The organism is Streptomyces sporangiiformans (assembly GCF_005768555.2).
Taxonomy (GTDB): Bacteria; Actinomycetota; Actinomycetes; order Streptomycetales; family Streptomycetaceae; genus Streptomyces; species Streptomyces sporangiiformans.
In genome coordinates this window covers 1-41,618 of sequence record NZ_VCHX02000089.1, presented here as the reverse complement: position 1 = coordinate 41,618, position 41,618 = coordinate 1, and the positions used below count along the sequence as shown (strand labels likewise).

Here is a 41,618-nt window from a genome sequence, read left to right as displayed (position 1 = left end):
GCCCGGCACCGGTGCCCTCCGGTGCCGGGCCCCTCCTTGCGTCGGCCTGGTCCGGACCCTCAACCGGAGAAGCCGACGCGCGCGAGCCGCAGCGGGCCGCGCAGTCTGATGTGCAGGTCATGGACCTCGGCGGCATGGCACGGGGCGTCGACGGTGGTGTAGTCGTACGGGCCCGCGGTCGCCGGGATCTCGAGCCGTGCGAGGACCGGGCCGTCGGGCAGGGCCAGTTCGACCGAGCCCTCGCCCGCCGCCACAACGGTGACGGTGGTCGTTGCGGGGCCGAAGTCGCAACGGCGGAAGACCAGTTCGGCCTCGCCGCCGTCGACCGGTGCCACCGCGTCGCCCGATACCTTTGTGCGGTCGACGATCTCGGCGCGACTCTGCTCGTCGAAGTCGGCCGCGTTCAGGCCGTGTCCGAGGACCGGGCGGGGGGCCGCGGGGGCGCCGTCGAGTTCGATCGTCCCGCGCAGGCGGATGTCCTCGCTGGATGCGCCCACGAGGACGTCGTACGCTCCCGGCTCCAGCCGCCACCGGCCGTGCGCCACATCCCAGAACTCGAAGGTGGAGAGCGGGAGTTCGAAGGTGAGCTCGGTGGAGGCGCCGGGGGCGAGGCGCACGCGGCGGTGTGCGGCCAGTTCGCGGCGGGGGCGGGGGACCGATGGGTTCACCGCGCGTGTGTAGAGCTGTGCGACCTCGTCGGCGGCCACCTCGCTCGTGTTGATGACGGTGAAGGTGACCTTCACCTTGCCCTCGCCGGGCACGGCCTCGAGACCGCTGTAGGCGAAGGACGCGTACGACAGGCCGTGGCCGAACGGGAAGAGCGGGGTGCCCTCGAAGTAGAGGTACGTCTGGCGGCCGCCGATCACGTCGTAGTCGAGAAGATCGGGGAGGTCCGCGTCGGAGGCGTACCAGGTCTGCGGGAGACGGCCGGCGGGGGAGACGTCGCCGGCCAGGACGCGGGCCAGGGCGGTGCCCGCGGCCTGACCGCCGTGGGCGGTCCACAGGACGGCGGGGAGGTTCGCGTGGTCCACCGCGTACGGGTACGCGGAGACGAGGACCAGCGCCGTGTTCGGGTTCGCGGCGCGAGCGGCGCGCAGCAGGCGTTCCTGGTGGGCGGGCAGGCGGAGCGTGGTGCGGTCCTCGGTTTCGCGACCGTTGATGTGCGGGTCGTTGCCCGCGAACACGAGGACCACGTCGGCGGTGGCGGCGGCCCGGGTCACCGCGTCCTCGCCGGGCTCGGTGACGATCAGCTCGAAGATCTCCGGAGCCTCGGCACCTTCGGCACCTTCAGCGTCTTCGGCACCTTCAGCGTCTTCGGCACCTTCAGCGTCTTCGGCACCTTCAGCTTCTTCGGCGTTTTCCGCGGCAACCTTTACGCCCTCGGCGGCGACAGAGACGTAGCGACCCGTCCCTACGTGCTTCAGGAGGTGGCCGCCCGCATGGGAATCATGCGGTTCCAGGCGGAAGGTCTCCTGGACGACCCAGCCTCCGGGCTGGTCCGCCGACGCGCGTACGTAGCCGTCGTCGGCGACCGAGAGGTAGCGGCCGTCGGGGGCGCGGAGGGTGAGGACCCCCTCGCCCCAGTCGATCAGCGCGAGGTCCGTGCCGGTGGCGTCGGTGGTGAGCGGGGGCAGGTCCGTGCGGCCCGCGAGGAGTGCCGGGTCCAGCGCGCCCTCCGCGCCCCGGGCCCCGCCGGTCGTGTCGTCGGCCGGCGGGACGCTGAGATACGTACCGGCCGATGTCTTCAGGCGTACGCGGTCCACTCCCTCGGCGAAGTCGACGCGCTCGGCGCCGAATCGCTCGTACAGGCCCTCCAGAGGGGTGGAGCGGTGGATGAGGGTGCCGCTGTACCAGTCGAGCTTGCACTCGTCGGCGAGCAGGCCGACCACGGCGACGCGCGGCCCGCCGCCCGGGCTGCCGGTCAGGGGCAGCAGGCCGTCGTTCTTGAGCAGGACGATCGCCTGTTCCGCGGCCTCCTGGGCGAGGGCGCGGTGGCCGGGGGTGTCGAAGTCCCTCAGGGCGGCGTACGGATCCAGGCGGGCGTCGAACTCGCCGAGGCGGAAACGGACCGTGAGCTGGCGGCGGACCGCCGCGTCGATGTCCGCCTCGCTCAGCAGGCCCGCCTCCAGGGCGCCCTGGAGGCGGGCCACGATCTTCGAGCTGTCCGTGCCGTGATCGGTGAAGCTGTCGACACCGGCGATCAGCGCGGCCGCCGTCGCCTCCTCGTGCGTGTCGAAGTAGTGCTCGGAGTCCACCAGATTGGAGGGCGCGCCCGCGTCCGAGCAGACCAGGAGTTCCTGGTCGGTCCAGGTGCGCAAGTGCTCGCGCAGATACGGCGACACATGGTTGGGGCGGCCGTTGACCAGGTTGTACGCGGGCATCACACCGGCCACCGCGCCCGCCTCGACGGTCTCCCGGAAGGCGCGCAGGTCGTACTCGTGCAGGACGCGGGGGCGGACGGACGAGGATGTGGTGTCCCGGTTCGTCTCGTTGTTGTGCGCGAGCCAGTGCTTGAGGACGGGGGCCGTGCGCCAGTACGCGGGGTGGTCGCCGCGCAGGCCGCGGGTGTACGCCGTCGCGATCGCCGAGGTCAGCCCGGGATCCTCGGAGTAGCCCTCCTCGTTGCGGCCCCAGAGGGGATGGCGCAGGAGATTGACCGTCGGCGCCCAGACGTTGAGGCCGACGCGGTCGTCACGGGCCCGCATCGCCCGCACCTCGGCGGAGACCGCCTCGCCCACGCGGCGTACGAGATCGTCGTTCCAGGTCGCGCCGAGGCCGACGGCCTGCGGGAACACCGTCGCCGGGCCCATCCAGGCCACCCCGTGCAGCGCCTCCTGTCCGGTGCGGAAGGCGGCGACGCCGAGCCGCTCCACCGCCGGCGCGAACTGGTGCAGCAGCGCGATGCGCTCGGCCACGGTGAGGCGCGACAGCAGATCGTCGATGCGCTTCGCGAACGGCAGCTGCGAGTCACGGAACGGCGGCGTTTGAGCGGTCACGCTGGGACCCCTTGCGAAGAGCGGCGGAGGACTTTCGAAGCGCTTCGATGCTCATTCGACCGAGGGGCGGGTGTCAAGACATCCTGAGGCAGCGGCTCCGTACCCGTACGACGTCTCAGGGGCGCGAAGAGAGAGATCCAGGCCCGTATGCCTCCCAGGAATCTCCGAATCGGCTCTTGTGCACCCCCAGGCGTTCACTTAACCTCGCAGCAACATCGAAGCGCTTCGACTGTCGAACGTGCCCACCACGTGCGCGCATTCCTCCGAGGTCCGCTTCAGCTCAGCCGGATTCACTCAAGACACCGCAGCCGACGACCCCACCGCCGGGTGTCATGGTGTGCGCCATGAAGGGTTGACGCAATGACGCCGAATACCTCCGCCCCCAGCCGGAGAAGCTTCCTCGCCTCCACGGCGGTCGCCGCCGCGGTGACCGGCGGCATGCCGCTGCTCGCCGCCTGCGGCGGTTCCGGCAGCGGTTCGAAGGAGGGCACGACCTCGGGCAAGGACGCGCAGAAGGTCCTCCCCGCGTTCGTGGCGCAGAACGTGGTGACCCCCGACATCGCGTCGAAGAACGGCTCCGCCGCCGGCTTCACCAGCAAGATGTCGCTCGCCGAGCTGAAGACCTCGGTGCCCCAGAAGCTCGGCAAGGGCAGCACCATCAAGATCATGTCGCCGTTCTGGGGTTCGCCGCCGAAGAGCAGCAACCCCTACTACTCGGCGATGAACAAGGTCATCGGCGCCGAGCTCGTCTGGCAGAACCAGGACGGCAACACCTACGACGAGAAGCTGGGCGCGGTCCTCGCCTCCAGCGACATGCCGGATGTCGTGGTCATCCCGAGCTGGAACATGGGCGGCAAGATCCCCAGCGCCATCATCAGCAAGTTCGCCGACCTCGGTCCGTACCTCTCCGGCGACAAGGTCAAGGAGTACCCGAACCTCGCCGCCATCCCGAGTGACGCCTGGCAGTACGCCATCTTCGGCGGGAAGCTGCGTGGTCTGCCGCAACCCGCCCCCACGGTCACCGGCATCGTGCCCTTCTACCGCAAGGACGTCTTCGACAAGGAGGGGTACGAACTCCCCACCTCCGCCGAGGAGTTCCTGGCCCTCGCCAAGGACATCACCAACGCCAAGGCGAAGGTGTGGGCCTGCGACGACATGAAGTGGACCGCCTTCAACATCTTCGGTGTGCTGTCCGGCGGCGAGAAGCCGCTCGGCTGGAACCTCGTCGACGGCAAGCTGATCTACCGCGTGGAGACCGACGAGTACCTCGAAGCGCTGGAGTGGACACGGAAGTTGTACGCGGCGGGCGTCGTCCACCCCGACGCCAAGGCAGTGAACCAGGGCAACGCGGGTCAGCGTTTCACCGATGGCCAGGTCCTGATGTACAACCAGAACATCTCGGACTGGTGGGGAAAGATGGCCGAACAGGCCACCCAGAACAAGGACTTCCGCATCAGCGGCATGGACATCTTCGGCCATGACGGCGGCGACCCCGAGCTGTGGGCCGGATCGCCCGCGGGCATCTTCGCATTCATCAACAAGAAGGCGTCGAAGGCCGTGATCCACGACGTGCTGGCCGCCGCGAACGTCACCGCCGCCCCGTACGGCACCAAGGAGTACATGCTCACCAACTACGGGGTGGAGGGCACGCACTACACCGTCAAGGACGGCACACCGGTCAAGACCGACAAGGGCAACACGGAAGTCCTGAACGCCTACGTCATGCTCGCCAGCCCCGCCCCGACCATCGCGCATCCCGACTTCCCGGACATCGCGAAGGAACAGGTTCAGTGGCAGCAGCGGATGGGCGCCTTCACCAAGAAGTCCTCCTTCTTCGGCCTCCAGATCACCGAACCGGCCCGCTACACCAACCTCTCCAATGACTTCGAGCAGTTGGAGGACGACGTCGTCCGCGGCCGCAAGAAGATCAGTGACATGCAGCAAGCGGTGTCGGACTGGAAGAGCCAGGGCGGCGGCAAGCTGCGCGACTGGTACAAGAAGCTGCTGGACGACAACGGATCCGCGCAGGGGTGACGAGGTGGCTCACGGCACCACACCGGGCGCCGCCGCCCGCACCGCCTCGCCGGCGCCTACGGACACCGCCGACCCGTCCGCCGGCCGGGCGAAGGGCCGCACAACGGCCACCAAGCCCGCCGCGGTCTCCAAGCCTTCGAAGGGCGGCACCTTCAGGACCCGCTTCAAGCGGGACCGCACGCTGATCCTGATGACCCTGCCGGCCATCGTGCTGGTCCTGGTCTTCAACTACATACCGATCCTGGGCAATGTCGTCGCCTTCCAGGAGTACGACCCGTACATCAGCGACAACGGCTTCATCGCCATGCTGGAGAGCCCCTGGGTGGGCTTCGAACAGTTCCAGCGGATCTTCGACGACCCGGCGTTCTGGGACGCCGTCCAGAACACCTTCGTCCTGTTCGCGCTCCAGTTGGTGCTCTTCTTCCCGATCCCGATCCTGCTCGCGCTGCTCATCAACAGCGTGATCAGGCCGCGCGTGCGGGCGGTGTCCCAGGCAGTGCTCTACCTGCCGCACTTCTTCTCCTGGGTGCTGGTCATCACCGTCTTCCAGCAGATCTTCGGCGGCGCCGGAATCATCGCGCAGACCCTGCGGCAGCACGGGTACGAGGGCTTCGACCTCATGACCGACCCGGGAATCTTCAAGTTCCTGGTTACCGCGGAGGGCGTGTGGAAGGACGCGGGCTGGGGCATCATCGTCTTCCTCGCCGCGCTGGCGTCCGTGAGCCCCGATCTGTACGAGGCCGCGGCCATGGACGGGGCCGGGCGGTGGCGCCGTATGTGGCACGTCACGGTGCCCGCGTTGCGCCCGGTGATCGCACTGCTGCTGGTGCTGCGCGTAGGTGACGCGCTCACGGTCGGCTTCGAGCAGATCCTGCTGCAGCGGGACGCGGTGGGGCCGGGCGCGGCGGAAGTCCTCGACACATATGTGTGGTGGAACGGCGTCCGCAACCAGGACTTCAGCTACGCGGCCGCCGCGGGCCTGATCAAGGGTGTGGTGGGTCTGGGACTCGTCCTCGCGGCGAACAAGGTCGCCCATCTCATGGGCGAGCAGGGGGTGTACAAGAAGTGAGCGCCGTGACCGAAGAGCGGCCGAAGGCTCCTGGCCGCTGGGCCGCCCCGCCGAGGCCCGTGTGGGAGGAACAGCCCACCAAAGCAGGGCTCGCGAGCAAGGGCATCGTCCTGGCAGGTGCCTGCCTCGGCGTCCTGTTCCCGCTGTGGATCGTCGTCGTCACCAGCCTGTCCTCGAAGCAGACGATCTCCGAGGCCGGCGGACTGGTCGTGGTTCCCAAGGACATCACGTTCATCGCCTATCAGGAGCTGCTGAGCGGCGGCCAGGTCACCCGCGCCAGCATCGTCAGCCTGTGCGTCACCCTCGTCGGCACGCTCTTCTCGATGACGGTGTCCGTCCTCGCGGCGTACGGGCTCTCCCGCATCGGGTCGGTCGGGCACCGCTGGATGCTGATGGCCCTGCTCGCGACGATGTTCTTCGGCGCCGGCCTCATCCCGACCTACCTGCTCGTGCAGTCCCTGGGGCTGACGGACACCTACCTCGCGCTGATCCTGCCGAGCGCGATCAGTGTCTTCAACATCCTGGTGCTGCGCGCGTTCTTCATGGGCATCTCGCAGGAGCTCATCGACAGCGCGCGGATCGACGGGGCCGGAGACTGGTGGATCCTCTGGAAGATCGTGATACCGCTTTCGCGTGCCGTCATCGCGGTGATCACGCTCTTCTACGCCGTCGGCTACTGGAGCGCGTGGTTCAACGCGTCGATCTATCTGAGCGACCAGGACATGATGCCGCTGCAGAACGTCATGATCCAGCTCGTCCAGAAGCAGGAACCCCCGGTCGGTCTGGGTCAGGCCATCAAGACCGGCCAACTGTCCGGGCTGGCCGTCCAGATGGCGGTCATGGTCATGGCCCTCCTCCCGGTAGCCGTCCTCTCGCCTTTCGTCCAGCGGCACTTCAAGAAGGGCATGCTCACCGGCGCGGTAAAAGGCTGACTCCGGTCAGCCCGCTTTCCCAGGCCCACGACTCCACCGCGCCGATCCGCGGGGCGAGCCGGGGGAGCCTCGGACGGCCGTGAACCGCGGGTCGTTCGTGGCTGGTCGCGCCCACGCGGCGGAGCCGCATATGTCACAGCCCCGCGCCCCTCCGGGGCGCTCCTCGCCCCTCCAACCCCCTCCCCGAACGAGGTATGTCATGCGCACGCCCAGCCTGAGCAGACGAGCCGTTCTCGCCGGGACCGCCGCCGCGGCCGCGCTCTCCGCAGTCCCCCTTGCCGGCTCCCCGGCACAGGCGGCCACCGGCGCGGACGCGCCCGCGTACCGCTGGCGCAACGTCGTCATCGGCGGCACCGGCTTCATCACCGGTTTGCTCTTCCACCCGTCCGTACGCGGGCTCGCCTACGCCCGTACGGACATCGGCGGCGCCTACCGCTGGGACGACCGGGCCGCGCGCTGGACGCCGCTCACCGACCACATCGGCTGGGACGACTGGAACCTCCTCGGCGTGGAGGCGATGGCGGTCGACCCCGCGCACCCGAACAGGCTGTTCCTCGCGCTCGGTACGTACGCCCAGTCGTGGGCCGGCAACGGCGCGGTCCTGCGCTCCGAGGACCGTGGAGCCACCTGGACCCGCACCGACCTGAACGTGAAGCTCGGCGCCAACGAGGACGGCCGGGGCACGGGGGAGCGCCTCCTCGTCGACCCGCGCGACAGCGACACCCTGTGGCTGGGCACTCGGCACGACGGGCTGCTCAAGTCGGCCGATCGCGGCGCCACCTGGGCAGCCGTGACCGCCTTCCCGGCGAAGGCGAACGCCTCCGGGCAGGGCGTCACGTTCCTTGTCGCGGCAGGCCGTACCGTCTACGCCGGCTGGGGCGACGGCGACGGCACCTCGGGCACCGCGAACCTGTACCGCACGGCCGACGGCACGACCTGGGAGGCCGTACCCGGGCAGCCGTCCGGCACCTCGGCCAAGGTCCCGATCCGGGCCGCGTACGACCAGCGCACCCGCGAGCTGTACGTGACGTACGCCGACGCGCCCGGACCCAACGGCCAGTCCAACGGCAGCGTGCACAAACTGCGCACCGCGACCGGCAAGTGGGCCGAGGTGACCCCCGTGAAGCCGGGCGGCACCACGGACGACGGCTCGGCGGACACCTTCGGTTACGGCGGGGTCGCCGTCGACGCCTGCCGTGCGGGCACGGTCGTCGTGGCCACGAACAACCGCTGGGCGGCCGTCGACACGCTCTTCCGGACCACCGACGGCGGTCGCACCTGGACGTCTCTCAAGGACGCTGCCGTCTTCGACGTGTCCGAGACTCCCTTCCTCAACTGGGGCGGCGACAAGCCGAAGTTCGGCTGGTGGATCCAGGCGGTCGCCGTGGACCCGTACGACTCGAAGCACATCGTGTACGGGACCGGCGCGACCCTCTACGGCACGCGCGACCTCAAGCGCTGGGCGCCACAGATCCGCGGCCTGGAGGAGACGTCCGTGCGCCAGCTGATCTCGCCCCCGGTCGGGGAGGCGCACCTGCTCAGCGGGCTCGGGGACATCGGCGTGATGTACCACGAGCGGCTCACGGCGTCTCCGTCGCGCGGCATGGCGGCGAACCCCGTGTTCGGGTCGGCGACGGGACTCGCACAGGCCGCGGCCAAGCCGTCGTACGTCGTCCGGGCGGGCTGGGGCGACCACGGCAACGGCGCGTACTCGAACGACGGCGGACAGACCTGGGCGCCCTTCAAGGCCCAGCCCGACATCGCCAAGAACGCACCGGGGCCGATCGCCACCAGCGCCGACGGCGCCACGCTGCTGTGGTCCTTCGTGCACTGGGACGGCACGAAGTACGCGGCGCACCGCTCCGCTGACAACGGCGCGACCTGGTCCGAGGTCTCCTCCTTCCCGAAGGGCGCCACGCCGGTCGCCGACCCGGCCGACCCGACGCTCTTCTACGCGTACGACACCGACACAGGAACGCTATACGCCAGCACTGACAGTGGCCGTTCCTTCACGGCCCGTGCCGGTGGACTGCCGTCCGGGGACGTCCAGTTCAAGCTGGTCGCGGCTCCCGGGCGCTCCGGGGACCTGTGGCTGAGCGTGAAGTGGAACGGGCTGTACCGGTCCACCGACGGCGGGGCGGCCTTCTCGAAGGTGGACAGCTGCCGGGCCTCGTACACGCTCGGTTTCGGGAAGGCGGCCGACGGCGCCGACTACCCGGCGATCTACCAGGTCGGCTCGACGGAGACCATCACCGCCGTCTACCGGTCCGACGACGAGGCGAAGACGTGGGTGCGGATCAACGACGACGCCCATCAGTGGGGGTGGACCGGCGAGGTTGTCGTGGGTGATCCGCGGGTGTACGGCCGGGTGTATCTGGCCACGAACGGGCGCGGCATCCAGTACGGGGATCCCGCCTGATGTCCCGGCTCGACGAGGTGACCCGGGGCCGCATCCTCTTCGGCGGTGACTACAACCCCGAGCAGTGGCCCGAGGAGACCTGGCACGAGGACGTACGCCTCATGAGGGACGCCGGAGTCAACTCCGTCACGCTCGGTGTCTTCTCCTGGGCGAAGCTCGAACCCCGGCCCGGGGCACGGGAGTTCGGCTGGCTCGACCGGCTGATGGACCTCATGCACGCCAGCGGCATCGGTGTCGTCCTCGCGACGCCCACCTCCTCGCCCCCGCCCTGGATGGGCCGGCTCCACCCCGAGACGCTGCCCCGCGACGAGGACGGCCGCACCGAATGGTGGGGCGGCCGCCAGCACTTCTCGCACTCCAGCGCCGTCTACCGCCGCTACGCCGCCGCCATCACCGAGGACCTGGCCGCCCGCTACGGCGGCCATCCAGCCCTCACGATGTGGCACATCAACAACGAGTACTGCACCTTCGACTGGGGCGACGAGGCCGCCGGCACCTTCCGCCGCTGGCTCCAGGACAAGTACGGCACGCTCGACGCCCTCAACGCCGCCTGGGGAACGGCGTTCTGGAGCCAGGGCTACGGCGACTGGGACGAGATCCTCCCGCCGCGCCACGCCCACTACATGAAGAACCCCACGCAGGTCCTGGACTTCAGGCGCTACACCTCCGACATGCTCCTGGAGTGTTACGTCGCCGAGCGCGACATCGTCCGCCGGCACACCCCGCACCTCCCGGTGACCACCAACTTCATGCCGATGTGGGTGGGGCAGGACGCCTGGAAGTGGGTCACGGAGGAGGACGTCGTCTCCGTCGACCTCTACCCGGACCCGCGCGACCCCTTCGGAGCCCAGAACGGCGCGCTCGTCCAGGACATGACGCGCTCCCAGGCCGGGGGCGGCCCGTGGATGCTCATGGAGCAGGCGGCCGGTCCCGTCAACTGGCGGGGCGTCAACCACCCCAAGCCACGGGGCCTCAACCGGCTCTGGTCCCTGCAGGCCGTCGCCCGCGGCGCCGACGCCGTCTGCTACTTCCAGTGGCGGCAGTCCCGGCAGGGCGCGGAGAAGTTCCACTCCGGGATGGTGAGCCACGCGGGGGAGGCGGGCCGCACCTTCCAGGAGATCAAGGGGCTGGGCGCCGAACTCGCCGCCATCGGCCCCGAAGTGACCGGCAGCCCATTAGCCGCCGATGTCGTCGTCCTGCACGAGTGGAACGCCTGGTGGGCCGGCGCGCAGGAGAGCCGGCCCTCCCGCGAGGTCGACTACCCGCAGGTCGTACGCGCCTGGCACCGGGCTCTGTGGGAGGCCCACGTCACGACCGACTTCGCGCACCCCGAGCACGACCTGTCCGCGTACCGACTCGTCGTCGTTCCCCAGCTGTACCTGCTCACGGACGCGGCGATCGACAACCTCCTGTCGTACGTGCGCGGCGGCGGCACCCTCGTCTGCGGCTTCCTGACCGGGATCGCCGACGAGGACGACCGCGTGCGGCCGGGCGGCATGGACGCGCGGCTGCGGGAGCTCTTCGGCATTCGCACCCTGCACGAGTGGTGGCCGCTGGAGGCGGGGGAGAGCGCCGAGTGCGACGGTTTCGTGGGGACCTTGTGGTCCGAGGAGCTGGAAGTGGAGGGCGCTGACCAGGTCATCCCGTACAAGGGCGGCGAGCTCGACGGGCTTCCGGCCGTGCTGCGCAAGGGGCGTGCCTGGTATGTGTCCACGCTGCCCGAACCGCCCGCGCTGCGTGACCTGATGGCGGACGTGGCGGCCGGTGCGGGGGTGCGGCCGGTGCTGGACGGCCTCCCCGCCCAGGTCGAGGCCGTCCGCCGCGGTGACCTGCTCTTCTTGCTCAACCATGGGCGCGAGACGGTCACGGTGGAGGTGCCGGGCACCCACCGGGATCTGCTCACCGGCGAACAGGTCGCCGCAGTCGTGGAGTTGGAGCGTTACGGAGCGGCGGTGCTGGCACGGTGAGCACACGGACGCCGCCCACGCCCTCCTCGCATCCCAGGCCCTCTCCGCATCCCGCGCCCTCCCCTCATGCCAGGACTTCCTCCGGAGCGCGACAGCTCTTCCCACGCGCCGGAGAAGACTGCGTCTCCGCTCCGGAGTCGCAGTGAAACCTCACATCTCCCCCCACCCATGGAAGGGACAGCCATGGCAACACGCACACTCCCCAGGGTCGCCAAGGCCCTGATCGCCCCCGCGCTCGCGCTCGGCGCCACCATCGGCCTCGCCGCCGCACCGGCCCAGGCCGCCGTCTGGAACTCCTGCGACCAGTGGGGCAACACCAGCCTGAACGGCTACACGCTGTACAACAACATCTGGGGCTCCGGTGCCGGCAGCCAGTGCGTCTGGGCCAACTCCGGTACCAACTGGGGTGTCTGGGCCAACCACCCCAACACCGGCGGCATCAAGTCCTACCCGAACTCCAAGAAGGTGGTCAACAAGTCGATCACCTCGCTCGGTTCGCTCACCAGCAGCTACAACGTCACCGTCCCGTCCTCGGGCGCGTACAACTCCTCGTACGACATCTGGGACACCGACTACGACTACGAGATCATGCTCTGGGTGAACTACAACGGAGCCGTCGGCCCGCTGGGCACCTCGCAGGGCAACGTCACTCTCGGCGGCCACACCTGGACCGTCTACAAGGGCAACAACGGCGCCAACGAGGTCTTCTCGTTCCTGCGCACCTCGGACTCGAACTCCGGCACCGTTAACATCTTGCCGATCCTCAAGTGGATCAAGGACACCAAGGGCTGGATGGGCAACGAGACCATCGGTGACGTGCAGTTCGGCTTCGAGATCACCTCCTCCTCCGGTGGCCTCGACTTCCGCACCAACAACCTGACGGTCTCCAGCAGTTGATCCACCTGCTCACCCGGGTGACCAGGTGACCGGACCGGCTCCGTCCTCCGGCGGAGCCGGTCCGTCGTCGGTGGTGACCCGGCAACCTTCCCCCGCCCGGCGGCGACCCTGGAACGAAACCTTCCCCATGGACGAGGCCCAGATGAAGAGATCGAGCCGTACCGCGCGGCGACAACGCCGGCGCCGCCCCGGCAAGCTCCTGTCCGGGACGCTCGCCGCGCTTCTCGTGGGTACCGCAGGCGTGCTGACGCTGCATCACGCCGCGAGCGCCGCCCAGGAGATTCCGGCACCCGCGAACAAGGCCACCGCGGCGCTGGCCGCCGCCCGCGTCGCCGAGAAGCTCGACCGGGGACCGGTCGCGGTCCCCGCCACCGGCGGCATCCTCGTCACCTGGCGCATGCTCGGCGACGACCCGGAGAACGTGACGTTCCGCCTCTACCGCGGCGGCACCCTCATCCAGGAGACCCAGAAGACCAACTACCTGGACACCGACGGCAGTTCCAGTTCCACCTACGAGATTCGCGCCATCGTGGGCGGCACCGAGACGGCGGGCGGCACCGCGCGCGTCTGGGCGGGCGGCCGTCTCGACATCCCCCTGCAGAAGCCCCCTGGCGGCACCACGCGCGACGGCGTCGCCTACACCTACTCCGCCAACGACGCGAGCGTGGGCGACCTGGACGGCGACGGGCAGTACGAACTCGTCCTCAAATGGGTGCCGTCCAACGCCACTGACGTCGCCAACTCCGGTACGTGCACGGGGCCGACCGTCTTCGACGCGTACGAGCTCAGCGGCACCCGGCTGTGGCGGGTCAACCTCAGTACGAACGTGCGCAGCGGCTCCCACTACGACTCGTTCCAGGTCTACGACTACAACGGTGACGGCAAGGCCGAGATGGCCGTCCGCACCTCCGACGGCTCCCGCGACTCCGCCGGCGCGGTCATCGGCGACGCGAACGCCTCCCACCTCGCCGACAACTGCGCGGTGATCAGCGGCCCGGAGTACCTGTCCGTCTTCAACGGCCGGACCGGTCGCGTCATGGACTCCGTCCCCTTCGAGCCCGCCCGGGGCTCGGTGTCCGACTGGGGCGACACCTGGGGCAACCGCGAGGGCCGCCTGCTGTCCGCCACCGCGTACCTGGGCGGCTCGACGCCCAGCATGGTGTTCAGCCGCGGCATCTATGAGCGCATCGCGCTCGCCGCGTACACGTGGAACGGCACGGACCTCACCCGCACCTGGAAGTTCGACACCAACTCCTCGACGAACCACGGCAAGGGCTACGACCAGCAGGGCAACCACAACCTCGCCGTGGCCGACGTCGACGCGGACGGCAGGGACGAGATCCTCTACGGCGCCATGGCCGTCGACGACAACGGCAGCGCCCTGTGGACCACCAAGCTCGGACACGGCGACGCCCTGCACGTCGGCGATCTCCTCCCGTCCCGCGCCGGTCTCGAATCCTTCAACGTCCACGAGCACACCGACGCCGCCTACGGCTACGAGATGCACGACGCCCGCACGGGTCAGATCCTCTGGGGCGCGCGCACCGGCACGGACGTCGGCCGCGGTCTCTGCGCGGACCTCACGCGGGACCACGCCGGCGCCGAGTGCTGGTCCAGCGGGGGTGGGCTCTATACGGCCAACGGTACGAAGATCAGCGACTCCGTCCCGTCCTTCGGCGGCGGGGCCTCGTACAACTCGGCGATCTGGTGGGACGGCGACGCCCACCGCGAACTGCTCGACCACCGCTGGTCGGGCAGCGCCGGGGTCGGCTACGGCCAGATCCTGAAGTACAGCGGATCGACCGACCTCACCCGCATCTGGCTCGACCAGGACGCCAAGTCCAGCAACTGGACCAAGGGCAACCCGGCGCTCTCCGCCGACCTGCTGGGCGACTGGCGCGAGGAGATGATCTGGCGCAACGCGGACTCCACGGCGCTGCGTCTCTACTCCACCCCGCACCCCACCGAGTTCCGGCTGCCGACCCTGATGCACGACCCGGTCTACCGGCTCGGCGTCGCCTGGCAGAACACGGGCTACAACCAGCCGCCGCAGGTCAGCTACTACCTCGGCACGAAGTAGTACGAAACAGCAACTGTTTGGGGCGGCTGTGACGCAAGTGTTGACGACGGCCGATCACCACCCCAAGCTTCTGCCCGAAGTTCCGAACCTAGTTCGAAATGTCGAACTACGGGGTCCTTCGGATCGACTGACGAAGGGACGACGACAGTGATCCGCACCCGTGCGGGATTCCGCGTGCGCAGCAGCAGATGGACGGCAATGGTCATCGCCGTACTCACCCTGCTGCTGGGCGCCACCACCCAGCCCTCCTCGGCCGCCGACGGGCGGCCCTACACCAACCCGGTCAAGTCGCAGAAGGGCGCCGACCCCTGGGTGGAGTTCTACAACGGCAACTACTACATGATCACCACGTCCTGGACGGACGTGCTGACCATGCGCAAGTCGCCCACCCTCGCCGGGCTCGCGACCGCTCCCAGCGTGCAGGTGTGGAAGGACACCAACACCTCGCGGGGCTGCAACTTCTGGGCCCCGGAAATTCACTTCTTCAACGGCAAGTGGTACCTGTACTACGTCGGTGGCGCCTGCGTCAGCGACTACATCGGCACCCAGCGCTCCCACGTGCTGGAGAGCGAGGGCTCGGACCCCATGGGCCCGTACCACTACAAGAACAAGCTGAAGCCCACCGACTCGGACCCCTGGCTGATCGACGCCAGCGTGCTGGAGGTGGGCAGCAGCCTGTACATGGTGGGCAGCGCCAACACCACCAACGGCACCCAGAACCTCGTCATCGCTCCGATGAGCAACCCGTACACAGTCAGTGGAACACTGCGCACCATCTCCCAGCCCACCCTGAGCTGGGAGCGGCAGGGCGGCACGGTGAACGAGGGTCCGGAGGCGCTGCAACGGGGCGGCAAGACGTTCCTCGTCTACTCCGCCAGTGGCTGCTGGACCCCTGACTACAAGCTCGGCCAGCTGGAGTTGACCGGGAGCGATCCGCTGCAGGCGTCGTCCTGGACGAAGAAGTCCACCCCCGTCTTCCAGCGCAACGACGCGGCGGGTGTCTACGGGCCCGGCCACAACGGCTTCTTCACCTCGCCGGACGGCACCGAGAACTGGATCGTCTACCACGCCCGCAACGACACCTCGACGAACGGCTGCGACAACAACCGCACCACCCGGGCGCAGAAGTTCACCTGGAACGCGGACGGTACGCCCAACTTCGGCACCCCGGTCGCGCTCGGCACCACCCTGCCCGGCCCGGACGGTGAGACGGCGGCCACGCCCACGGCGTACACGCTGGTGAACCGCAACAGCGGCAAGTGCCTGGACGTCGAGGGCGGCAGCGCCGCCGACGGCACGAACATCCTCCAGTGGAGCTGCAACGGCCGCGCCAACCAGAAGTGGCGGATCGAGGACCAGGGCAACGACACCAGCCGACTGGTCAACGTCGCGACCGGCAAGGCCATGGACACCACGAACTGCGCGACGGCCGACGGCACGGACATCCGGCAGTGGTCCTGGCTGAACAACAACTGCCAGAAGTTCCGCCTGGTGCACACCGCCACCGGTGACTATGTGCGGATCGTGAACGAGAACAGCGGCAAGGTCGCCGACGTCGCCAACTGCGGTACCGCCGACGGCGCGGACGTACGCCTGTGGAGCTGGCTGAACAACAACTGCCAGCAGTGGCAGCTGAAGCCCACCACCTGAGCGACCACGGCGAGCGGGAAACGACGGTCCCGGTGCCCCGGCGGGCACCGGGACCGTGGCGTCACACGCGCCTCGTGCGACGGATCACCGAGCCGCCGAAGGGCTCACGGCGTCCGTCGCGCCGGTGTCCTCCCCGTACCGCTCCCGGAGCTCTGAGAGCACGCCGAACACCGCCGCGGTGAGCGGCACCGAGAGGAGCATGCCGAGGATCCCGGCGATCGAGGCGCCTGCCGTGAGCGCCAGCAGGATCGCCGCCGGGTGCATCTGCACCGTCCGGCTGTGGATCATTGGCTGGAGCACGTTCCCTTCGAGGACCTGCACCGCGAGGACCACCCCGAGGGCCCACAGAGCCGTCACCAGGCCACGGTCCGCGAAGGCGACCAGGATCGCGACCGCGCCCGAGAGGAAGGCGCCCAGATACGGGATGTACGCGCCGACGAACACCAGCGCACCCAGCCCCACGGCGCCCGGCACCTGGAGGATCAGCAGGCCGACCGTGATGCAGACGGCGTCGATGAAGGCGATGACCGTCGTCCCGCGCATGAAGCCCTCGATCGCCTGGAAGGCACGCCGGGCCATCACTTCGAGGGTCTCCCCGGAGCCGCGGGGCGCGAGCGAGTGCAGTGAGGCGATCGCCCTGTCGGAGTCGCGCAGGAAGAAGAACATGAGCAGCATGGCCAGAATCGCCATGGCGATGACCTCGCTGACGACACTGAGTCCGCTGATCACCCCGGTGGCGGCGGTGCCGCCGAACTTGGACAGCAGGTCCTTGGCGTTCTTGGCGAGATCGTCCAGCGACGTACCCGCCACGCCGAATTCGTCGCCGAGCGACTTCGCGGCGTTCCGCAGTGACGAGATGATCTGGTCGCCGGTGTCGATCAGGGCGGACACCACGGTGTACGCGGCGCCGCCCATGACCAGGACCACGGCGGCGCAGGTCAGTCCGGCGGCGAGGGACTTGTTGAACTTCATCGCGACCAGCCGCCGGTAGAACGGGCCGAGCAGCGCGGTGCCGAGCAGCGCGAGCAGGACCGGTGTCACGGCGGTCTGGAAGGTGATGCAGAGCCAGACGCCCACGGACACGACACCGGTGACGAGGAGCGTGAGCGCGCTCCACACGGCGACGTGCCGGGCGGGTTCCGGGAGGAAACCGCGGGGGATGCCCGCTCCCTCCCGACCGGCTGCCCCTGGCCTGGCGAGGGGGGCGCCGGCGGTGCGTATCGTCGTACGCGTTCGGTGTATTGGCCCGCCCCGACGGCCCGGCCGTCCCCCGCGAGGGTCTCTGCGAGGGGCTCCCGTACGGCTGCTCATCCTGTGTCATCTCCGCTCGCGCGCGGCCGCTGCCCGCGACCGGCACAAAGCGTAGACCCGGCCCATCGGTGGGGATCCGGCGCGGTGCGTGCTAGCGCTGGGACGTCGTTTCCCGCACCCACGGCAGCAGCAGCCGCTCCGCCAGGACCAGCGCGTAGAACAACGCCACGCTCATCACGCCCAGCAGCGCGACGGCGGCGAACGCCAGCGCCGTGTCCGAGTTCGCGCCGGACTGCACGATGACGAAGCCGAGCCCCTCGTCCCCCGCGCTGAACTCCCCGATCACCGCGCCCACGGCGGCCAGCGGCATGGCCACCTTCAGCCCGACGAAGATCTGCGGCAGTGCGCCGGGGAACCGGAAGCGCAGGAACGTCTGCGTCCGTGACGTGCGCAGCGAACGGGCGAGTTCGGCGAGTTCCACCGGGGTCGAGGTCAGGCCCTGAGCGACCGACAGGACGACCGGGAAGAAGCAGACCAGCAGCGCCATGACCACCTTGGGCTGCTGGCCGAAGCCCATCCACACCACCAGCAGCGGGGCCAGCGCCACCTTGGGCACCGCGTTGAACGCCACCAGCAGCGGGGCGAACATCAGCTCCACGATCCGGGAGGCCGCGATCGCCACGCCGATCACCAGACCGGCGGCCACGGCCAGCGCGAAGCCCGCCACGATGACGATGAGCGTGGTCAGCGCCTCGCCGAGCAGATAGCCGGGCACGCCGAGGAAGGCGTCCAGCACGTCCGCGGGGGACTGCGCGATGATCTCAGGCACGTCGAAGAGGGCCACTGCCAGGGCCCAGACGCCGATGGCGGCCGACAGCCCGAGCGCGGGCCAGCAGACCGCCACGAGCCGCTTGCGGACACCGCGCCCCGGCGCCCGCCGAACGCTTCGACCGGATGGAGGAGCAGCTCCGGATCCTCACCGGCCTGTGGACCACCCCACCGGGCAGGCGCTTCTCGTACGAGGGCCGTCACCACCGCCTGACCGACTCGCCCGCCCTGCCGAAACCCGTCCAGCGGCCCACCGTCCCGCTGATCGTGGGCGGGCGGGGGCCACGCCGCACCCCGGCTCTGGCCGCCCGTTACGCCGACGAGTTCAACCTGCCCTTCACCTCGCCCGAACAGAGCGCGCGGCTGTACGCCCGGGCGAACGCCGCCCGCGCTCGCGTCGCGGACCGGCCGCCGCTGGTCCTCTCCGTCGGCCTGGGGATCGCCTGCGGCCGCACCGAGGCGGAGATCGCCGACCGGCTCGCCGTGCTGCACGAGGAGTCCCGCCTCCCGCCGGAGGAGCCGCTGTACGGCTCGCCCGCGCGGATCGCGGAGCAGCTCGGCGCGTACGCGGCCCTCGGCACGACCCGCGTGTACGTCCGCCTGCGTGATCTGTCCGACCTCGGCCATCTGGACCTGCTGGCGGCCGAGGTCGTTCCCCAACTGCCGTGACGCCGCCGCTACTCGGCGACCGGCAGGGCGGCCCCGTCCCGCAGGAACAGCGGAATACGGTCCAGTGGGGCGTCGACGGTCACGGCCGCGCCCCCCTCGTACGTCTCACCGGTCCACGCGTCGGTCCAGCGCGCGCCCGCCGGGAGATAGGCGGTCCGCGCCGTCGCACCCGCCGTCAGGACCGGCGCGACCAGAAGATCGGGGCCGAAGAGGTACGCGTCGTCGACCGACCAGGCCGCCTGGTCCTCCGGGAACTCCAGGAACAGCGGTCGCATCACCGGGAGCCCCTCCTCGTGGGCCGCGCGCATCACATCGAGGACGTACGGCTTCAGACGCTCGCGCAGCCGCAGGTACTTCTCCAGGATCGCGCCGGCCTCCTCGCCGTACGACCAGACCTCGTTCGGGCCGCCGGTCATGGCCGGGCCGAGCGGCATGCCCGGCTCGCGGAAGCCGTGCAGGCGCATCAGCGGGGAGAACGCGCCGAACTGGAACCAGCGGACCATGACCTCGCGGTACGCCGGGTCGTCGGGGTCGCCGCCGTGGAAGCCGCCGATGTCGGTGTTCCACCAGGGGATGCCGGACAGCGCGGTGTTGAGGCCCGCAGCGATCTGGCGGCGCAGGGACGCGAAGTCCGTGCCGATGTCGCCGGACCACAGGGCGGCGCCGTAACGCTGACTGCCCGCCCACGCCGAGCGGTTGAGGGTGACGATCTCGGTCTCGCCGGCGGCCAGCAGGCCCTCGTAGAAGGTGCGGGCGTTCTCGCGGGGGTAGAGGTTCCCGACCTCGAGGCCCGGCCCCGCCCAGTAGCGCAGGTTCTCCTGGAAGCCGGGCTTCAGCTCCGGCTCGCCGGCGTCCAGCCAGAAGCCGTTGATCCCGTACGGCTCGAGGTAGTTGTCGCGCACCCGTGACCACACGAACTCGCGCGCCTCGGGATGCGTCGCGTCGTAGAAGGCCACCTGGACCGTCGACGCGACCTCCTTGTCCGGCCAGTCCGCGTGCGCCATGGGGCCGTACTGCGTGCCGATGAAGTAGCCGCGCTGCTCCATGAGCTGGTGGTTCTCGGAGAGCGGGGACACGGACGGCCAGACGGACACGACGAGCTTGACGCCCAGCTCCGCCAGCTCCCGCTGCATCGCGGCAGGGTCGGGCCACTCCGCCGGGTCGAACTTCCACTCACCCAGATGCGTCCAGTGGAAGAAGTCGCAGACGATGACGTCGAGCGGCAGTCGGCGGCGCTTGTACTCCCTTGCCACGGCGAGGAGTTCGTCCTGCGTGCGGTAGCGCAGCTTGCACTGCCAGAAGCCCGCGGCCCACTCGGGCAGCATCGGCGTACGGCCGGTGACGGCGCTGTAGCGGCGCTGGGCGTCGGCCGGGTGGCCCGCGGTGATCCAGTAGTCGATCTGCCGGGCCGAGTCCGCCACCCAGCGCGTGCCGTTGCCCGCCAGCTCCACCCGGCCGATCGCCGGGCTGTTCCACAGCAGGGTGTAGCCGCGGCTGGAGGTGAGCACCGGGATGGTCACCTCGGCGTTGCGCTGCACCAGGTCGAGGACGGCGCCCTTCTGGTCGAGCAGCCCGTGCTGGTGCTGGCCGAGGCCGTACAGCTTCTCACCCTCGTACGCGGCGAAGCGCTGCTCCAGGCGGTGGTAGCCGTTGCCGACGGGGGTGTAGAGGCGCGGGCCCGGCCACCAGAAGTGGGCACGTTCCTCGGTGAGGAGCTCGGAGCCGTCGTCGGTGCGGACGAACCGTATGAGGCCCTCGGCGTTGACCTCCACGGTGAGCGCGCCGACGGTCAGCAATCCATGACCGTCCTCGATCTTCACGGCGGCCTCGGTGACCGGAGCCTCGTCGAGCAGCGCGCCCGGCAGGCCCTCGACGACCGGGCCGCCGAGCCGCGCCCGGACCCGGACCGCGTCCGGGCCCCACGGCTCGATGCGCACGGTCTCCTGGCGCCCGCTCCATTCCAGGGCACCGTCGCGCTCACGGAACGTGCCGACGGTGGGGGAGGACTGGGCCAGGCTGACCGCCCCCTGCTGGGGCTGGGTCTCGGCAGGCTGATTCACGTGATCTGCTCCTGTGCTCCTGAAGGAGTGAAACCGAGAAGGAGTGAAGACGAGGGGCTACGGCCCGGGAGGGCCGGCGTTCGATGGGGCGGGGGACGTCGGCTATGACGTGGCGGGTGCCGGTCCCGAGCTGGCCCGGATCGTCAACTCGGGTGCGATCAGGACGACATCGTCCGAGCCGCGGCCCTCGAGCTTGGCGACCAGCTGTTCCACCGCGTGCCGGCCCATCTCCTGCGCGGGTATGGCGACGGAGGTGAGCCGCAGGGACGCCTGGGTGGCGACCTGGTCCGGGCAGATCGCGACGACCGACACATCCTCGGGGACGGCCCGGCCCTGCTGGCGCAGGAGGGCGAGCAGCGGCTCCACTGCGGACTCGTTCTGCACGACGAAGCCCGTGATGCTCGGGCGCTCGTCGAAGATCCTGGCCAGGGTCACGGCCATCGCGTCGTACCCGCCCTCGCAGGGCCGGTGCAGCATCCGCAGGCCGAGCTCCCGGCTGCGGGAACGCAGGCCGTCGAGGGTGCGCTCGGCGAAGCCCGTATGCCGTTCGTAGACCGCCGGTGCCTCGCCGATGACGGCGATGTCGCGGTGCCCGAACCTGGCGAGATGCTCGACGCACAGGGCGCCCGTCGCCCCGAAGTCGAGGTCGACACAGGTCAGACCGCTGGTGTCGGCGGGCAGGCCGATCAGTACGGAGGGCTGGTCCGTGCCGCGCAGCAACGGCAGCCGCTCGTCGTCGAGTTCGACGTCCATCAAGATCATCGCGTCGGCGAGCCCGCTGCCCGTGACCCGGCGAACGGCGTCGGGCCCTTCCTCGCCGGTGAGCAGCAGCACGTCGTAGCCGTGTGTGCGGGCGGTGGTGGCCACGGCGATGGCGATCTCCATCATTACGGGTACGTACATATCCGTACGGAGCGGGACCATCAGCGCGATGATGTTGGACCGGTTGCTTGCCAGCGCCCGGGCCCCCGCGTTGGGGTGGTACCCGAGCTCCTGGATGCTCCGCTCGACCCGCTGCCGGGTGCCCACGGAGATGGACCGCTTACCGCTGAGGACATAGCTCACCGTGCTCGCCGAGACTCCGGCGTGCTGGGCGACCTCGGCGAGGGTGACCATCCAGCTCTCCAAGGATTGTGTGAAGCGCTTCGACAGTTGCGCGTTACGGGCAAGGGCGAGTGAGGGTGGCTCGACAGTAGCTTGACGGGGGACGGGTGTCCATAGGTTGTCGAAGCGCTTCGACACGTCCGATGCGCCGACCTGGAGCTTCCAGCGCCACCACGACCTGCCCCCGGGGGAGTTGAAAAAGTTCGTTGAATATTTGAGCGGGAAGAGGCGCCCGACCGTACTGGGAGGAGTGAGCAGGAATCCCGTTACCGTCACCGTCGCATACAGCGTGGTGCCGGGCCGCGAGGCCGCCTTTCATGCCTGGGGGTGGGCCGCGCTGCGTGCCAGTGCGCAGCAGCCGGGTTTTCTCGGAGGCGGCGTACTGGTCGACGGAGAGGCGGAGTGGCATGTGGTCTACCGCTTTGACAGCGAGGCTTCCGCGCGGGCCTGGGAGAACTCGGTCGATTGGGTCGAGTGGTCGACCCGGGCCCAGGGCCTGGCGCGGGAGGCCGGACGCAAGAGCGTGCAGGGCTCGAGGGCCTGGTTCGAGTCCCAGGTGGTCACACCGGCCGCGCCGCGCCCGCCACCGAAATGGAAGCTGTGGTTTGTGAATATGAGTGCGGTCTTCCCGCCCGTGCTCTTATTCAATCTGACAGTGCTCCCCTATCTCGACAGCCTCAATCCGCTCTTTCGGACTCTGCTGCTGTGTCTTTCGGTGACGGCCATCGTCACCTGGATTCTCATGCCGCGACTTCAGCGTTTCTTCAAGAAATGGCTGTACCCGCCGCTCCAGGCACTCCGTGGACGGCACAAACGGCGGACGGCGTAGGCCCCGAGAACGATCAAAGGGAGGTGGGCGGGTGAAGACCCTGCTCATCGACAATTACGATTCGTACACGTACAACCTGTTCCAGTTGATCGCCGAGGTCAATGGCGAGGAGCCGGTGGTGATCCTCAATGACACCGCGGCCGGCGGAATTCCCGATCTGCGGGAGTTCGACAACGTGGTGGTGTCGCCCGGTCCCGGACACCCGGCCGAACCGCGCGACTTCGGTATCGGCGCCCGCGTGCTCGCCGAGGCCGAGATCCCCGTGCTCGGTGTCTGTCTCGGTCATCAGGGCATCGCCGCAGGGGAGCGCGGCGATGTCGAGGCCGCCCCGGAGCCCCGCCACGGCTACCTCTCCACGATCCGGCACAACGGCCGTGACCTGTTCCAGGGGCTGCCGCAGCACTTCACCGCGGTGCGCTACCACTCGCTGGCCGTGCGCGAGCCGCTGCCCGAGACCCTGGAGGCCACCGCCTGGTCCGAGGACGGCGTCCTGATGGGGCTGCGGCACCGCACCCGGCCCCTGTGGGGAGTGCAGTTCCATCCCGAGTCCGTACTCACCGACTACGGCCACCGGATGCTGGTGAACTTCCGCAATCTCACGGCGGAGCGGGACCGCAGGCCGCGTACGAAGAACACGTCCGTCCCCCCGGCCGCGGTGAAGATTCCCCGGCCCCGGCGGGCCCCGCGCCCCGCCCACCGGCTGCACACCCGCCGTATCGCCACCGCCGTCGACGCCGAGGCCGCGTTCACCCGTATGTACGCCGACGCCCCGCGGGCGTTCTGGCTGGACAGCTCCCGCGTCGAGCAGGGCCAGTCCCGGTTCTCGTTCTTCGGGGACGGCACCGGACCGCTCGCCGAGTTCGTCCGCTACGACGTCGAGACCGGCCTCTGCGAGATCGATCGGGCCGGACGGCCCCCGCGCAAGGTCCGGTCCAATGTCTTCGACTACCTGAAGCGGCAGCTGGCGACCCGTCACGTCGACGCCACCGGACTGCCCTTCGACTTCACCGGCGGCTATGTCGGCTACTTCGGCTACGAGTTGAAGGCCGACTGCGGCTCGGCCAACCGTCACCGGGCCGAGACCCCGGACGCCTGCTGGCTGTTCGCCGACCGGCTGATCGCGGTCGACCACGAGGAAGGCTTCACCTACGCCGTCTGCCTCGCCGAGGACACCCCGCAGGCCACCCGTGAGGCCACCGAGTGGCTCGACACCACGATGGCCCAGCTCACCTTCGTGTCCACGGACAAGCCGCCCCTGCCCTTACCGTCCGATCCACTCCCCGGCGCCGCCGAGCCGTGGCTGGTGCGCGACCGGGCGACCTACCTCGCGGACATCGAGGCCTGCCGGCGGGAGCTCAGGGCGGGCACCAGCTACGAGATCTGCCTGACCAACGCCGCCCGGTTACCCGCGCCGCACGACCCGTACCACTTCTACCGGGTGCTCCGGCGCGTCAACCCGGCGCCCTACGCGGCCTTCCTGAGGTTCGGCGACCTCGACGTGGCCAGCTCGTCCCCCGAGCGCTTCCTGCGGATCACCCCGGACGGCGTCGCCGAGGCCAAGCCGATCAAGGGCACCGCACCCCGTGGCGACACCCCGGAGGAGGACGCCCGGCTGCGGGACGCGCTGGCCGCCGACGACAAGACGCGCGCCGAGAACCTGATGATCGTCGACCTGCTCCGCAACGACCTGGGCCGGGTCTGCGCGACCGGCACGGTGCGGGTGTCCCGCCTCATGGCCACCGAGACGTACGCCACCGTGCACCAGCTGGTCTCCACCGTCGAGGGACGGCTGCGGGAGGACACGGACGCGGTCGACTGCGTACGCGCCTGCTTCCCCGGCGGCTCGATGACCGGCGCGCCCAAGCTGCGCACCATGGAGATCATCGACTCCCTGGAGACCGAGGCACGCGGGGTGTACTCCGGCGCCCTCGGCTACCTGGGGTGCAGTGGCGGCGCCGACCTGAGCATCGTCATCCGTACCGCCGTGTTCGCCGACGGCCTCATGCACCTGGGCGCCGGCGGCGCGATCGTCCTCGACTCCGATCCGGCGGCGGAGTACGACGAGATGCTGCTGAAGACCGCGGCGCAGATGCGCGCCCACCAGGAGCACACCGCCGTCCCCGCGACCGCGCAGGAGCCGACCCGATGACGATTTCCCAGGCCACGTCGACCCTGCGGTCCACACCAGCCACCATGCCCCGGCAGTGCACGCCGGCTCCCGCCGACGCGGGTGCTCCCGGCAACCTGGCGGCCCACCTCGCCGAGATCGCCACGCGGCGCGACTGGACCGGCCGGACCGCCTTCCACCAGGGGCACCGGTCCTGGACCCACGCAGAGGTGCACGACCTCGCGGCCCGCGCGGCCACCGTGCTCGCCGACCACGGAGTCGGCCCCGGCGACCGGGTGCTGCTCGCGCTGCCCGACTCCGTCACCTGGGTGACGACTTTCCTCGCGACCGCCCGCCTGGGAGCCGTCGCGGTCCTGGTCAACCCCGAACTCACCGCCGCCGAGCACGAGTTCATGGCCGAGGACACCGAGGCCGTGCTCTGTGTGACCGGACCGGGCCTCGACGACCGGTTCGCGGACCGCGCCCGGCTCGGTGCCGACCAGCTCGTCGCGCTCACCGCCACCTCCGCCCCGGCCACCCGGGCCCATCCCGTCGACGCGCACACCCCGCTGTACATCCAGTACACCTCCGGGACCACGGGCCGGCCCAAGGGAGTCGTGCACTGCCACAGCGACCCGAAGACGTACCACGACCTCATCGGCAGGCGGCTGCTGCGGATCACCCCGGACGACGTCACCCTGTCCGTGTCCAAGCTGTTCTTCGCCTACGGCTTCGGCAACGCCTTCGTCTTCCCGCTCTTCTCCGGCTCCTCCGCCGTGCTGGTGGACCGGCGCCCGAACCCCGCCGCCGTGGACGAACTCGTCGCCCGGCACCGGGTGACCCTGCTCTACTCCGTGCCGTCCGCGTACGCCGCCCTGGTGGCCGACCGGGCCGGCGGGCACATCTCCTGCTTCGCCTCGGTACGCGCGGCGGTGTCGGCCGGCGAGGGCATGCCCGCCGGGCTCGGGGAGCAGATCACCGAACTGCTCAGCGCGCCCGTCCTGGAGCAGATCGGCTCCACCGAGGCCGGGCACGCCTTCTGCGCCAACAGCTTCGAGCACAACCACCCGGGCACCGTGGGCCGCCCCGTACCCGGCTTCGAAGTGGAGCTGCGCGACCGCGCGGGAGCCCCCGTGCCGGACGGTGTGGAGGGCGAACTCTGGGTGCGCGGACCGACGCTGACGCCCGGGTACCTGAACCGGCCCGAGGAGACCGAGCGCACCCTGGTCGGTGGCTGGCTGGCGACCCGGGACCGGGCGCGCCGCGAACCCGACGGCACCTACCGGCATCTGGGCCGCGTGGACGACATGGAGATGGTCGGCGGCATCACCGTGTCCCCGCTGGAGGTGGAGGCCGTGCTGCGCGGTCATCACGCGGTGAAGGAGGTCGCCGTCGCGGCCGTCACCGACCGGCGCGGCGCGAACAGGCTTCGGGCCTTCGTCGTCCCCACCACACCCATACCGGCGGGCCTGGAAGCCGACCTCATAGCCCTGGCGCGCGACCGGCTCGCCGCCTTCAAGGTCCCCCGGAGCGTCAGCTTCGTGCCGTCGCTGCCTCGCACCCCCACCGGAAAGCTCCGCCGCCACCTGGTCCGCCAGGGAGCGTGGTGACCATGACCGCCACCGCTTCCCCACGCGCCACGGCCGGATCCGGCTCCACAGCAGAAAGGATCGGGCCGATGCGACAGCAGCAGCCCCTGCTCTCCGACCGCGGCTTCTATCTGGGCCCGATGTTCCGGCAGGCGGCCACTCGCCACGGAGCGGTCTTCGTCACGCTGGACCGGCCGCTGGACGTCACCCCCGACCTCGGGGTCGACCTCACCTACACGATGCTGGCCGACCTCGTCGACGAGCTCTCCGGCCGGCTGTGGGAGGCCGGGGTCAGGCCCTCGGAGGAGGTGGTCATCCACAAGACGGACAACGTCGACATCGTGCTGCTGACCTGTGCCGTCTCCCGGATCGGCGCCGTACCCGCCCTGCTCTCGCCCGCGCTGGCCGGCCCGGTCGTCGGACAGCTCCTCGAACGGCTCCACAAGCCCTGGCTGATCACCGACAGAGCCAAGCTGGAAGGACCGCTCAAGGACGTCGAGCTCCCCCTGCTCGTACGGCGGACGCTCGCGGTGGACGACGCGCCCGGCGCCGTCCCCCTGGAGAAGTTCGCCGGCACCCGGCCTCCCGCGCCCGTACGGCTCCACCAGCGGGAACCCTCCCTGATCACGCACAGCTCGGGCACCACCGGCATCCCCAAATTCGCCGTGCACTGCCCGAACAGCATGTGGAACCGGCTCGTACCGCAGAAGGCGATGGGCTGGCCCACGCGCGGCGAGACCGCGGCGCTGCACATGTCGTTCGTGCACTCGCGCTTCTACCATCTGCTCGGCGTGCTGCTGCACTTCGGCAGCCCGCTGGTGCTGATCACCGATCCGGAACCCGCGTCGGTGGGACCGCTGCTGGCCCGGCACCGCCCCGGCATCGTCGAGACCCACCCCAACACCTTCGTGCTCTGGGAGGAACTGGCGGACGCACCCGGAGCGCCACTGTCCCGGGTCCGCTCCTACGGCTCCACCTTCGACGCGATCCATCCCCGCACCGTGCGCCGGCTGCTGGGTGCGTCGAAACGCCGCTCGCCATGGCTGATCCAGCTCTACGGACAGAGCGAGACCGGCCCCGTCGCCTTCCAGTGGTTCACGCGACGCAGTGCCGCCCGCGCGGACGGCCGCCGGGTCGGGATCGGGATACCGGGCTTCACCCGCATACGCGTCGCCGACGGATCCGGCGGGCGGGCCAGGCCCGGAACGGCCGGCCCGATCGAGGCCCGCACCAGGGGCCGCATCCTCACCTACCTCGGTGCCCGCGAGCAGTACCTGCGCCAACTCGACGGCGAGTGGTGGCAGATGGGCGACATGGGCTACCAAAGCCGCCTCGGCGCCCTCTACCTGATCGACCGTGAGGTCGACCAGATCGACTCGATGCACAGCAACCTGGAGGTCGAGGACACGCTGATGTCCCGCCTGGAGGAGCTTCGCGAGGTCGTCATCGTGCCGGGCGCGGACCGCGAACCGGTGCCGGTGGTGTGCGTCCGCGGAGAACAGCCCCTGGACATGGCGCGCTGGAGGGAGGCCACGGCCGATCTGCCCACGATGGCCGAACCGCGGCAGTGGCGGTTCGAGGAGCTGCCGATGACCGCCACCTGGAAGGTGAAGCGGGTGGAGATCACCCGCATGCTGACCGAGAGCACCCGCACATGAACTCCGTCCTCGTGGTGGGCGCCGGACCCGTGGGCCTGTCGGCCGCCCTCGCCCTGCGCGCCCGGGGACTGCCCGTCGTCCTGCTGGAGGCGGACCCCGAGGGGCGCAGGCGGCCCGGCAGCCGCGCCCTGTTCGTGCACCGGGAGACCCTGCACCTGCTCGACGGGATGCGCCCCGGCCTGGCCGACGAGATCACGTCCTACGGACGGACCTGGCAGACCAAGCGCACTCTGTACCGGGGCCGCGAGGTGTACTCCCGCACCTTCCCTCCCCCCTCGGGGCCACCGCCCTTCACCAGTCTGCGCCAGGTGGACACCGAGCGTTTCCTCCTCGCCGCCTGCGAGGATGCCGGGGTGGAGTTCGTGTGGGGTGCCCGGGTGGAGGGCGTACGCGCCGATCCGAGCGGGGTCGTCCTGACCGGCGAGGACGGCCGCACCTGGACCGGCACCCACGCGGTCGCCGCCGACGGCGCCCGCTCGGCCGTGCGGCGCGAACTGGGCATCGTGCTGCAGGGCAGTCACGCGGACGGCTTCCACGTCGTGGTGGACATCGCCGACATCCCGGGGGCGGAACTGCCGCTGGAGCGGGTCTTCCACTACGAGCACCCCGGTGTCGGCGGGCGCAGCGTGATGCGCGTGCCGTTCACCGGAGGCTTCCAGCTCGACCTCCAGTGCCGCGACGACGACCCCCAGGAGGCGTACGGGACGGAGGAGGCCGTACGCGCATGGCTGCCGGACGTGGTGGGGGAGGGGTACGCCGAACGGATCCTGTGGGTGTCGACCTACCGCTTCCTGCGCAAGGTCGCCGCCACCTTCACCGACCCGCACCACCGGGTGCTCCTCGTCGGCGAGGCGGCGCACCTCTTCCCGCCGTTCGGCGCGCGCGGCATGAACAGCGGCATCGCGGACGCGGCGGCGGCCGCCGAAGCCGTCGCCACCGGTACGGCCGAAGCCGTCGCCCACTTCGCCGAAGTCCGGCGCGCGGCGGCCCTGTTCAACAGCGCGGCCGCCGGTACCGCGCTGGACCATCTGCGGCCCCGGCGGCGGATCGTACGGGTCAAGCAGCGTGCGGCGGCGGCACTGGCGCCCGTCGTGCCGTGGTGCGGGGCCTGGCTGGAGCACGCGCCCTATGGGCCCCGGGGCGGTTCACCGGCGAGCGCCGGCCGCAAGTACTAGGGCAACACCGAGAGGAGTCTCTGTGACACAACCGGCAATCGCGGAGGGCCTGTTGGCCTGGAACCCCGGCAGTGGTCTCAGCCGTGGTCTGGCGGCCGACACCCGACTGCTGGCCGCGGACTCTTGGCTGCTGCGCGACGGGCAGGTGCGGGGCTTCGGCCGGCACCGCGAGCGTTTCGAGCGCGCCTGTGCCGAGTGCGGCGCCCCGCCGCCCGCACAAGTCGCCGAGTTCTGGCGGGACATGACCGCGGCCCTGCCGCGCACGGGAACGTGGTTCCCCCGCGTCGAGCTCGCCCGAGGATCCCTCCAGTTGCGGCTTCTGCTGCGGCACGCGCCGGAACTCGCACCCGACGTACGGGTGTGGGCGGCGGGACAGCCCGACCCCCGGACCGTGCCCCGCCGCAAGGGCCCCGACCTGGACGCCCTCGCCCGGGTCCGGCAGCGGGCCGCCGGGCAGGGCGCCGAGGAGGCCGTACTGATCGCACCCTCGGGCCTCGTCCTGGAGGGAGCCAGTTCCAGTCTGCTGTGGTGGGAGGACGACACCCTCTGCTCGCCCCCACCGCGACTGCCCCTCCTCCCGGGGGTCACCCTCGGACTCATCCAGGAACGGGCCGCGCGCACCGGCACCCCGCTCGACCAGCGCGAGCGGACCCTGGACGAACTGGAGGGCCGCGAGGTGTGGCTGGTGAACGCCCTGCACGGGATCCGTCCGGTGGCCGCCTGGGAGGGCCGGCCCAAGGAGGCGGGGCCGGCCGAGCGGGCCCCGGAATGGCAGAAATGGCTGGACGACATCATGGAGCCGCTGCCGGCCGACTGAAATCCTGAGTTCCGCAGCCGGAGAATTTCCGAATTCGAAGGCTGCCGGAAGGCGAAAGGCGCCGGGACGAATTCATTCGCCCGGCGCCGTTGAATCATTTTCGGATTCAGCTCTTTGAGTGCTCAGCCGTTCTTCTGCTTGGGCACATAACCGCCCGGAACCATTCGCGTCGCGATGGCGATCCGGTTGTACGCGTTGATGACCGTGGCCGCCCAGATCAGCGCCGCGATCTGCGCCTCGTCGAAGACCTCGGCCGCCTCGGCGTACACCTCGTTCGGGACCCGCCCGTCGTGCACCAGGGTCACTGCCTCGGTCAACGCCAGTGCCGCGCGCTCCCGGTCGGTGAAGAACGGGGTCTCCCGCCAGGCGTTCAGCGCGTAGATGCGCTGCTCGGTCTCGTCCTGGGCGCGGGCGTCCTTCGTGTGCATATCGATGCAGAAGGCGCAGCCGTTGATCTGCGACGCCCGAATCCTGAGCAGTTCCAGAAGCTCCGGTTCGAGTTTGGCGTCATGCGCCGCGGAAACGGCGGCACCGTGCAGGGCGCCCATCGCTCCCGATACGTCGGGGGTAATTTTCTTGAGGGCTACGCGAGATATGGAATCGCTGTGGGGCATGGGGCGACTCTATCCCCGTAATGGGGGGCGTGCAGGCCATCCGGCTGAATTACCTCGGTAATTTCCGGCGCGCGTGACGACCGGAACGGGCGTGACGACCGGGAGAGGAGAGGGCACTCGACCGCTCGGCAACCTTCCGGCCACCGGCGGCGACCAGGACGCGTACGCACCGCCCCCGGAAGGAAACCCCATGCAACACCGCCGCCCCCGCCTCTCCCGCAGGGCGAAGATCGCCACCGCCGCCGTCACCGCCCTGGCGGCGGGCGCCTCCGTCACCGTCGCGATGGCCGGCGAATCGGCCAAGAAGTGCGCGGCCTTCGACACGATCACGATGGGCAAGTACTACGTGAACAACTACCTCTGGGGCCAGGACGACGGCACCGGCACCCAGTGCGTCTGGGACAACTCCCGGTCGGGCGACACCATCGCGTGGGGCACGGACTACCGCTGGACCAGCAAGGCCGGCAAGGAGAACGCCGTGAAGTCCTACGCGAGCTCCGTGCTCGGCTGGCACTGGGGGTGGAAGACCGACAAGGCGTCCACCGAGCTCCCCATCCGGGTGGGTGACCGCAAGGCGATCAGGACCAGCTGGCAGTTCTCGGTCAGCTCGAACCCGGGCACCATGAACGTCGCCTACGACCTGTGGCTGCACAGCAAGAACACCGCCGACTGGCAGGACAAGCCCACCGACGAGATCATGGTCTGGCTCAACCGCCAAGGCGGCGCCGGCCCTCTCGGTTCGAAGGTCGGCCGCGTCAGCCTCGGCGGCGCCCTGTGGGACATCTACGAGGGCGACATCGGCTGGAAGGTGCACTCCTTCGTCCGGGTCGCCAACACGACCAAGGCCACCCTCAACCTCGACGACTTCACCCAGGCACTCGTACGGCGCAAGCTGCTGAGCAACGACAAGTACGTCTCCGGCATCGAGGCGGGCACCGAGGTCTTCCGTGGCTCGGGCCGTCTGGACACCAAGGCGTACTCGGTGGACATCGGCTGACGCGCAGCGGTTCGCCGGGTGGTTCGCGTGGATGAACGGTGCGCGAAGACTGGTGAGGTTGCCCGGAATCGGGTACATACGATCGAGTAGCACCGGCCAGTAACCAACTGTTCCGAAGATCCCGACTCGCGGCGAGGTGAAGCCCCTCATGTCCGCACCACTCCGAAAGCCCGCAGTCACCGAGCGCGAGGCCCGCCAGGTGGCGGAGGCCGCGCGTGAACAGGACTGGCGCAAGCCCAGCTTCGCCAAGGAGCTGTTCCTCGGCCGCTTCCGGCTCGACCTGATCCATCCGCACCCGATGCCCGACGACGAGGAAGCGCAGCGCGGCGAGGAGTTCCTCGCCAAGCTGCGCGACTTCTGCGAGACGAAGATCGACTCGGCCCGGATCGAGCGGGACGCACAGATCCCCGACGAGACGATCGACGGGCTCAAGGAGCTCGGCGCCTTCGGCATGAAGATCGACACCAAGTACGGAGGCCTCGGCCTCACCCAGGTGTACTACAACAAGGCGCTCGCCCTGGTCGGCTCCGCGAGCCCGGCGATCGGCGCGCTGCTGTCCGCGCATCAGTCGATCGGCGTACCGCAGCCGCTGAAAATCTTCGGCACGCAGGAGCAGAAGGACGTCTTCCTGCCGCGCTGCGCCCGCACCGACATCTCGGCCTTCCTGCTGACCGAGCCGGACGTGGGCTCCGACCCGGCACGGCTCGCCACGACGGCCGTCCCGGACGGGGACTCGTACGTCCTCGACGGGGTGAAGCTCTGGACGACCAACGGTGTCGTCGCGGACCTGCTGGTCGTGATGGCGCGGGTGCCGAAGTCCGAGGGCCACAAGGGCGGCATCACCGCCTTCGTGGTGGAGTCCTCCTCGGAGGGCGTCACGGTCGAGAACCGCAACGCCTTCATGGGCCTGCGCGGCCTGGAGAACGGCGTCACGCGCTTCCACCAGGTCCGCGTCCCCGCCGCGAACCGCATCGGCCCCGAGGGCGCCGGTCTCAAGATCGCGCTGACGACGCTGAACACCGGCAGACTCTCGCTGCCCGCCATGTGCGTGGGTGCCGGCAAATGGTGTCTGAAGATCGCCCGCGAATGGTCCGCGGCACGTGAGCAGTGGGGCAAGCCGGTGGCCTTCCACGAGGCCGTGGGCGCCAAGATCTCCTTCATCGCGGCGACGACCTTCGCCCTGGAGGCCGTGGTCGACCTCTCCTCGCAGATGGCCGACGAGGATCGCAACGACATCCGTATCGAGGCGGCCCTCGCCAAGCTGTACGGCTCCGAGATGGGCTGGCTGATGGCCGACGAGCTGGTCCAGATCCGAGGCGGCCGCGGCTTCGAGACCGCCGCGTCGCTCGCCGCCCGCGGCGAACGGGCGGTCCCGGCCGAGCAGATCCTGCGCGATCTGCGCATCAACCGCATCTTCGAGGGCTCGACCGAGATCATGCACCTGCTGATCGCGCGCGAGGCGGTCGACGCCCACCTGTCCGTGGCCGGTGACCTCATCGACCCCGAGAAGTCCCTGTCCGACAAGGCCAGGGCGGGCGCGAACGCCGGTGCCTTCTACGCCCGCTGGCTCCCCAAGCTGGTCGCGGGCCCCGGCCAGCTCCCACGCTCGTACGGGGAATTCCACCCGGCTGGACACGTGGACCTGTCCGGCCACCTCCGCTATGTGGAGCGCTCGGCCCGCAAGCTCGCCCGCTCCACCTTCTACGCCATGTCGCGCTGGCAGGGCCGTATGGAGACCAAGCAGGGCTTCCTCGGCCGGATCGTCGACATCGGCGCGGAACTGTTCGCGATGAGCGCGGCCTGCGTACGCGCCGAGCTCCTGCGCACCACCGAGGACCACGGCCGCGAGGCCTACCAGCTCGCAGACGCCTTCTGCCGTCAGGCCCGCATCCGTGTCGACGAACTCTTCGACAGGCTGTGGACCAACACCGACGAACTCGACCACAAGGTGGTCAAGGGCGTCCTGTCCGGCACCTACACCTGGCTGGAGGAGGGCGTCATCGACCCGTCCGGCGAGGGCCCCTGGATCGCGGACGCGACGCCCGGACCGTCCCAGCGGGAAAACGTTCACCGACCCATTCGCTGATCTCATTCACCGAGCTTTTCCCCAGGAAGCCACTGTTGTCCCCGTGGCCATTCTGCTGCTTGCCGCACGGAAGACGTGCGACAACAATGAGCAAAATGGCGAACGGGGACGACAGATGCGCCACGGTGCGGGGGAAGAACACAGTCAGGGAATTTCTGTCCAGCTGACACGGGCACGCCAGGAAGCCTGGCGGCAGCTGAACGAAACAGATCTGGTACGGGCGTTACGGACGGTGCGCAATGAGGTTCTGCCGCTGGCGGACAAGCTGCGCCAGAGTGCGCCGAAGACCTTCGAGGCGCACCGGGACGCGCTCGCCGTTCTGCTGAACGACTGCGCGCTCGCCCTGACCGACGAGGAGCCGAGGCCGCCCGTGGCCTCCTTCGAACCCGTACGGATCAGGAGATTCGACCTCCGGGACGTCGACGCCCTCCTCGACGCGGGGCGGCCGGGCGAACGGCCCGTCATCCAGCAGCTTTTCCGTAGTGCGCTCGATGTGGTCAAGGACCCCGTACTGCGGGAAGTGATCAAAGCGAACCAGCAGGGAGTCCACATTATCCAGCGCGCCAATCGCTGGATAATGATGCTTGTGGACGCGGTTTAGCCCTACCAGGTCGAGGGGGAATTCCAGTGGCCACTTTGGAGCGCATCACCGGCCGGATCATGCGCGCCGGCGAGGGAAGAATGCTGCGCAAGTTGCAGCGAATCTCCGAACAGGTCAACTTCCTGGAGGAGGAATTCCAGGGGCTGACCGACGACGAGCTGCGGGCGCTCACCCCCGAGTTCAAACAGCGCCACGCCGACGGCGAGAGCCTGGACGATCTGCTGCCGGAGGCCTTCGCCGCGATGCGCGAGGCGGCGCGGCGCACGCTCGGGATGCGCCACTTCGACGTACAGATCATGGGCGGCGCGGCGCTCCACTCCGGCAGCATCGCCGAGATGCAGACCGGCGAGGGCAAGACGCTGGTCGCGACGCTGCCCGTCTATCTCAACGCCCTGACCGGCAAGGGAGTCCACCTCGTCACGGTGAACGACTACCTCGCCCAGCGCGACGCCGAGTGGATGGGCCGGGCGTACCGCTTCCTGGGGCTGACCGTGGGCGTCATCAAGGCGGAGTCGACACCGGCCGAGCGGCGCGAGCAGTACCAGTGCGACATCACCTACGGCACCAACACCGAGTTCGGCTTCGACTACCTGCGCGACAACATGGCCGGGTCGAAGGAGGAACTCGTACAGCGGGGCCACCACTACGCGATCGTCGACGAGGCCGACTCGATCCTCATCGACGAGGCCCGCACACCGCTGATCATCTCCGGGCCTGCCGACCAGCCGACGCACTGGTACGAGGCGTTCGCCGGCATGGTCACGCGGATGAAGGGCGTCGCCGTCCAGGAGGAGAACTTCACCACGCAGGCCGACAAGGCCCGCCTCGCCGACCTGCGGGCCACGCACGACTACGAGTACGACCCGAAGAAGCGCACCGTGGCGATCCTGGACAGCGGCGTCGAGTACCTCCAGGACCAGCTCGGCATCGAGAGCCTCTACGAGTCCGACCACACGCCCCTCATCAGCCACCTCAACAACGCCCTCAAGGCCAAGGAGCACTTCAAGAAGGACAAGGACTACGTCGTCGTCGACGGCGAGGTCCTCATCGTCGACGAGCACACCGGCCGCATCCTCGCCGGTCGCCGCTACAACGAAGGGCTGCACCAGGCGATCGAGGCGAAGGAACGGGTGACCGTCAAGGACGAGAACCAGACGCTCGCGACGATCACCCTGCAGAACTTCTTCCGGCTGTACGACAAGCTCGCCGGGATGACCGGTACGGCGATGACCGAGGCGGCCGAGTTCCACCAGATCTACAAGCTGCACGTGATGCCGATCCCCACGAACCGGCCGATGGTCCGCGACGACGACGCCGACCAGATCTACCGCACCGAGGCGGCGAAGTTCGAGGCGATCGTGGACGACATCGCCGAGCGGCACGAGAAGGGCCAGCCGATCCTCGTGGGCACCACATCCGTCGAGAAGTCCGAGCGGCTGTCCGAGATGCTGTGGAAACGGGGCGTCCTCAAACGCCAGGACATCGCGCGCCACGTACTCAACGCCAAGAACCACCAGAACGAGGCCCAGATCGTGGCGCAGGCCGGCCGCAAGGGAGCGGTCACCGTGGCCACGAACATGGCGGGCCGCGGTACCGACATCATGCTCGGCGGCAATCCGGAGGCTTTGCTGCGCGCCGAACTGAAGGCGCGCGGCCTCAACGAGGAGGAGCACCCGGACCAGGTCGGCACGGTGCGCGAGGAGATCGCCGCCGCCGTCGCGGCCGAGCACGAAGAGGTCAAGGAACTCGGCGGGCTCTATGTCCTGGGCACCGAGCGCCACGAGTCACGACGTATCGACAACCAGCTGCGCGGCCGCGCGGGCCGTCAGGGCGACCCGGGTGCGTCGCGCTTCTATCTCTCCCTGGAAGACGACCTGATGCGCCTGTTCCGGGCCCAGGTGGTCGACCGCGTGATGTCGATGGCGAACGTCCCCGACGACGTGCCCATCGAGAACAAGATGGTCACGCGCGCCATCGCGTCGGCCCAGTCCCAGCTGGAGCAGCAGCACTTCGAGTCCCGCAAGGACGTCCTGAAGTTCGACGAGGTGCTCAACCGGCAGCGCACGCTGATCTACGCCGAACGCCGCCGGGTCCTGGCGGGCGAGAACCTGCGCGAACAGATCGTCCACTTCATGGACGACACCATCAGCGCCTACATCACCCAGGAGACCGCCGAGGGCTTCCCCGAGGACTGGAACCTGGAGCGGCTGTGGAGCGCCTTCAAACAGCTCTTCCCGGTGCAGGTCACCATCGAGGACCTGGAGGACGAGGCGGACGGGCGCGCGAACCTCACCGCCGGCGAACTGATCGAGGCGATCCAGGAGGACGCCCACGCCCGCTACGAGGAGCGCGAGGCCGAACTCGGCTCCGACGTGCTCAGGGGCCTGGAACGCTTCGTCGTCCTCTCGGTCCTCGACCGGAAGTGGCGCGAGCACCTCTACGAGATGGACTACCTCCGCGACGGCATCGGCCTGCGCTGGACCCTCGGCCGCGAACCGATCATCGAGTACGAGCGCGAGGGCTACGAGATGTACGCCGCGATGACCGAAGCCATCAAGGAGGAGTCCGTCGGCTACGTCTTCAACCTCGACGCCTCCGGCAGGGCCCGGGACGGCCAGGAAACCCTCGAACCCCGTGACCGCAGCGACGACCTCCGCTTCAGCGCTCCCACCCTCGACACGGCGGACGGCGTGGTCGAGGGCAAGTTCACCCCGTCCGACGCGGCATCGTCACCCGCGACGGAAACGGTCACCGACGCCGCGCCGGCCCCGTCCGGGCGTCCCACCAGGTCGAAGGCGAAAAACCGCCGCCGACGCAAGCGGTGATCCGTGCCGGCGGCGCCGCACGTCAGCCGCGCTCCGGCGATATGGCCTTGTCGAGTGACACATGCTGACAAAGGCATCCTGGAGGGGATGCCCTGTCCTGTCGTCGCTCGGTTGCGGCAACAATGGGGGGATGACCGACAGTCCAGCCCCCCTCGCTGATCCGCATCTCGTCTTCGACCCCGTGGCCGGAGACGGCCCCCGGGACGTGGTGATCCTCGGATCGACCGGGTCGATCGGCACCCAGGCCATCGATCTCGTGCTCCGCAATCCCGACAGGTTCCGGGTCACAGGGCTCTCCGCGGCGGGCGGGAGGACGGGGCTGCTGGCGGAACAGGCGTACCGGCTCCGGGTCCGTACCGTCGCGGTCGCCCGGGAGGACGTCGTACCGGCGCTGCGGGAGGCCCTGAGCGCGCAGTACGGAGCCGGGGAGCCGCTTCCCGAGATCCTCGCCGGGCCGGACGCGGCCGCACAGCTCGCCGCTTCCGAGTGCCACACCGTGCTCAACGGGATCACCGGGTCGATCGGGCTCGCGCCCACCCTGGCCGCGCTCGAGGCGGGGCGCACCCTCGCGCTCGCCAACAAGGAGTCGCTCATCGTCGGCGGCCCGCTGGTGAAGGCGCTGGCCAAGCCGGGTCAGATCATCCCGGTCGACTCCGAGCACGCCGCCCTGTTCCAGGCGCTCGCCGCGGGCACCCGAGCGGACGTGCGCAAGCTCGTCGTCACCGCTTCCGGCGGCCCCTTCAGAGGACGTACGAAGGCCGAACTCGCCGACGTCACCCCCGAGGACGCCCTCGCGCACCCCACCTGGGCCATGGGCCCGGTCATCACCATCAACTCCGCGACCCTCGTCAACAAGGGGCTCGAAGTCATCGAGGCACACCTCCTCTACGACATTCCCTTCGAGCGGATTGAGGTGGTCGTGCACCCGCAGTCGTATGTCCACTCGATGGTGGAGTTCACGGACGGATCGACGCTGGCCCAGGCGACACCCCCCGACATGCGCGGGCCGATCGCCATCGGGCTTGGCTGGCCCGAGCGCGTGCCCGACGCCGCGCCCGCCTTCGACTGGTCGAAGGCGTCGAGCTGGGACTTCTTCCCGCTCGACAACGACGCGTTCCCGTCGGTGGGGCTCGCCCGGCATGTCGGGAAACTCGCCGGAACGGCCCCGGCCGTGTTCAATGCCGCGAACGAGGAGTGCGTGGACGCGTTCCTGAACGGCGCCCTGCCCTTCAACGGGATCATGGAGACCGTGACCAGGGTGGTGGAGGAGCACGGCACTCCCCCACTCTCGGCTTCGCTCGAGCGGGGGGACCCCCACCGTGCGGGAACCTCACTCACCGTCGCCGACGTCCTCGAAGCGGAGACCTGGGCACGCGCCAGGGCACGGGAACTGACGAAGACGCAGAAGACGCACTACACAGCGCGGACGACCACAGCGCAGACGACCACGGCGGAGGCTCGTGCATGACGACCCTGATGATGATCCTCGGCATAATCGTCTTCGCGATCGGCCTGCTCTTCTCGATCGCCTGGCACGAGCTGGGACATCTCTCCACGGCCAAGCTCTTCGGCATCCGTGTGCCGCAGTACATGGTCGGTTTCGGCCCGACCATCTGGTCGCGGAAGAAGGGCGACACCGAGTACGGGGTCAAGGCGATCCCGCTCGGCGGCTACATCCGCATGATCGGTATGTTCCCGCCGGGCCCGGACGGCAAGCTCGAGGCCCGCTCCACCTCGCCGTGGCGCGGCATGATCGAGGACGCCCGCGCACAGTCCTTCGAAGAGTTGCGCCCCGGTGACGAGAACCGCCTCTTCTACACGCGCAAGCCCTGGAAGCGCGTGATCGTGATGTTCGCCGGCCCCTTCATGAACCTGATCCTGGCCGTCGCGATCTTCCTCGGCGTGATGATGACCTTCGGCGTCCAGACCCAGACCACCACGGTCGGCAAGGTCTCCGACTGCGTCATCCAGCAGAGCGAGAACCGCACCAAGTGCGAGAAGGGCGACCAGGCGGCCCCCGCCAAGGCAGCCGGCCTCAAGCTGGGCGACAAGATCCTCGCGTTCAACGGCAAGCCCATCGAGGACTGGTCCGCGCTCCAGTCCGACATCCGCGCCAACCCCGGCAAGGACGTCACCCTCACCGTCGAGCGCAAGGGCGAGCGGCTCGATCTGCAGGCCCACCTGATCCGCAACCAGGTCAGCAAGACCGACGGCGACGGCGGCTATGTCGAGGGCAAGTACGTGTACGCCGGCTTCCTCGGCTTCACCCCCGCCTCAGGCATCGTCCAGCAGTCGTTCTCGCAGTCCGTGGACCGCATGGGCGACATGATGGAGAACGGCGTCGAGTCGCTGATCTCACTGCCGTCCAAGATCCCCGCCCTGTGGGACGCGGCGTTCGGCGACGGTCCGCGCGAGCCGGATTCCCCGATGGGCGTGGTGGGCGCGGCCCGCGTCGGCGGCGAGGTCTTCACGCTCGACATCCCGCCGGAGAACCAGATCGCGATGATGCTGTTCCTCGTCGCGGGCTTCAACCTCTCCCTCTTCCTGTTCAACATGCTCCCGCTGCTCCCGCTCGACGGCGGGCACATCGCGGGCGCCCTGTGGGAGTCGCTGCGGCGGAACACGGCGAAGGTGCTGCGGCGGCCGGATCCGGGGCCGTTCGACGTGGCGAAGCTGATGCCCGTCGCGTATGTGGTGGCCGGGATCTTCATCTGCTTCACCCTGCTCGTCCTGGTGGCCGATGTGGTCAACCCCGTCCGCATCAGCTGACCGACTCCGAGGCCTGCCCATTCGGATGGCGGGGGACCAGGGCGCCATGCCCGGTGCCCCGCCATCCGGCGTTGTCACCGGGGACGCCGCGTGCCCCGGTCCGTGTCCGTGCCGTAATCTCGGAGCCTGGAGCCCGTTGTTCCGGGACCAGACCTTGATCCACAACTTGGGGTTGCACAGCAGATGACTGCGATTTCTCTCGGCATGCCGTCCGTTCCGACCAAACTCGCCGAGCGCCGGCAGAGCCGGCAGATCCAGGTCGGAACCGTGGCCGTGGGCGGAGACGCACCCGTCTCGGTGCAGTCCATGACGACGACGCGGACGTCGGACATCGGCGCCACCCTCCAGCAGATCGCCGAACTGACGGCGTCGGGCTGCCAGATCGTACGGGTGGCCTGCCCGACCCAGGACGACGCGGACGCGCTGCCGGTGATCGCGAAGAAGTCGCAGATCCCGGTCATCGCCGACATCCATTTCCAGCCGAAGTACGTCTTCGCGGCGATCGAGGCGGGGTGCGCGGCGGTCCGCGTCAACCCCGGCAACATCAAGCAGTTCGACGACAAGGTCAAGGAGATCGCCAAGGCCGCCAAGGACCACGGCACCCCGATCCGCATCGGCGTCAACGCGGGCTCGCTGGACCGTCGGCTGCTCCAGAAGTACGGCAAGGCGACCCCCGAGGCGCTCGTCGAGTCCGCCCTGTGGGAGGCGTCCCTCTTCGAGGAGCACGACTTCCGGGACATCAAGATCTCCGTCAAGCACAACGACCCGGTGGTGATGGTCAACGCCTACCGCCAGCTGGCCGCCGCCTGCGACTACCCGCTGCACCTGGGCGTGACGGAGGCGGGCCCCGCCTTCCAGGGCACGATCAAGTCGGCGGTCGCCTTCGGCGCGCTGCTGAGCGAGGGCATCGGTGACACGATCCGCGTCTCCCTTTCGGCCCCTCCGGTGGAGGAGGTCAAGGTCGGCAACCAGATCCTGGAGTCGCTGAACCTCCGCCAGCGCGGTCTGGAGATCGTGTCGTGCCCGTCCTGCGGCCGCGCCCAGGTGGACGTCTACAAGCTGGCCGAGGAGGTCACGGCCGGTCTGACGGGCATGGAGGTACCGCTGCGCGTCGCGGTCATGGGCTGCGTCGTCAACGGCCCGGGCGAGGCCCGTGAGGCCGACCTCGGCNCTGCGTCGTCAACGGCCCGGGCGAGGCCCGTGAGGCCGACCTCGGCGTCGCCTCCGGCAACGGCAAGGGGCAGATCTTCGTCAAGGGCGAGGTCATCAAGACCGTGCCCGAGTCGAAGATCGTCGAGACCCTGATCGAGGAGGCGATGAAGATCGCCGAGCAGATGGAAGCGGACGGTATCGCTTCGGGCGAGCCCTCGATCTCGGTCGCGGGCTGACCGGCGCCGCGGGTCGGCACGGGTTTCTTCGCCCCCGCCGCCCCTGCCCCTCTCATCCTTCCGGGGCTCCGCCCCAGACCCCGCCAGGGGGCTCTGCCCCCCCCTGGACCCCCGCTCCTCAAACGCCGGAGAGGCTTGAAGTATTCGAGCCCGGGCCAGCACTCATCAGCCCGTCCGGCGCTTGAGGACGAGGCCGCCAGGCCGATA

The 41,618-nt window shown here is 69.6% G+C and carries 27 protein-coding genes and 2 pseudogenes; 23 read left to right on the top strand and 6 right to left on the bottom strand.

The genetic code is table 11. The annotated features are described in order from the left end of the window. Positions 1-59: 59 nt before the first annotated feature. Positions 60-2,996, bottom strand: a complete 2,937-nt coding sequence (locus tag FGD71_RS10535) for a glycoside hydrolase family 3 C-terminal domain-containing protein (RefSeq protein WP_119100142.1) — start codon at positions 2,994-2,996, stop codon at positions 60-62. A gap of 360 nt (positions 2,997-3,356) precedes the next feature. On the opposite strand from FGD71_RS10535, the gene FGD71_RS10525 reads away from it, so the two are divergent. The 8 genes from FGD71_RS10525 to FGD71_RS10490 all read left to right on the top strand — a co-directional run bounded on the left by FGD71_RS10525 (position 3,357) and on the right by FGD71_RS10490 (position 16,044). Beyond that, a complete protein-coding gene (locus FGD71_RS10525; protein WP_119100141.1) occupies positions 3,357-5,030 on the top strand; it encodes a type 2 periplasmic-binding domain-containing protein in 1,674 nt (557 codons plus the stop codon). 4 nt (positions 5,031-5,034) lie between these two features. Then, the gene (locus tag FGD71_RS10520) at positions 5,035-6,099 is read left to right on the top strand and encodes an ABC transporter permease (RefSeq protein ID WP_240436507.1); all 1,065 of its coding nucleotides are present in this window, start codon (positions 5,035-5,037) and stop codon (positions 6,097-6,099) included. After that, positions 6,096-7,031 carry a carbohydrate ABC transporter permease gene (locus FGD71_RS10515; protein ID WP_119100140.1) on the top strand — a complete coding sequence of 312 codons (936 nt, stop codon included), beginning with the start codon at positions 6,096-6,098 and terminating at the stop codon, positions 7,029-7,031. Before FGD71_RS10520 ends, FGD71_RS10515 begins: the two co-directional genes overlap by 4 nt. A 199-nt stretch (positions 7,032-7,230) precedes the next feature. Next, positions 7,231-9,450 carry a sialidase family protein gene (locus FGD71_RS10510; protein WP_119100139.1) on the top strand — a complete coding sequence of 740 codons (2,220 nt, stop codon included), beginning with the start codon at positions 7,231-7,233 and terminating at the stop codon, positions 9,448-9,450. After that, the gene (locus tag FGD71_RS10505) at positions 9,450-11,417 is read left to right on the top strand and encodes a beta-galactosidase (protein WP_119100138.1); all 1,968 of its coding nucleotides are present in this window, start codon (positions 9,450-9,452) and stop codon (positions 11,415-11,417) included. Before FGD71_RS10510 ends, FGD71_RS10505 begins: the two co-directional genes overlap by 1 nt. 183 nt (positions 11,418-11,600) lie before the next feature. After that, positions 11,601-12,314, top strand: a complete 714-nt coding sequence (locus FGD71_RS10500; protein WP_119100137.1) for a glycoside hydrolase family 12 protein — start codon at positions 11,601-11,603, stop codon at positions 12,312-12,314. 127 nt (positions 12,315-12,441) lie between these two features. Further along, positions 12,442-14,394 (top strand): rhamnogalacturonan lyase, encoded by a 1,953-nt coding sequence (locus FGD71_RS10495; RefSeq protein WP_119100136.1) that lies wholly within the window; start codon positions 12,442-12,444, stop codon positions 14,392-14,394. Positions 14,395-14,592: 198 nt separating this feature from the next. Then, positions 14,593-16,044 (top strand): family 43 glycosylhydrolase, encoded by a 1,452-nt coding sequence (locus FGD71_RS10490; protein ID WP_181359172.1) that lies wholly within the window; start codon positions 14,593-14,595, stop codon positions 16,042-16,044. 84 nt (positions 16,045-16,128) lie between these two features. Here FGD71_RS10490 and FGD71_RS10485 read toward each other — a convergent pair whose 3' ends face one another. After that, complete coding sequence (locus FGD71_RS10485; RefSeq protein WP_119100135.1) at positions 16,129-17,163, bottom strand: AI-2E family transporter; 1,035 nt, start codon at positions 17,161-17,163, stop codon at positions 16,129-16,131. Positions 17,164-17,446: 283 nt separating this feature from the next. Further along, complete coding sequence (locus FGD71_RS10480) at positions 17,447-18,199, bottom strand: ABC transporter permease (protein ID WP_119100134.1); 753 nt, start codon at positions 18,197-18,199, stop codon at positions 17,447-17,449. A gap of 50 nt (positions 18,200-18,249) precedes the next feature. On the opposite strand from FGD71_RS10480, the gene FGD71_RS10475 reads away from it, so the two are divergent. Continuing rightward, positions 18,250-18,792, top strand: a complete 543-nt coding sequence (locus FGD71_RS10475; RefSeq protein WP_119100133.1) for an LLM class flavin-dependent oxidoreductase — start codon at positions 18,250-18,252, stop codon at positions 18,790-18,792. A gap of 8 nt (positions 18,793-18,800) precedes the next feature. Here FGD71_RS10475 and FGD71_RS10470 read toward each other — a convergent pair whose 3' ends face one another. Both FGD71_RS10470 and FGD71_RS10465 read right to left on the bottom strand, forming a co-directional pair. Beyond that, entirely contained in the window at positions 18,801-20,852 is a 2,052-nt protein-coding gene (locus FGD71_RS10470) for a glycoside hydrolase family 31 protein (protein ID WP_119100132.1), read from the bottom strand. Between the two features lie 102 nt (positions 20,853-20,954). Then, complete coding sequence (locus FGD71_RS10465) at positions 20,955-21,968, bottom strand: LacI family DNA-binding transcriptional regulator (protein WP_119100131.1); 1,014 nt, start codon at positions 21,966-21,968, stop codon at positions 20,955-20,957. A 238-nt stretch (positions 21,969-22,206) separates the two neighbouring features. Here FGD71_RS10465 and FGD71_RS10460 point away from each other — a divergent pair, with 238 nt between their 5' ends. From FGD71_RS10460 to FGD71_RS10435, 6 genes are all read left to right on the top strand, one after another. Beyond that, positions 22,207-22,785, top strand: a complete 579-nt coding sequence (locus FGD71_RS10460; protein WP_119100130.1) for an antibiotic biosynthesis monooxygenase — start codon at positions 22,207-22,209, stop codon at positions 22,783-22,785. A gap of 31 nt (positions 22,786-22,816) precedes the next feature. Then, on the top strand, positions 22,817-24,934 hold the full coding sequence (gene pabB, locus FGD71_RS10455) for an aminodeoxychorismate synthase component I (RefSeq protein ID WP_119100129.1): 2,118 nt from the start codon (positions 22,817-22,819) through the stop codon (positions 24,932-24,934). Between the two features lie 44 nt (positions 24,935-24,978). Then, positions 24,979-26,502 carry a benzoate-CoA ligase family protein gene (locus FGD71_RS10450; RefSeq protein WP_119100144.1) on the top strand — a complete coding sequence of 508 codons (1,524 nt, stop codon included), beginning with the start codon at positions 24,979-24,981 and terminating at the stop codon, positions 26,500-26,502. A gap of 68 nt (positions 26,503-26,570) precedes the next feature. Continuing rightward, positions 26,571-28,139, top strand: coding sequence for a class I adenylate-forming enzyme family protein (locus FGD71_RS10445; protein WP_119100128.1), 1,569 nt, complete (start codon positions 26,571-26,573; stop codon positions 28,137-28,139). Beyond that, positions 28,136-29,314: an FAD-dependent oxidoreductase gene (locus FGD71_RS10440; protein ID WP_119100127.1), complete on the top strand. Its 1,179-nt coding sequence runs from the start codon at positions 28,136-28,138 to the stop codon at positions 29,312-29,314. The genes FGD71_RS10445 and FGD71_RS10440 overlap by 4 nt, the downstream gene beginning before the upstream one ends. 22 nt (positions 29,315-29,336) lie before the next feature. Further along, on the top strand, positions 29,337-30,131 hold the full coding sequence (locus FGD71_RS10435) for an aminotransferase class IV (RefSeq protein WP_119100126.1): 795 nt from the start codon (positions 29,337-29,339) through the stop codon (positions 30,129-30,131). A 122-nt stretch (positions 30,132-30,253) separates the two neighbouring features. Here the strand turns inward: FGD71_RS10435 and FGD71_RS10430 are convergent, their stop codons facing one another. Beyond that, a complete protein-coding gene (locus FGD71_RS10430; protein ID WP_119100125.1) occupies positions 30,254-30,745 on the bottom strand; it encodes a carboxymuconolactone decarboxylase family protein in 492 nt (163 codons plus the stop codon). Positions 30,746-30,836: 91 nt separating this feature from the next. On the opposite strand from FGD71_RS10430, the gene FGD71_RS10425 reads away from it, so the two are divergent. From FGD71_RS10425 to FGD71_RS48675, 8 genes and pseudogenes are all read left to right on the top strand, one after another. Then, positions 30,837-31,742, top strand: a complete 906-nt coding sequence (locus FGD71_RS10425; RefSeq protein WP_240436506.1) for a GH12 family glycosyl hydrolase domain-containing protein — start codon at positions 30,837-30,839, stop codon at positions 31,740-31,742. A gap of 148 nt (positions 31,743-31,890) precedes the next feature. Further along, positions 31,891-33,828, top strand: coding sequence for an acyl-CoA dehydrogenase family protein (locus tag FGD71_RS10420; RefSeq protein ID WP_119100123.1), 1,938 nt, complete (start codon positions 31,891-31,893; stop codon positions 33,826-33,828). 43 nt (positions 33,829-33,871) lie between these two features. Next, positions 33,872-34,429 carry a hypothetical protein gene (locus FGD71_RS10415; protein WP_140935856.1) on the top strand — a complete coding sequence of 186 codons (558 nt, stop codon included), beginning with the start codon at positions 33,872-33,874 and terminating at the stop codon, positions 34,427-34,429. A gap of 59 nt (positions 34,430-34,488) precedes the next feature. Then, a complete protein-coding gene (secA, locus tag FGD71_RS10410) occupies positions 34,489-37,254 on the top strand; it encodes a preprotein translocase subunit SecA (RefSeq protein ID WP_119100143.1) in 2,766 nt (921 codons plus the stop codon). A gap of 130 nt (positions 37,255-37,384) precedes the next feature. Next, complete coding sequence (dxr, locus tag FGD71_RS10405) at positions 37,385-38,722, top strand: 1-deoxy-D-xylulose-5-phosphate reductoisomerase (RefSeq protein WP_119100121.1); 1,338 nt, start codon at positions 37,385-37,387, stop codon at positions 38,720-38,722. Beyond that, entirely contained in the window at positions 38,719-40,023 is a 1,305-nt protein-coding gene (locus FGD71_RS10400; protein WP_119100120.1) for a M50 family metallopeptidase, read from the top strand. Before dxr ends, FGD71_RS10400 begins: the two co-directional genes overlap by 4 nt. Positions 40,024-40,206: 183 nt before the next feature. Beyond that, positions 40,207-41,193, top strand: a pseudogene (ispG, locus tag FGD71_RS10395) (flavodoxin-dependent (E)-4-hydroxy-3-methylbut-2-enyl-diphosphate synthase); the annotation flags it as partial. A gap of 1 nt (position 41,194) precedes the next feature. Next, positions 41,195-41,411: pseudogene (locus tag FGD71_RS48675) on the top strand (flavodoxin-dependent (E)-4-hydroxy-3-methylbut-2-enyl-diphosphate synthase); the annotation flags it as partial. Between the last annotated feature and the right edge of the window lie 207 nt (positions 41,412-41,618).

What these genes read in the sequence shown, in the direction of transcription:
- FGD71_RS10525 (WP_119100141.1), top strand. Translation starts at nt 3,357, where the DNA reads ATGACGCCGAATACCTCCGCCCCCAGCCGGAGAAGCTTCCTCGCCTCC.
- FGD71_RS10510 (WP_119100139.1), top strand. Translation starts at nt 7,231, where the DNA reads ATGCGCACGCCCAGCCTGAGCAGACGAGCCGTTCTCGCCGGGACCGCC.
- FGD71_RS10505 (WP_119100138.1), top strand. Translation starts at nt 9,450, where the DNA reads ATGTCCCGGCTCGACGAGGTGACCCGGGGCCGCATCCTCTTCGGCGGT.
- FGD71_RS10500 (WP_119100137.1), top strand. Translation starts at nt 11,601, where the DNA reads ATGGCAACACGCACACTCCCCAGGGTCGCCAAGGCCCTGATCGCCCCC.
- FGD71_RS10495 (WP_119100136.1), top strand. Translation starts at nt 12,442, where the DNA reads ATGGACGAGGCCCAGATGAAGAGATCGAGCCGTACCGCGCGGCGACAA.
- FGD71_RS10490 (WP_181359172.1), top strand. Translation starts at nt 14,593, where the DNA reads ATGGTCATCGCCGTACTCACCCTGCTGCTGGGCGCCACCACCCAGCCC.
- FGD71_RS10475 (WP_119100133.1), top strand. Translation starts at nt 18,250, where the DNA reads ATGGAGGAGCAGCTCCGGATCCTCACCGGCCTGTGGACCACCCCACCG.
- FGD71_RS10465 (WP_119100131.1), bottom strand. Translation starts at nt 21,968, where the DNA reads ATGGTCACCCTCGCCGAGGTCGCCCAGCACGCCGGAGTCTCGGCGAGC.
- FGD71_RS10450 (WP_119100144.1), top strand. Translation starts at nt 24,979, where the DNA reads ATGCCCCGGCAGTGCACGCCGGCTCCCGCCGACGCGGGTGCTCCCGGC.
- FGD71_RS10445 (WP_119100128.1), top strand. Translation starts at nt 26,571, where the DNA reads ATGCGACAGCAGCAGCCCCTGCTCTCCGACCGCGGCTTCTATCTGGGC.
- FGD71_RS10440 (WP_119100127.1), top strand. Translation starts at nt 28,136, where the DNA reads ATGAACTCCGTCCTCGTGGTGGGCGCCGGACCCGTGGGCCTGTCGGCC.
- FGD71_RS10430 (WP_119100125.1), bottom strand. Translation starts at nt 30,745, where the DNA reads ATGCCCCACAGCGATTCCATATCTCGCGTAGCCCTCAAGAAAATTACC.
- FGD71_RS10420 (WP_119100123.1), top strand. Translation starts at nt 31,891, where the DNA reads ATGTCCGCACCACTCCGAAAGCCCGCAGTCACCGAGCGCGAGGCCCGC.
- secA (WP_119100143.1), top strand. Translation starts at nt 34,489, where the DNA reads ATGCGCGCCGGCGAGGGAAGAATGCTGCGCAAGTTGCAGCGAATCTCC.
- dxr (WP_119100121.1), top strand. Translation starts at nt 37,385, where the DNA reads ATGACCGACAGTCCAGCCCCCCTCGCTGATCCGCATCTCGTCTTCGAC.
- FGD71_RS10400 (WP_119100120.1), top strand. Translation starts at nt 38,719, where the DNA reads ATGACGACCCTGATGATGATCCTCGGCATAATCGTCTTCGCGATCGGC.